The organism is Serratia sp. K-E0102, assembly GCF_029962625.1.
Lineage (GTDB): Bacteria > Pseudomonadota > Gammaproteobacteria > Enterobacterales > Enterobacteriaceae > Serratia > Serratia sarumanii.
In genome coordinates, this window is record NZ_CP124754.1 from 3,051,893 (window position 1) to 3,107,252 (window position 55,360).

General features: G+C 59.9%; 61 protein-coding genes (2 of these 61 cut by a window edge). 28 read left to right on the plus strand and 33 right to left on the minus strand.

Annotation, left to right across the window (positions count from 1 at the left end):
• The 3 genes from efeO to putP all read right to left on the minus strand — a co-directional run.
• Positions 1 to 830: the 5' portion of an iron uptake system protein EfeO gene (efeO, locus tag SSARUM2_RS14625; protein WP_033647749.1), read on the minus strand. It extends 307 nt beyond the left edge of the window; 830 of the gene's 1,137 nt are visible here — the first part of the coding sequence; the start codon lies at positions 828 to 830; its stop codon lies off the left edge, out of view.
• Positions 831 to 850: 20 nt separating this feature from the next.
• A complete protein-coding gene (gene efeU / locus SSARUM2_RS14630; protein WP_049194677.1) occupies positions 851 to 1,696 on the minus strand; it encodes an iron uptake transporter permease EfeU in 846 nt (281 codons plus the stop codon).
• A 237-nt stretch (positions 1,697 to 1,933) separates the two neighbouring features.
• Positions 1,934 to 3,418, minus strand: coding sequence for a sodium/proline symporter PutP (gene putP / locus SSARUM2_RS14635; protein ID WP_033647752.1), 1,485 nt, complete (start codon positions 3,416 to 3,418; stop codon positions 1,934 to 1,936).
• A 571-nt stretch (positions 3,419 to 3,989) separates the two neighbouring features.
• Here putP and putA point away from each other — a divergent pair.
• Positions 3,990 to 7,961 carry a trifunctional transcriptional regulator/proline dehydrogenase/L-glutamate gamma-semialdehyde dehydrogenase gene (gene putA / locus SSARUM2_RS14640; RefSeq protein WP_049234821.1) on the plus strand — a complete coding sequence of 1,324 codons (3,972 nt, stop codon included), beginning with the start codon at positions 3,990 to 3,992 and terminating at the stop codon, positions 7,959 to 7,961.
• A gap of 316 nt (positions 7,962 to 8,277) precedes the next feature.
• On the opposite strand, the gene tcyN is transcribed toward putA, so the two are convergent.
• From tcyN to SSARUM2_RS14675, 7 genes are all read right to left on the minus strand, one after another.
• Positions 8,278 to 9,030, minus strand: coding sequence for an L-cystine ABC transporter ATP-binding protein TcyN (tcyN, locus tag SSARUM2_RS14645; protein ID WP_033647754.1), 753 nt, complete (start codon positions 9,028 to 9,030; stop codon positions 8,278 to 8,280).
• A 3-nt stretch (positions 9,031 to 9,033) separates the two neighbouring features.
• Entirely contained in the window at positions 9,034 to 9,696 is a 663-nt protein-coding gene (tcyL, locus tag SSARUM2_RS14650; protein ID WP_033634963.1) for a cystine ABC transporter permease, read from the minus strand.
• Positions 9,696 to 10,496 (minus strand): cystine ABC transporter substrate-binding protein, encoded by an 801-nt coding sequence (gene tcyJ / locus SSARUM2_RS14655; protein ID WP_060438552.1) that lies wholly within the window; start codon positions 10,494 to 10,496, stop codon positions 9,696 to 9,698. The genes tcyL and tcyJ overlap by 1 nt, the downstream gene beginning before the upstream one ends.
• Before the next feature lie 115 nt (positions 10,497 to 10,611).
• Positions 10,612 to 11,604, minus strand: a complete 993-nt coding sequence (locus SSARUM2_RS14660) for a D-cysteine desulfhydrase (RefSeq protein ID WP_025303239.1) — start codon at positions 11,602 to 11,604, stop codon at positions 10,612 to 10,614.
• A 123-nt stretch (positions 11,605 to 11,727) separates the two neighbouring features.
• Entirely contained in the window at positions 11,728 to 12,237 is a 510-nt protein-coding gene (fliZ, locus tag SSARUM2_RS14665) for a flagella biosynthesis regulatory protein FliZ (RefSeq protein WP_033647756.1), read from the minus strand.
• Positions 12,238 to 12,292: 55 nt separating this feature from the next.
• Positions 12,293 to 13,015 carry an RNA polymerase sigma factor FliA gene (locus SSARUM2_RS14670; protein ID WP_043147610.1) on the minus strand — a complete coding sequence of 241 codons (723 nt, stop codon included), beginning with the start codon at positions 13,013 to 13,015 and terminating at the stop codon, positions 12,293 to 12,295.
• 182 nt (positions 13,016 to 13,197) lie between these two features.
• Positions 13,198 to 14,433: a flagellin FliC gene (locus SSARUM2_RS14675; RefSeq protein ID WP_033653649.1), complete on the minus strand. Its 1,236-nt coding sequence runs from the start codon at positions 14,431 to 14,433 to the stop codon at positions 13,198 to 13,200.
• A 281-nt stretch (positions 14,434 to 14,714) separates the two neighbouring features.
• On the opposite strand from SSARUM2_RS14675, the gene fliD reads away from it, so the two are divergent.
• From fliD to SSARUM2_RS14700, 5 genes are all read left to right on the plus strand, one after another.
• On the plus strand, positions 14,715 to 16,130 hold the full coding sequence (gene fliD / locus SSARUM2_RS14680; RefSeq protein WP_033634969.1) for a flagellar filament capping protein FliD: 1,416 nt from the start codon (positions 14,715 to 14,717) through the stop codon (positions 16,128 to 16,130).
• Positions 16,131 to 16,163: 33 nt separating this feature from the next.
• Positions 16,164 to 16,574, plus strand: coding sequence for a flagellar export chaperone FliS (gene fliS / locus SSARUM2_RS14685; protein WP_033634970.1), 411 nt, complete (start codon positions 16,164 to 16,166; stop codon positions 16,572 to 16,574).
• The gene (fliT, locus tag SSARUM2_RS14690) at positions 16,574 to 16,942 is read left to right on the plus strand and encodes a flagella biosynthesis regulatory protein FliT (protein WP_004934765.1); all 369 of its coding nucleotides are present in this window, start codon (positions 16,574 to 16,576) and stop codon (positions 16,940 to 16,942) included. The genes fliS and fliT overlap by 1 nt, the downstream gene beginning before the upstream one ends.
• 308 nt (positions 16,943 to 17,250) lie before the next feature.
• The gene (locus SSARUM2_RS14695; RefSeq protein WP_043147612.1) at positions 17,251 to 18,099 is read left to right on the plus strand and encodes a helix-turn-helix transcriptional regulator; all 849 of its coding nucleotides are present in this window, start codon (positions 17,251 to 17,253) and stop codon (positions 18,097 to 18,099) included.
• 706 nt (positions 18,100 to 18,805) lie between these two features.
• Positions 18,806 to 20,101: a hypothetical protein gene (locus SSARUM2_RS14700; RefSeq protein WP_039565533.1), complete on the plus strand. Its 1,296-nt coding sequence runs from the start codon at positions 18,806 to 18,808 to the stop codon at positions 20,099 to 20,101.
• A gap of 42 nt (positions 20,102 to 20,143) precedes the next feature.
• Here the strand turns inward: SSARUM2_RS14700 and SSARUM2_RS14705 are convergent, their stop codons facing one another.
• Complete coding sequence (locus tag SSARUM2_RS14705; protein ID WP_060438551.1) at positions 20,144 to 21,061, minus strand: LysR family transcriptional regulator; 918 nt, start codon at positions 21,059 to 21,061, stop codon at positions 20,144 to 20,146.
• Positions 21,062 to 21,189: 128 nt separating this feature from the next.
• Here SSARUM2_RS14705 and SSARUM2_RS14710 point away from each other — a divergent pair, with 128 nt between their 5' ends.
• A complete protein-coding gene (locus SSARUM2_RS14710; protein ID WP_060438550.1) occupies positions 21,190 to 21,789 on the plus strand; it encodes an NAD(P)H-dependent oxidoreductase in 600 nt (199 codons plus the stop codon).
• A 180-nt stretch (positions 21,790 to 21,969) separates the two neighbouring features.
• Here the strand turns inward: SSARUM2_RS14710 and SSARUM2_RS14715 are convergent, their stop codons facing one another.
• Entirely contained in the window at positions 21,970 to 22,170 is a 201-nt protein-coding gene (locus SSARUM2_RS14715) for a hypothetical protein (RefSeq protein ID WP_033647764.1), read from the minus strand.
• Positions 22,171 to 22,250: 80 nt separating this feature from the next.
• Positions 22,251 to 22,565, minus strand: a complete 315-nt coding sequence (gene fliE / locus SSARUM2_RS14720; RefSeq protein ID WP_033638515.1) for a flagellar hook-basal body complex protein FliE — start codon at positions 22,563 to 22,565, stop codon at positions 22,251 to 22,253.
• 314 nt (positions 22,566 to 22,879) lie between these two features.
• Here fliE and fliF point away from each other — a divergent pair, with 314 nt between their 5' ends.
• The 15 genes from fliF to SSARUM2_RS14795 all read left to right on the plus strand — a co-directional run bounded on the left by fliF (position 22,880) and on the right by SSARUM2_RS14795 (position 34,754).
• Positions 22,880 to 24,580, plus strand: coding sequence for a flagellar basal-body MS-ring/collar protein FliF (gene fliF / locus SSARUM2_RS14725; RefSeq protein WP_060438549.1), 1,701 nt, complete (start codon positions 22,880 to 22,882; stop codon positions 24,578 to 24,580).
• Positions 24,577 to 25,569 carry a flagellar motor switch protein FliG gene (gene fliG, locus SSARUM2_RS14730; protein ID WP_033634975.1) on the plus strand — a complete coding sequence of 331 codons (993 nt, stop codon included), beginning with the start codon at positions 24,577 to 24,579 and terminating at the stop codon, positions 25,567 to 25,569. Before fliF ends, fliG begins: the two co-directional genes overlap by 4 nt.
• Positions 25,562 to 26,266 (plus strand): flagellar assembly protein FliH, encoded by a 705-nt coding sequence (fliH, locus tag SSARUM2_RS14735; RefSeq protein WP_033647766.1) that lies wholly within the window; start codon positions 25,562 to 25,564, stop codon positions 26,264 to 26,266. The genes fliG and fliH overlap by 8 nt, the downstream gene beginning before the upstream one ends.
• A complete protein-coding gene (gene fliI, locus SSARUM2_RS14740; protein ID WP_033634977.1) occupies positions 26,266 to 27,627 on the plus strand; it encodes a flagellar protein export ATPase FliI in 1,362 nt (453 codons plus the stop codon). The genes fliH and fliI overlap by 1 nt, the downstream gene beginning before the upstream one ends.
• A gap of 21 nt (positions 27,628 to 27,648) precedes the next feature.
• A complete protein-coding gene (fliJ, locus tag SSARUM2_RS14745) occupies positions 27,649 to 28,095 on the plus strand; it encodes a flagellar export protein FliJ (protein ID WP_047571550.1) in 447 nt (148 codons plus the stop codon).
• A complete protein-coding gene (locus SSARUM2_RS14750) occupies positions 28,092 to 29,324 on the plus strand; it encodes a flagellar hook-length control protein FliK (RefSeq protein ID WP_060438547.1) in 1,233 nt (410 codons plus the stop codon). The genes fliJ and SSARUM2_RS14750 overlap by 4 nt, the downstream gene beginning before the upstream one ends.
• A 165-nt stretch (positions 29,325 to 29,489) precedes the next feature.
• Positions 29,490 to 29,975: a flagellar basal body-associated protein FliL gene (gene fliL / locus SSARUM2_RS14755; RefSeq protein ID WP_033634980.1), complete on the plus strand. Its 486-nt coding sequence runs from the start codon at positions 29,490 to 29,492 to the stop codon at positions 29,973 to 29,975.
• A gap of 5 nt (positions 29,976 to 29,980) precedes the next feature.
• Entirely contained in the window at positions 29,981 to 30,985 is a 1,005-nt protein-coding gene (fliM, locus tag SSARUM2_RS14760; protein ID WP_033634981.1) for a flagellar motor switch protein FliM, read from the plus strand.
• Entirely contained in the window at positions 30,978 to 31,394 is a 417-nt protein-coding gene (gene fliN, locus SSARUM2_RS14765) for a flagellar motor switch protein FliN (RefSeq protein ID WP_004934799.1), read from the plus strand. The genes fliM and fliN overlap by 8 nt, the downstream gene beginning before the upstream one ends.
• Positions 31,394 to 31,798: a flagellar biosynthetic protein FliO gene (gene fliO / locus SSARUM2_RS14770; RefSeq protein WP_033647771.1), complete on the plus strand. Its 405-nt coding sequence runs from the start codon at positions 31,394 to 31,396 to the stop codon at positions 31,796 to 31,798. The genes fliN and fliO overlap by 1 nt, the downstream gene beginning before the upstream one ends.
• The gene (fliP, locus tag SSARUM2_RS14775) at positions 31,795 to 32,556 is read left to right on the plus strand and encodes a flagellar type III secretion system pore protein FliP (RefSeq protein ID WP_025303257.1); all 762 of its coding nucleotides are present in this window, start codon (positions 31,795 to 31,797) and stop codon (positions 32,554 to 32,556) included. The genes fliO and fliP overlap by 4 nt, the downstream gene beginning before the upstream one ends.
• 21 nt (positions 32,557 to 32,577) lie before the next feature.
• Positions 32,578 to 32,847, plus strand: a complete 270-nt coding sequence (fliQ, locus tag SSARUM2_RS14780) for a flagellar biosynthesis protein FliQ (protein WP_004934803.1) — start codon at positions 32,578 to 32,580, stop codon at positions 32,845 to 32,847.
• Positions 32,848 to 32,849: 2 nt separating this feature from the next.
• Positions 32,850 to 33,632, plus strand: a complete 783-nt coding sequence (gene fliR, locus SSARUM2_RS14785) for a flagellar biosynthetic protein FliR (protein WP_033647774.1) — start codon at positions 32,850 to 32,852, stop codon at positions 33,630 to 33,632.
• 362 nt (positions 33,633 to 33,994) lie between these two features.
• Positions 33,995 to 34,129 (plus strand): stationary-phase-induced ribosome-associated protein, encoded by a 135-nt coding sequence (sra, locus tag SSARUM2_RS14790; RefSeq protein WP_086556932.1) that lies wholly within the window; start codon positions 33,995 to 33,997, stop codon positions 34,127 to 34,129.
• A gap of 358 nt (positions 34,130 to 34,487) precedes the next feature.
• On the plus strand, positions 34,488 to 34,754 hold the full coding sequence (locus tag SSARUM2_RS14795; RefSeq protein WP_041038027.1) for a hypothetical protein: 267 nt from the start codon (positions 34,488 to 34,490) through the stop codon (positions 34,752 to 34,754).
• A gap of 325 nt (positions 34,755 to 35,079) precedes the next feature.
• On the opposite strand, the gene flgL is transcribed toward SSARUM2_RS14795, so the two are convergent.
• Positions 35,080 to 36,039 (minus strand): flagellar hook-associated protein FlgL, encoded by a 960-nt coding sequence (flgL, locus tag SSARUM2_RS14800; protein ID WP_041035613.1) that lies wholly within the window; start codon positions 36,037 to 36,039, stop codon positions 35,080 to 35,082.
• A gap of 59 nt (positions 36,040 to 36,098) precedes the next feature.
• Entirely contained in the window at positions 36,099 to 37,748 is a 1,650-nt protein-coding gene (gene flgK / locus SSARUM2_RS14805; RefSeq protein ID WP_033634988.1) for a flagellar hook-associated protein FlgK, read from the minus strand.
• On the opposite strand from flgK, the gene SSARUM2_RS14810 reads away from it, so the two are divergent.
• Positions 37,741 to 37,959, plus strand: a complete 219-nt coding sequence (locus tag SSARUM2_RS14810) for a hypothetical protein (RefSeq protein WP_033653639.1) — start codon at positions 37,741 to 37,743, stop codon at positions 37,957 to 37,959. The two genes, flgK and SSARUM2_RS14810, sit on opposite strands and share 8 nt — an antisense overlap.
• Here the strand turns inward: SSARUM2_RS14810 and flgJ are convergent.
• From flgJ to flgB, 9 genes are all read right to left on the minus strand, one after another.
• The gene (gene flgJ / locus SSARUM2_RS14815) at positions 37,956 to 38,900 is read right to left on the minus strand and encodes a flagellar assembly peptidoglycan hydrolase FlgJ (RefSeq protein WP_060438546.1); all 945 of its coding nucleotides are present in this window, start codon (positions 38,898 to 38,900) and stop codon (positions 37,956 to 37,958) included. The genes SSARUM2_RS14810 and flgJ overlap by 4 nt on opposite strands.
• Positions 38,900 to 40,000: a flagellar basal body P-ring protein FlgI gene (locus SSARUM2_RS14820; RefSeq protein ID WP_004934816.1), complete on the minus strand. Its 1,101-nt coding sequence runs from the start codon at positions 39,998 to 40,000 to the stop codon at positions 38,900 to 38,902. Before SSARUM2_RS14820 ends, flgJ begins: the two co-directional genes overlap by 1 nt.
• Before the next feature lie 10 nt (positions 40,001 to 40,010).
• Positions 40,011 to 40,712: a flagellar basal body L-ring protein FlgH gene (gene flgH, locus SSARUM2_RS14825; protein WP_004934817.1), complete on the minus strand. Its 702-nt coding sequence runs from the start codon at positions 40,710 to 40,712 to the stop codon at positions 40,011 to 40,013.
• Between the two features lie 83 nt (positions 40,713 to 40,795).
• The gene (gene flgG / locus SSARUM2_RS14830; protein ID WP_004934819.1) at positions 40,796 to 41,578 is read right to left on the minus strand and encodes a flagellar basal-body rod protein FlgG; all 783 of its coding nucleotides are present in this window, start codon (positions 41,576 to 41,578) and stop codon (positions 40,796 to 40,798) included.
• 18 nt (positions 41,579 to 41,596) lie between these two features.
• Positions 41,597 to 42,352 carry a flagellar basal body rod protein FlgF gene (locus SSARUM2_RS14835; RefSeq protein ID WP_033647783.1) on the minus strand — a complete coding sequence of 252 codons (756 nt, stop codon included), beginning with the start codon at positions 42,350 to 42,352 and terminating at the stop codon, positions 41,597 to 41,599.
• A 12-nt stretch (positions 42,353 to 42,364) separates the two neighbouring features.
• Positions 42,365 to 43,588, minus strand: coding sequence for a flagellar hook protein FlgE (flgE, locus tag SSARUM2_RS14840; RefSeq protein ID WP_033634993.1), 1,224 nt, complete (start codon positions 43,586 to 43,588; stop codon positions 42,365 to 42,367).
• A gap of 54 nt (positions 43,589 to 43,642) precedes the next feature.
• Positions 43,643 to 44,320, minus strand: a complete 678-nt coding sequence (flgD, locus tag SSARUM2_RS14845; RefSeq protein ID WP_033634994.1) for a flagellar hook assembly protein FlgD — start codon at positions 44,318 to 44,320, stop codon at positions 43,643 to 43,645.
• 12 nt (positions 44,321 to 44,332) lie between these two features.
• On the minus strand, positions 44,333 to 44,737 hold the full coding sequence (flgC, locus tag SSARUM2_RS14850; RefSeq protein ID WP_004934826.1) for a flagellar basal body rod protein FlgC: 405 nt from the start codon (positions 44,735 to 44,737) through the stop codon (positions 44,333 to 44,335).
• A gap of 5 nt (positions 44,738 to 44,742) precedes the next feature.
• On the minus strand, positions 44,743 to 45,156 hold the full coding sequence (flgB, locus tag SSARUM2_RS14855) for a flagellar basal body rod protein FlgB (protein ID WP_033634995.1): 414 nt from the start codon (positions 45,154 to 45,156) through the stop codon (positions 44,743 to 44,745).
• A gap of 160 nt (positions 45,157 to 45,316) precedes the next feature.
• Here flgB and flgA point away from each other — a divergent pair, with 160 nt between their 5' ends.
• The 5 genes from flgA (at position 45,317) to SSARUM2_RS14880 (ending at position 47,784) form a co-directional block, all read left to right on the plus strand.
• Complete coding sequence (gene flgA, locus SSARUM2_RS14860; protein WP_033634996.1) at positions 45,317 to 45,970, plus strand: flagellar basal body P-ring formation chaperone FlgA; 654 nt, start codon at positions 45,317 to 45,319, stop codon at positions 45,968 to 45,970.
• Positions 45,971 to 46,099: 129 nt separating this feature from the next.
• Positions 46,100 to 46,411 (plus strand): flagellar biosynthesis anti-sigma factor FlgM, encoded by a 312-nt coding sequence (flgM, locus tag SSARUM2_RS14865; protein ID WP_033653635.1) that lies wholly within the window; start codon positions 46,100 to 46,102, stop codon positions 46,409 to 46,411.
• A gap of 40 nt (positions 46,412 to 46,451) precedes the next feature.
• Entirely contained in the window at positions 46,452 to 46,886 is a 435-nt protein-coding gene (flgN, locus tag SSARUM2_RS14870; RefSeq protein ID WP_060452574.1) for a flagellar export chaperone FlgN, read from the plus strand.
• Positions 46,887 to 47,114: 228 nt separating this feature from the next.
• A complete protein-coding gene (locus SSARUM2_RS14875) occupies positions 47,115 to 47,489 on the plus strand; it encodes a type II toxin-antitoxin system RelE/ParE family toxin (RefSeq protein ID WP_047571546.1) in 375 nt (124 codons plus the stop codon).
• A complete protein-coding gene (locus SSARUM2_RS14880) occupies positions 47,482 to 47,784 on the plus strand; it encodes a DNA-binding transcriptional regulator (RefSeq protein ID WP_047571545.1) in 303 nt (100 codons plus the stop codon). The genes SSARUM2_RS14875 and SSARUM2_RS14880 overlap by 8 nt, the downstream gene beginning before the upstream one ends.
• Before the next feature lie 244 nt (positions 47,785 to 48,028).
• Here SSARUM2_RS14880 and SSARUM2_RS14885 read toward each other — a convergent pair whose 3' ends face one another.
• The 9 genes from SSARUM2_RS14885 to SSARUM2_RS14925 form a co-directional block, all read right to left on the minus strand.
• The gene (locus SSARUM2_RS14885; protein WP_047571544.1) at positions 48,029 to 48,844 is read right to left on the minus strand and encodes a 5'-nucleotidase, lipoprotein e(P4) family; all 816 of its coding nucleotides are present in this window, start codon (positions 48,842 to 48,844) and stop codon (positions 48,029 to 48,031) included.
• 328 nt (positions 48,845 to 49,172) lie between these two features.
• Positions 49,173 to 49,577, minus strand: a complete 405-nt coding sequence (locus SSARUM2_RS14890) for a flagellar protein FlhE (protein ID WP_041035624.1) — start codon at positions 49,575 to 49,577, stop codon at positions 49,173 to 49,175.
• Entirely contained in the window at positions 49,577 to 51,655 is a 2,079-nt protein-coding gene (gene flhA, locus SSARUM2_RS14895; protein WP_033635001.1) for a flagellar biosynthesis protein FlhA, read from the minus strand. The genes SSARUM2_RS14890 and flhA overlap by 1 nt, the downstream gene beginning before the upstream one ends.
• On the minus strand, positions 51,648 to 52,799 hold the full coding sequence (flhB, locus tag SSARUM2_RS14900) for a flagellar biosynthesis protein FlhB (RefSeq protein ID WP_015378261.1): 1,152 nt from the start codon (positions 52,797 to 52,799) through the stop codon (positions 51,648 to 51,650). The genes flhA and flhB overlap by 8 nt, the downstream gene beginning before the upstream one ends.
• Before the next feature lie 129 nt (positions 52,800 to 52,928).
• Positions 52,929 to 53,327, minus strand: coding sequence for a type II toxin-antitoxin system VapC family toxin (locus SSARUM2_RS14905; RefSeq protein ID WP_033640020.1), 399 nt, complete (start codon positions 53,325 to 53,327; stop codon positions 52,929 to 52,931).
• Positions 53,327 to 53,560: a type II toxin-antitoxin system VapB family antitoxin gene (vapB, locus tag SSARUM2_RS14910; protein ID WP_041035628.1), complete on the minus strand. Its 234-nt coding sequence runs from the start codon at positions 53,558 to 53,560 to the stop codon at positions 53,327 to 53,329. Before vapB ends, SSARUM2_RS14905 begins: the two co-directional genes overlap by 1 nt.
• Before the next feature lie 125 nt (positions 53,561 to 53,685).
• Positions 53,686 to 54,330, minus strand: a complete 645-nt coding sequence (gene cheZ, locus SSARUM2_RS14915) for a protein phosphatase CheZ (protein ID WP_004934858.1) — start codon at positions 54,328 to 54,330, stop codon at positions 53,686 to 53,688.
• 10 nt (positions 54,331 to 54,340) lie between these two features.
• Positions 54,341 to 54,730 carry a chemotaxis response regulator CheY gene (gene cheY, locus SSARUM2_RS14920; protein WP_004934862.1) on the minus strand — a complete coding sequence of 130 codons (390 nt, stop codon included), beginning with the start codon at positions 54,728 to 54,730 and terminating at the stop codon, positions 54,341 to 54,343.
• Between the two features lie 102 nt (positions 54,731 to 54,832).
• Positions 54,833 to 55,360, minus strand: partial view of a chemotaxis response regulator protein-glutamate methylesterase gene (locus tag SSARUM2_RS14925; RefSeq protein WP_060438544.1) — the 3' portion only. It continues 522 nt past the right edge of the window; only the last 528 of its 1,050 coding nucleotides appear in the window; the start codon falls outside the window, past its right edge — the gene reads right to left on this strand; the stop codon is at positions 54,833 to 54,835.

Sequence of the window (55,360 nt, forward strand, 5' to 3'; positions counted from 1 at the left end):
CTGGCCGCCACTTCTTCGATCAGCCCGGCTGCGCCGCCCACCACCTTGCTCGGCGGGAAGGTCAGTTCACCCACGCGTTTTTGCAGCTCAACGGTGTCCTGATACAGCCGATCGGCGTATTTATCCATGTCTTTGGTCGAGTTGTCGGCAAACAGCGCCTTCTCCAGACGGTGGAAACCGGTGAAGTTAGGGTCCGCCGATTTCTTCTCGTAGTCGTCTTCACGGGCGTCGATGCTGCCGTCCAGATCGGAGAACAGCTCGGCGATCGGCTCGATGCGCTCATAGTGCTGACGGGTCGGCGCATACAGCTTGCGCGCTTGCTCCACGTTGCCGGCCTTCACCGCGTCGGTGAACAGCTTGGTCTGTTTCACCAGCCCGTCGACTTCTTTGGTGACGTAGACTTTGTATTCGGCGATCGGGCCAACCAGATCCAGCGCGCTCGGCTTGCCGTCGGTGGCGCCGTTGGCCGCCGCAGTGACGGTCAGTTTGCCTTTTGGATTGCTCAGCAGCCCGCAGGTCATGTCATATTCGCCCGCTTCCAGCGTGGCGGTCATTTTCTGGGTGAAGCCCGGCGCGATGTTCTCGCGCTCTTCCACCACCATCACCCCTTTCAGGATTTCCCATTCGACGTTTTTCTGGCTGGTGTTATGCACCACAAACTGCGTCTTGCCGGCCGGCACCGTCAGCTGCATCGGTTCGCACTGCTTGTCGTTGACCGTGACTTTGACCTGCGGCACGTCCGCCGCCAGCGCATCGATGCTCAGCGCAAACGCCGGGATAGCCAGTAATGCTGCGTGCAACGCCTTGCGGCGAAATAACGGAGTAGACATACGAGATTCCCTATTAAACATTAATGATTGATTTTACGTTGCGCCGGAGCCGCTGCCGGCTCCGCGCGCTGCGGCAGGAAAAAGAAAATCAGCGCCGGGATCAGATACAGGAAGTAGACCGCCACTTCGCTGACCGTCGGCGCTTCCTGATAACCGAGAATGCCTTCCAGCAGGGTGCCGAACAGCGAATGGGTCGACAGGGTGCTGCTGAAATCGAAGGCGATGTCCTGAAAGTGGTTCCACAGGCCGGCCTCATGGAAGGCGCGGATCGCCCCCGCGGCCAGCCCGGCGGCGACGAACAGAATGAACAGGCTGGTCCATTTGAAGAATTTGGCCAGGTGCAGCTTCACCCCGCCCCAGTAAATCATCATGCCCAGCACGATGGCGGCCGCCAGGCCGAGCACCGCGCCGATCGGCGCCGCGGCGCCCACGTCTTGCTGGAACGCCGCCAGCAGGAAGAACACCGACTCCAGCCCTTCGCGCGCCACGGCGAAGAACACCATCGCCACCAGCGCCCAACCCTGCCCTTTGCCGGCGCTGAGCGCCTGATCGATCGCCCCTTCCAGATGCACCTTGACCGACTTGGACACTTTGCGCATCCAGAACACCATATAGGTGAGGATCAGTACCGCCACCACCGCGACGATGCCTTCGAACAGCTCCTGCTGCTTCTGCGGGAACTCGCCGGTGGTTTCATTGATGAAGATGCCGAGCGCCAGACACAGCGCCGCGGCGACAATCACGCCGACCCACACCGCGCCCAGCCATTGGCTGCGCTGCGTGCGTTTCAGGTAGCTGGCGATCAGGCTGACGATCAGCGCGGCCTCCAGCCCTTCACGGAACATGATAAGAAAGGGAACGAACATAAATAATCACCCCTGAAAAGACCGCGGCGGCAGAGAAAGCTGGCTCGACATGCGCTGCGCAACTCTGTAAAGAAACGTAAAATGCAACGAGAGTGATTATCATTCTGCCAAGAAGAAATACAAGAGGCGCCAGCGTGATTTTTTCTAATCAAATGTCACCAGGTGTTGGATGACGGCGATCGGCAGGCGAAAAAAAGGGCGCGTTACGCGCCCCTTGCTGACTGACATCGAACGGCGTTACACCGTTTTATACTCGGCTTCCGCCTGATCGAAACGCTCGGTCATGGTGGCGGATGGCCGGCGGCCCATCAGGCTCACTACCACGATAGCGAGGCAGCCCAGAATAAAGCCCGGGATGATTTCATACAGGCCCAGCCATTCGTACTGTTTCCAGACGATAACCGTCACCGCGCCGACCAGCATGCCGGCCAGCGCGCCGTTGCGGGTCATGCGCGACCACAGCACCGAGATCAGCACGACCGGGCCGAAGGCGGCGCCGAAACCTGCCCAGGCGTAGCTCACCAGGCCCAGCACGCGGTTCTCCGGGTTAGCCGCCAGCGCGATGGCGATCAACGCCACCACCAGCACCATCACGCGGCCGACCCACACCAGCTCACGCTGGCTGGCGCCTTTGCGCAGGAACGCCTTATACAGGTCTTCGGTGATCGCGCTGGAGCACACCAGCAGCTGGCAGCTCAGCGTACTCATGACCGCAGCCAGGATCGCCGACAGCAGCACGCCCGCCACCCATGGGTTGAACAGCAGCATCGCCAGCTCGATGAACACGCGTTCGCCGTTCTGCGACACGTTGCCGGCTTGATCCGGGTTATTGGCGAAGTAAGCGATGCCGAAGAAACCGACGGCGATGGTGCCGGCGAGGCACAGGATCATCCAGGTCATGCTGATGCGGCGCGCGCTGCGGATGGTGCGGTGAGAATCCGCCGCCATGAAACGCGCCAGGATGTGCGGCTGGCCGAAGTAGCCCAGGCCCCAACCCAGCAGCGACAGGATGGCGACGAAGTTCAGCCCCTTCAGCATGTCGAGGTTGGCCGGGTTCTGCGCCTGGATCACCAGCATCGAGGTATCGATGCCGCCGACGGCGAAGATCACGATCACCGGCGTCAGGATCAGCGCGAAAATCATCAGGCTGGCCTGCACGGTGTCGGTCCAGCTCACCGCCAGGAAACCGCCGATAAAGGTATACAGGATGGTCGCTGCGGCGCCGGCCCACAGGGCGGTTTCGTAGCTCATGCCGAAGGTGCTTTCGAACAGGCGCGCGCCGGCCACGATGCCGGAGGCGCAGTAAATGGTGAAGAACACCAGGATGACGATGGCCGAGATCACCCGCAGCAGCTTGCTGTTGTCTTCAAAGCGGCTGGTGAAATAGTCCGGCAGCGTCAGGGCGTTGTTGTTGGCTTCGGTATGCACGCGCAGCCTTCCTGCCACCAGCTTCCAGTTCAGGTAAGCGCCGATGGTCAGGCCGATGGCGATCCAGCTTTCGGAGATGCCGGAGAGGAAGATGGCGCCCGGCAGGCCCATCAGCAGCCAGCCGCTCATGTCGGAAGCGCCGGCGGACAGCGCGGTCACCACGCTGCCCAAACTGCGGCCGCCAAGAATATAGTCATCAAAGTTGTTGGTTGCCCGGTAGGCAAGCAGGCCGATCAGCACCATCCCGAAAATGTACACCAGGAAGGTCACCAGCATAGGTGTGCTCATTGTCATTTAATTCTCCACTTTCATTATTATTCGCGTTTCGCTCCGGCCACGCCGGCGCCGGTAAACCCACGCGCAATGCATTTCACTGGCCACCGCGCCGGAACGTGGCGCAGCCTGCGAGCGAGTGCAGGTAAAATAGTTTCTGCCCGTAATTGTTGACCGTCGGCTATCCTAGATGAGCCTTTCATCAACCAACAAGATATTTAACAACAAAGTTACACAAAGTTTACCCTGCGTCACATTTACCGGGCTCAAAGGTTGCACTCACGACAAGTAAAATGAGTTGCACCCAGTCATTACCCTTATATACCGCAAGGTAAAACGCCTGCGGCCGCATAAACCCCGCCGCGTTCGTTCAATAACGCAACATTCATGCCAACTGCCGATGTTAAAAAATCGATGAAACTCACACTTCGCTCATCAGCCTGATTTAACAAGGTTGCACAAAGTTGCAACATGCAGGATATTGTCTGCATTCTTAACCCCACACATCTCACGAACCTATCCCAACAGGCTTTTCGGCCTGCCGTTTGTCTAGCCTGATGGGATAGGTTCTAAACACAGGAGTTGGATTGGCATGGGCACTACCACAATGGGCGTGAAACTCGACGAGGCAACACGCGACCGGATCAAGAGCGCCGCGCAGCGCATCGATCGCACGCCGCACTGGCTCATCAAGCAGGCCATCTTTAATTACCTCGAGCGTCTCGAGAGCGGTACCGATATTCCTGAAATTCCAGCGCTGGCCGCTGCGGGCCAGCCTGAAGCGGACGACATTATGCCGCAAGCGCAGGAAGAGTCACACCAGCCATTCCTCGATTTCGCCGAACAAATTCTGCCGCAGTCGGTCACCCGCGCCGCCATCACCGCCGCCTATCGTCGCCCGGAGACCGAAGCGGTGCCGATGTTGCTCGAACAGGCGCGATTACCCGCCGATCTTGCACAGGCCACTCACAAAATGGCCTATGGCATCGCCGAGAAGTTGCGTAACCAAAAAAGTGCAAACGGCCGCGCCGGCATGGTGCAAGGCCTGCTGCAAGAGTTCTCCCTCTCCTCGCAGGAAGGCGTGGCGCTGATGTGCCTGGCGGAAGCGCTGCTGCGCATTCCGGACAAACCGACCCGCGATGCCCTGATCCGCGACAAGATCAGCAACGGCAACTGGCACTCGCACCTCGGGCGCAGCCCGTCGCTGTTCGTCAACGCCGCTACCTGGGGCCTGCTGTTCACCGGCAAACTGGTGTCCACGCATAACGAAGCCAATCTGTCCCGTTCGCTGAACCGCATTATCGGCAAGAGCGGCGAACCGCTGATCCGCAAAGGCGTGGACATGGCGATGCGCCTGATGGGCGAACAGTTCGTGACCGGCGAAACCATCGCCGAAGCGCTGGCCAACGCGCGCAAGCTCGAAGATAAAGGCTTCCGCTACTCCTACGACATGCTGGGCGAAGCCGCCCTGACCGAAGCCGACGCCCAGGCCTACCTGGTTTCCTACCAGCAGGCGATCCACGCCATCGGCAAAGCCTCCAACGGCCGCGGCATCTATGAAGGCCCCGGCATCTCCATCAAGCTGTCCGCCCTGCACCCGCGCTACAGCCGCGCGCAGTACGAACGCGTCATGGAAGAGCTCTACCCGCGCCTGCTGTCGCTGACCCTGCAGGCACGCCAGTACGATATCGGCATCAACATCGACGCCGAAGAGGCCGACCGCCTGGAGATCTCGCTCGATCTGCTGGAGAAGCTGTGCTTCGAACCGCAGCTGGCCGGCTGGAACGGCATCGGCTTCGTGATTCAGGCCTACCAAAAACGTTGTCCGTTCGCCATCGACGCGGTGATCGACATGGCGCAACGCAGCCGCCGTCGCCTGATGATCCGTCTGGTGAAGGGCGCCTACTGGGACAGCGAAATCAAACGCGCCCAGATGGACGGCCTGGAAGGCTACCCGGTCTACACCCGCAAGGTCTATACCGACGTTTCCTACCTGGCCTGCGCCCGCAAGCTGCTGTCGGTGCCGAACCTGATCTATCCGCAGTTCGCCACCCACAACGCCCATACCCTGAGCGCCATCTATCACCTGGCCGGCAACAACTACTACCCTGGCCAGTATGAGTTCCAGTGCCTGCACGGCATGGGTGAACCGCTGTACGAACAGGTGGTGGGTAAAGTGGCCGACGGCAAACTGAACCGCCCTTGCCGCATCTATGCGCCGGTCGGCACCCATGAAACGCTGCTGGCTTACCTGGTGCGCCGCCTGCTGGAAAACGGCGCCAACACCTCGTTCGTCAACCGCATCGCCGACGCCACCCTGCCGCTCGACGAGCTGGTGGCCGATCCGGTCAGCGCCGTGGAAGCGCTGGCGGCCAGCGAAGGCCAGATTGGCCTGCCGCACCCGCGCATTCCGCTGCCGCGCGAGCTGTACGGCGAGAGGCGCACCAACTCCAGCGGCCTGGATCTGTCCAACGAACAGCGTCTGGCTTCGCTCTCCAGCGCCCTGCTCACCAGCGCCAGCCATCCGTGGCGCGCGGAGCCTATCATCGACGCCGAATTGGATCAGGGCGTGGAACAGCCGGTGATCAACCCGGCCGAGCCGGGCGATGTGGTCGGCTACGTGCGTGAAGCCACCGAAAGCGAAGTCAGCCGCGCGCTCGACGCCGCCGCGGCCGCCGGCCCAATCTGGTTCGCTACGCCGCCAACGGAGCGCGCCGCGATCCTCGAACGCGCCGCCGAGCTGATGGAAAGCCAGCTGCAAAGCCTGCTGGGCATTCTGGTGCGCGAAGCCGGTAAAACCTTCAACAACGCCATCGCCGAAGTGCGCGAAGCGGTCGACTTCCTGCACTACTACGCCGGTCAGGTGCGCGACGATTTCGCCAACGACAGCCACCGCCCGCTGGGCCCGGTGGTCTGCATCAGCCCCTGGAACTTCCCGCTGGCGATCTTCACCGGCCAAATCGCCGCCGCGCTGGCGGCCGGCAACAGCGTGCTGGCCAAACCGGCCGAGCAAACGCCGCTGGTGGCCGCGCAGGCGGTGCGTATCCTGCTGGAAGCCGGCATTCCGCAAGGCGTGCTGCAGCTGCTGCCGGGCCAGGGTGAAACCGTCGGCTCAACGCTGGTCAACGACGCCCGCGTACGCGGCGTGATGTTTACCGGCTCCACCGACGTCGCCGGTATTCTGCAGCGCAGCATCGCCGGTCGTCTGGATCCGCAGGGCCGCCCGACGCCGCTGATCGCCGAAACCGGTGGCCTGAACGCCATGATCGTCGACTCTTCCGCCCTGACCGAGCAGGTGGTGACCGACGTGGTGGCCTCCGCCTTCGACAGCGCCGGCCAGCGTTGCTCCGCGCTGCGTATCCTGTGCATTCAGGAAGACGTGGCCGAGCACACGCTGCAAATGCTGCGCGGCGCGATGGCCGAATGCCGCATGGGCAATCCGGAGCGCCTGTCCACCGACGTGGGCCCAGTGATCGACGCCGACGCCAAAACCGGCATCGAACGCCACATCCAGGCGATGCGCGCCAAAGGCCGCAAGGTATACCAGGCCGCCAAAGGCAGCGCGCAGGATGAGAAAGAGTGGGCGCGTGGCACCTTCATCAAGCCGACGCTGATCGAACTCGACAGCTTCGACGAGCTGCAAAAAGAGATCTTCGGCCCGGTGCTGCACGTGGTGCGCTTCCAGCGCAACAATCTGGACGCGCTGGTCGATCAGATCAACGCCGCCGGTTATGGCCTGACGCTGGGCATTCACACCCGTATCGATGAAACCATCGCCCGGGTGACCGAACGCGCCAAGGTCGGCAACCTGTACGTCAACCGTAACATGGTTGGCGCGGTGGTCGGGGTGCAGCCGTTCGGCGGCGAAGGCCTGTCGGGCACCGGCCCGAAAGCCGGCGGCCCGCTGTACCTGTACCGTCTGCTGGCCAACCGCCCGGACGACGCGCTGCAACGTACGCTGCACCGTCAGGACGAAGAGCGCCCGATGGAAGCCACCGCGCGGCCGCAGCTGCTGGGCGCGCTGCAATCGCTGGAGAAATGGGCGGTCACCAGCCAACAAGGCGAACTGGCGGCACTGGCGCAGCGCTATGCGGAACTGGGCCAGGGCGGCACCGTACGTCCGCTGCCGGGCCCGACCGGCGAGCGCAATACCTATGCCCTGCTGCCGCGTGAACGCGTGCTGTGCCTGGCGGATAACGAAGCCGACGCGCTGATCCAGTTGGCCGCCGTGCTGGCGGTCGGCAGCAGCGCGCTGTGGCCGGAAGCGGAACTGCAGCGCAATCTGTTCCGCCGCCTGCCGAACGATGTGCAGGCGCGCATCGCCTTCAGCAAAGACTGGCAGCAGGACAAGGTCGAGTTCGACGCCGCCATCTACCACGGCGATGCCGACCAGCTGCGCACCCTGTGCGAGCAGATCGCGCAGCGCGGCGGCGCCATCGTCTCGGTGCAGGGCTTCGCCCACGGTGAAACCAACATCCTGTTGGAGCGCCTGCTGATCGAACGTTCGTTGAGCGTCAACACCGCCGCCGCTGGCGGTAACGCCAGCCTGATGACCATCGGTTAACGCATCGTCAAGGCGGCCATACATTGCCGCCTGATTGGCTCACCGCTACGCAAACCCTGCACTCGTGCAGGGTTTTTTATTGCCCGCAGCCCGGTCAGCCGTTAGCGTCTTGTTATCCTTGCATGAGGATGTGTCGCCTCATGGGCGATAACAATAGGGTGAGCTTAGAACGGATTAGTTTGCTTGAAAGCCGCAGCAGACCGCTACGATTCGCATTGACTCTCGGGTTCGGCAACATCCGGGATACGGCAGCCGCAGCGCGAAACGAATTGTTGAAAGCGGAGTAAATGCGGGCGGGGGAAGCTCCCCCGCCGCCTTATTGATTCCGGAACTTGTCGAGGAATTGCTGAGTGCGCTGGTGCTGCGGGTTGGCGAACAGCGCTTTGGCCGGGCCCTGTTCGACGATGCGGCCGTGATCCATAAAGATAACCCGGTCGGCCACGTCGCGGGCGAAACTCATCTCATGGGTGACGATCACCATGGTGCGTTTCTCTTCCGCCAGTGAGCGCATGGTATTGAGCACTTCCCCCACCAGCTCGGGATCGAGCGCCGACGTCGGCTCATCGAACAAAATCACCTCCGGCTGCATCGCCAGCGCGCGCGCAATAGCCACTCGCTGCTGTTGGCCGCCGGACAGCCGCCGCGGATAAGCCTGCTCCTTGCCGCTCAGCCCCACCTTGGCCAGCAACGCGCGGGCGCGCTGTTCCGCGCTGGCTTTCGCCTCGCCCTTGACGACCACCGGCCCTTCGATGATGTTTTCCAGCACCGAACGATGCGGGAACAGGTTGAAGCTCTGGAACACGAAACCGACCTGCTGACGCAGCGCGCGCACCTGATTTTTCTGTTTGCTCAACGGCTTGCTGCCGTCGATCAGGATATCGCCGACGCGAATGGTGCCGGAATCCGGCTCCTCCAGCAGGTTGATGCAGCGCAACAAGGTGGTTTTCCCCGAACCGCTCGGGCCGATGATCGCCACCACTTCACCGGCGTCCACCGCCAGATCGATCCCATGCAGCACCGTCTGACCCTTGAACTGCTTGGTCAATTGCTTAACTTCAATGGCACTCATGCGCTACTCCTGATCCTGGCGATTAACGTGGGCTTCCAGACGGTTTTGCAGTGCGGAAAGCAGGGTCGCCATCACCCAGTAAATCAGCGATGCCGCCAGGTACATGGTGAACACTTCCAGCGTGCGCGAGGTGATCAGCTGCGCCTGGCGGAACAGCTCCGGCACCTGAATGGTGGCGGCCAGCGAGGTGTCTTTCACCAGGCCGATGAAGCTGTTGCCCAGCGGCGGCAAGGCGGTGCGCGCCGCCTGCGGCAGGATCACCCGGCGCAGGGTTTGCCAACGGGTCATGCCGATGCTGGCGGCGGCTTCCCACTGCCCTTTGTCGATCGACGAAATCGCCGCGCGCAGCGTTTCCGAGGTGTAGGCGGCGGTATTGAGCGACAGGCCAATCAGCGCCGCCGGGAAAGGATCGAACTCGATGCCGAACTGCGGCAGACCGTAATAGATCATAAACAGCTGGGCGATCAACGGCGTGCCGCGGAACAGCGATACGTAAATGCGCGACAGCCACGCCAGCGGCCAAAGCGGCGAAAGGCGCATCAGCGCCAGCAGAAAACCAAGCAACAGGCCGAACGCCATACCGCCCAGGCTCAGCTGAAGCGTCAGTATTGCGCCCTTCAATAAAAATGGCGCTGAATCCAGCGCCAGTTGAATACTTTCGTGCATTATTTAGTTACGTCCGCGCCAAACCATTTCTCGGAGATCTTCGCCAGCGTGCCATCTTTTTGCATCTCGGCGATCGCCTGGTCAATCGCGGCCAGCAGCTCCGGATTATTCTTGCGCAGCGCCACGCCGGACTCCTGGCGGGAGAACGCCGGGCCGGCTACCGCCAGCGTATCGCCGGTTTTCTTCACCAGATCCAGCGCCGCCAGGCGATCCACCAGAATGGCGTTGATGCGGCCGACGCGCAAATCCTGATACTTGGTCGGGTCGTCGTCGTAGGTACGCACGTCCACACCCTGCACGTTCGCGCGCAGCCATTGCTCATAGTTGGTGCCCAGGCCAACGCCGACCTTCTTGCCTTTCAGGTCTTCCGGCTTGGTGACGGTGCCTTCGTTGCCTTTTTTCACCAGCGCCTGAATACCGGAAACGGTGTAAGGGGTGGAGAAATCATATTTCTTCTTGCGCTCATCAGAGATGGTCACCTGGTTGATCACCACATCGATGCGTTTTGATTCCAGCGAAGCCAGCATGCCGTCCCACTTGGTCGGGTTCAGCTTGGCCTTCACGCCCAAATGTTCCGCCAGCGCGTTGGCGAAATCCACTTCGAAACCGGTCAATTTGCCGTCTTCACCCTGGAAGCTGAACGGCGGATAGGTGCCTTCCAGACCGACGATCAGCGTGCCGCGCTGTTTCACCTGCTGCAGCAGATTGTCGGCGGCGTAGGCTTGAGTCGCCAAACCGGCGGCCAACGCGACGCCCACCACGCCCAACAGCCATTGACGACGAACTTTCGCAAACATCATAAACACCCCTGTGTGTTATTTATCTTTTTTGATATCAGCACTTTAACAGTGCGACCGCCCGCATAAAGGAATATAACCTTATAAATATAGTTCAAAATGGAATAACAAGCGGTATTTACACCTGCGGATGGTAGGCGAACAGCGCCGGCGCACCGCCGGTGTGGACGAACAGGATAGGCCCTTCGTCGCGGAAACGCCGCTGGGCGATGCCGTCGATCAAACCGGCCATCGCTTTGCCGGTGTATACCGGATCCAGCAACACGCCTTCTTGCTGCGCCAGCAGCTGCACCGCCGCCATGCCCTCTTCGTTCGGCATGCCGTACTGCGGCGCGAAGTAATCGTCCCACAGCGCGATCGGCGCCAGTTCGTCGATATTCAGCGAACAGGCCAGGGCTTTCTGGATCTGCTCCACCTTCGGCAGCTGATCGATCACGGTGCGCGAGACCGTCACGCCGATCAACTCGGTTTCGGGCAGCAGCTGTTGCAGCCCCACCGCCAGCCCGGCATGGGTGCCGGCGCTGCCGGACGCCACCACCACCGAACTGAACGCCACGTTGCTGCGTTGGCTCTGTTCGGCGATTTCCAATGCGCACTGCACGTATCCCAACGCGCCCAGGGCATTGGAGCCGCCCACCGGCACCACGTAAGGCCGGAAGCCCTGCGCCTCGAGGCGCGTCGCCAGTTCCGCCAACTGCTGCTGCGGATCGTGCAGCGCTTCGCACATCACCACCTCGGCGTTGAACAGGCCGAGCAACAGGCGGTTGCCGTTGGTCAGGTAGTTTTCCGCACGGGTATCGATGGGATTTTCCAGCAGCGCGACGCAGTGCAGGCCCAGTTTCGCCGCCACCGCCGCCGTCTGGCGCACGTGGTTGGATTGAATGGCGCCGGCGGTGACCAGCGTATCGGCGCCTTGACGCAGCGCATCTGCGGCCAAAAACTCCAGCTTTCTCAGCTTGTTGCCGCCCATCGCCATAGGGGTGACATCGTCACGTTTGAGGTAAATTTCACGGCCGAGGTAATCGGAGAGACGGGACAGTTTTTCCAGCGGTGTGGCGGTGCCAACCAGATCCAGACGCGGAAATTGCGCCAGTTGTTGTTGCAGGTTCACTACTTCCCCCCAGGGAATCGAATATCGACATCTGATAACCGATAGATTTAGCAGATGTGAACTGAATAATCATCCTTTATCACGGGGGGAGCCGCAGATCCCGGCCAGCGGCCGGGGAAAGTCTCAGTAGCTGCGCTGCCAGGCGAGATACTGATCGTATTTGCGCAGCGCAATGCGGTAGTTGTTGTGCGCCGCGCTAGGCAGATCGTCAATGATGCGCTGATGGCTGGCACAGTTGGCGAATTTGTCCGCCGGGTAATTGCGCGCCACCAGCATTTCATCCAGCCGGCGCAGCCGCACCACGTACTCGCGAATGGTGCTGTGGCTCATCTCGGTCTGTTCGAACAGATATTGCTTGAACGCCATGATGTCGAAATAACTCGGGTGGCTGTTGCAGGAAATCTCGCTGCAAAAGCGGCACAGTGCGGTCAGCTCATGCTGCACGTTTTGCCAGACCGCATCGTCGATCGGCTGATCCATGCGCGCGATGGCTTCTTTATTGATGATTTTGCCGCGAAACACCAGCGCCATGCGGTCCAACAGCTTACCGCACTGGGAGCAATGCGTCTGGCTGTGCTTGTAATCTTTCAGGTAACGGCTAAGCGGCCGTTTCTTCAACAGTATTCCTGGCATAAGGGGCAGTCCGATTGTCGCATGAGTCATCGAGTTGAGGGGCGGCGGGCCGCCGTCAGGTATCGTTCGCCAGCCGCGCGCGCAGGCGCTTGATCGCCTGACTGTGCAGTTGGCTGACGCGGGATTCCCCGACGTCCAGCACGGCGCCGATCTCCTTGAGATTCAACTCTTCCTGGTAATACAGCGTCAGCACCATTTTTTCGCGCTCCGGCAACGCCTCGATGGCGTCGATCACTCGCTGGCGCAGGCTGCCTTCCAACAGGTGATGCAGCGGGTTGGCCTCTTCATGCCCTTCCAGCATCGGTTCCGCGTTCTCGCCATGCTCCTCGCGCCATTCGTCGTAGGAGAAAAGCTGGCTGTTATTGGTGTCCAACAGAATTTGACGGTACTCATCCAGCGAGATATTCAGCGTCTGCGCCACTTCCGTCTCGCTCGCCGGGCGGCCGTAACGCTGTTCCAGCAGCCGCATCACCTGCGCGACCTCGCGCGCATGGCGCCGCACGCTGCGCGGCACCCAGTCGCGGCTGCGCAGCTCGTCGAGCATCGCGCCGCGAATGCGCTGCACCGCATAGGTGGTAAAGGCGGTTCCCTGTAGGGCGTCATAACGCTCAACGGCGTTCAGTAGCCCGATTCCCCCGGCCTGCAGCAGGTCGTCAAGCTCCACGCTGGCGGGCAGCCTGACCTGCAGGCGCAACGCCTCGTGGCGCACTAACGGCACGTAGCGCAGCCAGAGAGAATTTTTGTCCATCACGCCTTCGGCGGTATACAGATCGCTCACTATGTCTTAAACCTGCGGATAAGAGAGTCAGCGCTATTATGCGTAGGGGGCGGAATGCCAATCGGCTGAACAGTCGCACAAAACGGGCTTTATTTGCGCCATGTAATAACCGTGCGGTGCGCGAGCATAAAAAAACCCCGCCGAGGCGGGGTTTCTTTGCGACAGTTAATCGGGAGAGACGATTAACGCAGCAGGGACAGAACGTTCTGAGTAGACTGGTTAGCCTGTGCCAGAACAGAGGTGCCAGCCTGTTGCAGGATGTTGGCGCGGCTCATGTTGGACACTTCGGTCGCGTAGTCGGCATCCTGGATACGGGACTGAGAAGCGGACAGGTTGTTAACGGTGCTGTTCAGGTTGTTGATAACAGAATCGAAACGGTTCTGTACCGCACCCAGGGAAGAACGCAGGGAGTCAACCTGAGACAGCGCTTTGTCCAGGGTTGCCAGCGGGTCGGCAGTTTTTGGCTCGGTGGACTGCTCAGCGCCCTTGGTCACTTTACCGGAAGCGTCTACGGTCGCCTTGAAATATTTGGCATCGGCACCGGTGCCTTCCTGGATCACGTAAGATTTACCGCTGTCGTAAGAGCGCAGGTTAGCCGCATCAGGGCCAGTAGGAGCCACTTCTTTCTCAATGCTGGTTACCGCAGTGCCGCCAGTTGGTTTAGTGGCTTCTTTGGTGCCAACAGATTTCAGATCGCCGGTCGCTTTATCGAAAGTTGCTTTGTAGTAGTCACCATCCGTGTTGATAGCGAATACATCGTCACCCACTTTTTCGTAGCCGGTGATGTCTTTAGTATCAGCCTTAACGGTGCCGGTGTTGATAGCCACGCTGGTGCCGGTTTTCACGGTAGCAGGTGCGGTTGCAGCTACTTTGGATTTATCAATGCCATCAGCCACGCTGAACTTTTCCAGACCCAGCGTTTTAGCGTTGATGTCTTTCAGTTCGATATCGATGGTTTCGCCGTCGTTCGCGCCAACCTGGATGGTCAGTTTCTGATCTGAGCTCAGCACTTTCACGCCGTTGAAATCGGTCTGCTCGGAGATGCGGTTGATTTCAGACAGACGCTGAGAGATCTCGTCCTGGATGGACTGCAGGTCGCTGGCAGAGTTGGAACCGTTCTGAGACTGTACGGTCAGACGACGGATGTTCTGCAGGTTGTCGTTAACTTCGTTCAGTGCGCCTTCAGTGGTCTGCGCCAGGGAGATACCGTCGTTGGCGTTGCGAGAAGCCTGAGTCAGGCCTTTGATGTTTGCAGTGAAACGGTTGGAGATAGCCTGACCCGCAGCATCGTCTTTCGCGCTGTTGATACGCAGACCGGAAGACAGACGCTCAATCGCAGTGCCCAGAGAAGACTGAGATTTGTTCAGGTTGTTCTGCGCCATCAGCGACAGGCTGTTAGTGTTGATTACTTGTGCCATTGTTTGCTTTCCTTACGAGTCAGTTGCGTTCTTCGCAACACAGTTAAAAGGTTCGGGCTTGTTTGCCCACGGCGTCAACCACCGTCCCCTCAGGTATCGGCCCTCCCCTAACAACCTTTAGCAATTTTTTAAAATTTTTTGCGCCGCCGGCAATGGCAGAAATAACGCGGTTTTTCCCTCTTCTATTGCGCCATCGTTTTTTTGTTTTTTTCAGTAAACTTTTTCACCGCTGGGCCGATAACGCGTAAAGCGAATAAAGTCATTATCAAGGAGAAGCACGAATGGCATCGATCAGTTCATTAGGCATCGGCTCAGGACTCGACCTTAACGGTTTGCTGGACAAGCTGACCAAAGCGGAACAACAGCGTCTGACGCCGTACACCACCCAGCAGACCAGCTATAACGCCCAGTTGACCGCTTACGGTACGCTGAAAAGCTCGCTGGAGAAGTTTGACAATCTGAGCAAAGACCTGGCCAAGCCAGAGTTCTTCAACAACACTACCGCCACCAAGCACGATCAGTTTACCGTGACCACCACCGACAAATCGGTGCCGGGCAACTACTCGATCGAGGTGTTGAAGCTCGCGCAGCCGCAAACGCTGACCACTCAGACGCCGATTGCCGACCAGCAGGCCAAACTGGGCACGCCGGGCAGCAGCGATCGTTCCATCTCTATTACGGCAGGCAACCCGCCGAAAGAGACCAAGATCCCGCTCGGCGACGATCAGACCTCACTGGTCGAGATGCGCGACGCCATCAATAAATCGAAATCCGGCGTCACCGCCAGCATCATGCGCGTCGGCGACAATGACTATCAACTGGCATTAAGCTCCACCACGCCAGGCGAAAAAAACACCATTTCGGTGCAGGTCAATAACGACGACAAGCTCGGCGCCATCCTCAACTACGATCCTAAAAATCCGCCTAAAGATGGCAGCACCGCGATGAAGCAAACCGTGCCCGGCCAGGATGCGGAAATCGTCGTCAACGGCACGAAAATCAAGCGCAGCACCAACTCGATCGCCGATGCTCTGCAGGGCGTAACGCTCGATCTGAAAACCACCACCAAGCCCGGCGAACCGCAAAACCTGGTGATCGGCATCGACAAGAGCGGCAGCGCCGACAAGATTAAAGAGTGGGTAGATAACTACAACTCGCTGCTGGACACCTTCAATTCGCTGACCAAATACACGCCGGTCAAAAGCGGTGAAGCGCAGAATGCCAAAAACGGCGCGCTGCTGGGCGACAACACCCTGCGCGGCATCCAGTCTTCGATCAAGAGCGCCCTCAGTTCGGCACAGGACAACCCGGAGTTGAAAGGCCTGGGCAACCTCGGCATCACCACCAACGTCAAAACCGGTAAGCTGGAAATCGACAGCACCAAGCTGAACAAAGCCATCGACGAAAAACCGGATCAGGTTGCCAACTTCTTCGCCGGCAACGGTAAAGACACCGGCATGGCCACCGAAATCCACAACGAGATCCAGAACTACGTCAAATCCGGCGGCATCATCGAGAACTCGACCAAGAGCATCAACACCAACCTCGATCGCCTGAACATTCAGATCACCACGGTCACGGCCAGCATTCAGAACACCATCGACCGCTATAAGCAGCAGTTCGTTCAGTTGGATACCATGATGTCCAAATTGAGCAGCACGGGTAACTATTTACAACAGCAATTCTCGACAAAGTGATCCCTTAACCAGGTAACAGGTAAAAGAAACAACATGTATAACAGAAGCGGCACTCAGGCCTATGCACAGGTCAGTCTGGAAAGCGGCGCCATGAGCGCCAGCCCGCACCAGTTAATCGTGATGTTGTTCGACGGGGCGCTCAGCGCCCTGCTTCGCGCACGCATCCTGATGAACCAGGGCGATATCGCCGGCAAAGGCATGGCGCTGTCCAAAGCCATCAACATCATCGACAACGGCTTGAAAGGCGGCCTGGATCCGCAACAGGGCGGCGAAATCGCCGAAAACCTGGCGGCGTTGTACGACTATATGAAGCGGCGCCTGATGCAGGCCAACCTGAACAACGACGAAGCGGCGATCGCCGAAGTGGTCAAACTGCTGGAAAACATCGCCGATGCCTGGCGCCAGATCGGCCCCAACTACCAACCTTCGCAGGACGCCGTGTAATGGAACGTCAACAGCAGCTGTTAGCCGCTTATCAACAAATTTACAGCCTGAGCAGCCAGATGATCGCGCTGGCGCAAACCGGGCGCTGGGAGGAGCTCGTCGAGCTCGAATTCGCTTACGTAACGGCGGTGGAAAAAACCGCCGCCTTTACCGGGCAAGCCGGCCCTTCCATGGCGTTGCAGGAGATGCTGCGCAATAAGCTGCAACAGATCCTCGACAACGAAACCGAGCTCAAACGTCTGTTACAGCAGCGCATGGATGAGCTGAAAATGCTGATCGAACAGTCCACGCGCCAGAACGTGGTCAACAATACCTACGGCCAGTTTCATGACCGTGCGCTGTTGCTGGGGGAGCCACAGGTCCGATAAGATCGACAATACTGACGAAAATGGATTAAATAGCACTATGCGCTATTACTCTCGGGTTACGTTAGGATATTAATCTATGGCATTTGAATTATTCAGTTTATGGGTAATTGGTAAAATGCGCGCTTCGAGCCTGGCTCTCACTTTAATGGATAAACATTATCCCGACACGGACGTTTTCTGTTCAGCAGGAAATTGATTTTTGATAGATAAAACACGCCGCTGTGTTTCACGGCCCATGGAAAAATGTTGCTCCAACGCGGATCAAAGCGTAAAGATATTCTCAGATAATGGCTGCGAAATGAATATCGATGGAACGTACAATTAATCTCTGTCCAGGAATTGGCGCCTCAGCGCACATCATTCAGCATACTGAATTATTATTCCCTTCAGTCTATTTTGAGCAACCACATCTGTATCTGATACAACAGGGCCATAAGCGCGTACGCTGGCAACAACGCGAGGTGGTGGCCCATGCCGGCGAGCTGTTGATAATCGACGGGGGGCAAACGGTGGATATTATTAACGGCCCATCCGAAGAAGGCGTTTTCAGTTGCCAGTTGCTGACCTGCGACCCACTGCTGCTCACCGTTCAGCCTCCGGCCGAGGACGCGCCGGCGCCGATGCCGTTTGATGCCGTCCTGGCGCTGCGCAGCCTGCCCTGCGCCCTGAAGCACAGTTTCGAGACCACCAGCCTGGCGCTGGCGCTCCGGCAGCGCTTTCCCACCATCATCGTGCGGCACAAGATGCTGGAAATTCTGCTGTGGCTGGCCCAGTTCGGCATTCGCTTCATCCACAACGAAGCCAAAGACCTGACGCAGCGCGTGCGCCGCTGCCTGGCGACCGACCCGCACAGCATTTGGACGGCGGCGAAAGTGGCGGAAAGCCTGTCGATGAGCGAAGTGATGTTGCGCCGCAAACTGTCGATGGAAAATACCGCGTTGCGCAACCTGATGATCGACGTGCGCATGAGTAGCGCACTGGCCCTGCTGCAGTCGACCGACTGGCCGATTTCCGCCATCGCGCAACATGTCGGCTATGAAAGCGCATCACGTTTCGCCGAACGTTTTCGCAAACGCTTCGGTTTCGCCCCGACCGCCATTCGCGGTCACCAAAGGATTATGGAGCCGGCCTTTGAACAGCATTACGGTTCCAGCTAATCAATGGCGGAAAACACTGCAATTTAGCTCAGATAGACGATGGCATCTCAAGGATGTGAGCGTACCGAGCAACTTATCTTGACGTATCCGCCAGCGACCGCTGGCGCCTTTTCCTGGTTGCTCTCTTCCTGCCGCTGGCTAATTATCCCGCACAACCCACTGCTCAGTTCCTCACCAAAGCATTAAGTATTTTCCTATTTTGACCGACACCTAAAACTTGCTTGCTATACTGCTTTTCTATCTGACTGTCTAAAGCGAGAACGTAAAAATGCGGCAAAGGAACAACGTTAAAGCCAAGCTTAAGCAAGCTGGTGAAAAGCTGGTGTTTGCCTGCTGTCTCTTGTTGCTGCTTTATTACGCATTGCAATGGTCGTTGCTCCTCGGTGATTTTTGATTAATTTTATTTACTTATTTTATTGCTAAATTAATTGCACCAGTGGCCTGCTTCCTGCTGTTATAGCAAATCCCGAGGGCCAACCGTCACTATATCAAACGCAAAATCCGCGCGACTTAGTTAGCTCATTTATTATAAGAATGGAATATACTTGCAGCCTCATTCTATAACCCCATGAATCTACGACACTTGCAGCTAGACCGTCCCATTTTCTTATTGTATGATAGCGCGCGGAAATGCGCTGGCTTTTATAACTACTTTAATCTGAAGCCAGGCGATGCCATATAGGATAAGTAACTTAGGGAATATAATGTGAATATATTAAGTTTTGTTTGGCTAGCTCTTGCTTTCGCCACTTTTTTCCTACACCACAGAACCATTTTCGCCCTGTTGATTATCGCGTCCATCTTTCAGTCAAGCGCTATTATCAATACAGGGAGTAATAGCCTACCCATATTCTACTTTATCGAGCTAGTTTTAATAACCCGGTTTGCTTTTACTTCGAAAAACAGCACACCTGTCTTTAACTTAAAACACCGAGTATTTCTGCAATCTCTGGTGATAATTATTCTTTTTTGGTTCTTCACCTATGCGTTTACCCATCTATTTGAAGGGATAAGAGTTTATTCACCGGCTTATAGCTTTGAAAATAACTACGCCAAAAAAGGTATCTCGCTTGTGTGGGGCAATAACAACATCAAGCAACTGATTCTAATCACGCTGAACCTGATAACGCTGTATGTCATTTACGTCAAGCGGCGTGAAATCACGCCTGAATACGCTCTGAAAACCATCATTTTTACGACGTTGGTTTTCTCCGCTTACTGCCTGATTTGGCTCCTTGCCAGGCCGCTGGCGAATGCGATTCAGATTTTGATGTATAACAGCATGCATAACGCCAATGCCATTTTTGAATCCAGACTGAGCGGTACCTTCGGTGAACCGTCATTCGCCGGTATCTTTATCGGCGCAACGATCGTGCCTCTTTTGGTTGCCAAAGGGTTGCGACTGAAGTTAGTGGCCCTATTGATGATGCTGCTCTTGGTTAAAAACGGCTCTACATCAGGCTATTTTACCCTGCTTACGTCGCTGTGCGGCACATTCATTTTCAGTCCGCGTTTTAGCCTGATACAGAAAGCTCTATTTTCTCTGTCTTTGGTCATCGCATCAAAGCTCACATTTATCTTTTTCCTAGATAAAATAACCGATTACGCGGACAAAAAAGCGCAAACGATCTCTCACCTCGTGCGTTCCGCCTCCAACTACAATGCCCTTGAAATTATGTATAATACCTTTGGCTTGGGCGTCGGTATCGGTAGCGCAAGAATATCTTCTCTGCCTCTGTCCCTACTTGCTAACTTCGGAATATTGGGGACGATACTGTTAGTCGGTTTTATCGTATCCAAGCTTATTCGTTCGCAATATAACGTCGCCGGCAACGAAGCCAATTCCATGCTTAAATTTATGCTTTTCTCCGCATTTTTGGGCTCCTGCGCCGCCAACCCTGATTACTCTTACGGGTTCATTTGGGTTCTTATTTTCAGTTGCCTGTTAACAGGGAAAACACAGCCGTCACTGCCACGATCAGCGCAACAGCGCACGCTCTGACATCGGGAAGCGTCCCTTGGACCGCTGCCACCACATACACCCTCAGGCCGACGCGAACCGCGTCAGCCTGCCCGGCAGCTCCGCCACCAGTTTGTCCACCGCCAGCCGCACTTTGAGCGGTTGGTAAGGCATATAGGGCCACACTGCATTCACCGGAAAACTGAGGCTGGACTCACCGCGCATGATCTCCACCAGCGTCCCGGCCATCAGCCGATCGCGTACCAGCCACTCCGGCAGCCAGGCAATACCGGCGCCGGCGGAAACGGCATCGACGATCCCCTGCATGTCATCCATCATCATCTTGGCCGGTGGCCTGAACGGCCGCAGCTCGCCGTTTTCACCGCGAAGTTGCCAGGGCAACACGGCGCCGGCGTGCAGATACCCCACCGCCTGATGCCGGCTTAATGCCTCCACCGAAGTCGGTGCGCCGCAGCGCTGCACGTAGTCGGGCGAAGCGCACAGCAGCATGCCGTGTTCACCCAGGCGTCGGGCAACCAGACTGCCGCTGTCCGCCAGTTTGCCGATGCGAACCGCCAGATCGAACCCCTCGTCGATCAGATCGATCCTGCGGTCGCTGAACGAAATTTCCAACGACAGTAACGGATGCTCATTCGCCAGCGCCGTCATCAAGGGCGCAATGCATAGATGGCCGAACAACACCGGCATCGAGATCCTAAGCCGGCCGCTGACCTGCATCTTGCCGCTGTCCAGCTGGTTTTCCGCCGCCTGAACGTTCGCCAACGCCTGCCGACAGTGCTCATAGTACAGCGCCCCTTCATCCGTCAGGCTCAGGCTGCGGGTGGTGCGCATAAACAACATCACGCCAAGCCGCGCCTCGAGCCGCGACACGATTTTGCTGACCGCGGAGCGCGTCAGATGCAGTTTTTCTGCGGCGGCGGCAAAACTGCCGCCTTCCGCCACGGCGACAAAGGCCGGCAGCGCGCTGAGATCGCTTTTCATCTTAATGCTTCCAAATTGGAATCAATGAAGTGAAAACCTATCACCACTGGTGAATATTGAGCAATGATAACCTGCAGTCATTCCGGAATGCCCGGTGAAACCGCCAATTACCGTCTGAGGACAACAGCATGAAAAAAATACTGGTGCTCAAATCCAGCATTATGGGAAACGACTCGCAGACCAACAACCTGATTGACCGCTATCTGGCGGAACGTCGGGCCAAAGGATATGAAGATCAGATCGTCGAACACGATCTGACGGCGTTGGATCTGCCGGTATTGGACGGCGAGCTGTTCAATGCGCTGCGCGGCGCAGATAATATCAGCCCACGCGCCAAAGCGGCGGTGGCGCTTTCCGATCGGTTGATCGCCGAACTGAAAGGGAGCGATCTGCTGCTGATCGGCGCGCCGATGTACAACCTCAACGTCCCGACCCAGCTGAAAAACTGGTTCGATCTGGTGGCCCGCGCCCGGCTGACGTTCAACTATACCGCCACCTACCCGGTCGGGCTGGTGGAAGGCGTCAATGCAGTGGTGTTCAGTTCACGCGGCGGCGTACACGCCGGCCAGCCGACCGACGCCGTGACGCCCTACCTGCGCTCGGTGCTGGGGCTGATGGGGATCGGCGAGGTGCAATTTATCTATGCCGAAGGGCTGGATATGAAACCGCACGGCCTCACTCAGGGGCTGGCGAATGCCCACCAGCGGATCGTGGCCTTGGTGGGCTGAAGCAAACGCACGGCAGCATTGATTTGTTATAACATAACAAATATGATGACCACGTCGATGCCACCTCGATGAGGTGTCGACGCTCCTACATCACATAAAGTTTTATCGCACTTTGAGCCAGCTATTCCGATAGCTGGTTTTTTTTGCCTGCGATAATGAAATGCTACCGGAGCCGCGGGTTCAATCGTGGCGGGCAGCGCGTTTCATTTCTCGCTCGCCGGGCGACTGCGTTTTGACGGACAGCGGCGCAACAAACGCTTTCCATTCCTTGCCTGCTTCCTGATGAGCCGCGTTTTTATGGGCCGATGAATAGTCATCGTTTTGCCCGGCGCATCCGGACAGCGCCATAATGCCCACAGCAAGATACAGCGATTTGCACATCATCCTATCCTGATAATTAACCGTCGCTATAGGGTAACAGCGCCGACCCCAATGTCACTGCAAAATGACCGGCACGTTCATCACACCGGCATATTCATGATGTCCTGGTAGGCCGCGACCAGCTTGTTGCGCACCTGCACGCCCAGCTGCAGCGAGACCGATGATTTCTGCAGATCGACCATCACATCGTTCAGGCTGATGCCCGGCACGCCCAGTTCGAAATCCTGCGCCTGCTTGCGCGCCGTTTGCTGGGTCTCGCTGATCTTGCCGAGCGCCGCGGTCAGTTCGCTGGCGAAGCTGACGCCCTGCGGCGCCGTATTCTGCCCCATCTTGCCGGCCTGAACCGCCATGGTCTGCATCTGCTGCAGCACCCCTTCAATGCCCTGAATCGCCATCTGGTCCTCAATCATCTCGTCACGCCGGGTGACGTTTCACCCTGCACTTCTCCAATGATGCACACCCTAGCACAGCGTTTTCAGACCTAAAGCGGCTAATTAACTGCAAAAAACCCGGCTTATCGGGCAATCGGAATCGTCTGATAAGGCGAATAATGGCCTGCCCAGAAATGGGAGCGCCGCTATTTAGAAGATATGTGTATCAGGGAGTCTGTTTTGTCACACAACGCTAACCATACCGTTCATCAGCCTGGCAGGGAGCTGCTCAGCGGCCCATACGGGATCGTGAGCGCCATTGAAGGACGAGACCTAAAATGAGTGCTTCGATAACCGCCGGCGAAAGCCGCGACAACGGCCTGCAGGCCATCTGGAATCGTCTGCGCGCCAACCCGAAAATTCCGTTGCTGGTCGCCGCCTCCGCCGCGATCGCCATCGTTGTCGCGCTGCTGTTGTGGGTGAAAAGCCCTGACTACCGCGTGCTGTACAGCAATCTGAACGACCGCGACGGTGGCGCCATCGTCACCCAGCTGACGCAGATGAATATCCCTTACCGCTTCGCCGAGAATGGCGCAGCGCTGCTGATCCCGGCGGAAAAGGTGCATGAAACCCGCCTGCGCCTCGCGCAGCAAGGGCTGCCGAAGGGCGGCGCCGTCGGCTTCGAACTGCTGGATCAGGAAAAATTCGGCATCAGCCAATTCAGCGAACAGATCAACTATCAGCGCGCCCTTGAGGGCGAGCTGTCGCGCACTATCGAATCGCTGGGGCCGGTGCAAAACGCCCGCGTTCACCTGGCGCTGCCTAAACCTTCGCTGTTCGTGCGCGAACAGAAATCCCCTTCCGCGTCGGTGACGCTGACCCTGCAACCCGGCCGTGCGTTGGACGACGGCCAGATCAACGCCATCGTTTATATGGTGTCGAGCAGCGTCGCTGGCCTGCCGCCGGGCAACGTGACCGTGGTCGATCAGGCCGGGCGCCTGCTGACGCAGTCCGACGGCACCGGGCGCGATCTCAACGCCTCGCAGCTGAAATACGCCAACGAAGTCGAAAACGGCTTCCAGCGCCGCATCGAAGCGATCCTCGCCCCGGTGGTCGGCAGCGCCAACGTGCGTGCGCAGGTCACGGCACAGATCGACTTCGCCACTCGCGAACAAACCGATGAGCAGTACCAGCCGAACCAGCAGCCGGACAAAGCCGCTATCCGCTCGCAGCAAACCAGCCTGAGCGAGCAGATCGGCGGGCCACAGGTGGGCGGCGTGCCGGGCGCGCTGTCCAATCAGCCGAGCGCGCCGGCCACCGCGCCGATTGAGACCGCCAAGCCGGCCACCGCCGCAGGCAACAATGCCAACGCGACCGCACAAAACGCCGCGACCACCCGCAGCACGGCGGCCAACGGCGTGCCGCAAAATACCCGTCGCGACGCGACCACCAACTACGAGCTCGACCGCACCATTCGTCACACCCAGCAAAAAGCCGGCACCGTGCAGCGTCTGTCGGTCGCCGTGGTGGTCAACTATCTGGGCACCGATAAAGACGGCAAACCGCAGCCGATGAGCAAAGAGCAGCTGGCGCAGATCGAAGCGCTGGTGCGTGAAGCGATGGGCTACTCCAGCAGCCGTGGCGACACCCTGAACGTGGTCAACACGCCGTTTACCGACACTCAGGTGACCGGTGGCGAACTGCCGTTCTGGCAAAGCCAGTCGTTTATCGATCGCCTGATCGACGCGGGCCGCTATCTGCTGGTGCTGCTGGTGGCCTGGCTGCTGTGGCGCAAACTGGTGCGGCCGCAGCTGCAACAGCGCCAGGCGGCGCAACAGGCCGCCGTCGCCGCCGCCAACGCCCCTGCCGCCAAAGCGGTCGACAGCAGCAAACCGAGCAACGAGGAGCTGGCGCAGCGTCGTAAATCGCAGCAGCGCGTCAGCGCAGAAGTCCAGAGCCAGCGGATCCGCGATCTGGCTGACAAAGACCCACGCGTGGTCGCTCTGGTAATCCGCCAATGGATGAGTAACGAGATATGAGCCTGACCGGAACCGACAAAAGCGCCATCCTGCTGATGACGCTGGGTGAAGATCGCGCGGCGGAGGTGTTCAAACACCTCTCCTCGCGCGAAGTACAGCTGCTGAGCGGCACCATGGCCGGCATGAGCCAGGTTTCACACAAACAGCTCGGCGAAATACTGACCGAGTTCGAAGACGACGCCGAGCAATACGCGGCGCTGAGCGTCAACGCCAGCGACTACCTGCGTTCGGTGCTGGTCAAGGCGCTGGGCGAAGAGCGCGCCGCCAGCCTGCTGGAAGACATTCTCGAATCGCGCGAGACCACCACCGGCATGGAAACGCTCAACTTTATGGAGCCGCAGAGCGCCGCCGATCTGATCCGCGACGAACACCCGCAGATCATCGCCACTATCCTGGTGCACCTCAAACGCGGCCAGGCGGCGGATATCCTGGCCCTGTTCGACGAACGCCTGCGCAACGACGTGATGCTGCGTATCGCCACTTTCGGCGGCGTGCAGCCGGCGGCGCTGGCGGAGCTGACCGAAGTGCTGAACAACCTGCTCGACGGCCAGAACCTCAAACGCAGCAAAATGGGCGGGGTGCGCACCGCCGCCGAGATCATCAACCTGATGAAAACCCAGCAGGAAGAAGCGGTCATCGACGCGATGCGCGAATACGACGGCGAGCTGGCGCAGAAGATCATCGACGAGATGTTCCTGTTCGAAAACCTGGTGGAAGTCGACGATCGCAGTATCCAACGCCTGCTGCAGGAAGTGGAAGGCGAGTCGCTGCTGATCGCCTTGAAAGGCGCCGAACAGCCGCTGCGCGAGAAGTTCCTCAAGAACATGTCGCAACGCGCCGCCGACATCCTGCGCGACGATCTGGCCAACCGTGGGCCGGTGCGCATGTCGCAGGTGGAGAACGAGCAGAAAGCCATCCTGCTGGTGGTGAGACGCCTGGCGGAAAGCGGCGAAATGATCATCGGCGGCGGCGAGGACACCTATGTCTGATCGCATTAACACCCTGCCCTGGCAGCCCTGGTCGCTCAACGATCTGGGCGAACAGAAACCGGCGATCGAACTGCCGCAGTTGCCGGATCTCGAACTTGACGATCCGTCGCCGGACGCACAGGCCGAATTGCAGCAGCAGTTGGCGACGCTGCGCCTGCAGGCGGAGCAACAGGGCCAACAGTTGGGCTATGCCGACGGCCAGCAAAAAGGCTATGAGGCCGGTTTTCAGTCCGGACTGGAGGAAGGCCGCCAGCAAGGGCTGCTGGAAGCGCAGCAGCAGCAGCAGCCGCTGACCGCCCACTGGCAGCAGCTGGTCACCGAATTCCAGCACACGCTGGACGCGCTCGACAGCGTGATCGCTTCGCGGCTGATGCAGCTGGCGCTGACCGCCGCCAAACAGGTGCTGGGCCAGCCGCCGGTGTGCGACGGCACCGCCCTGCTGGCGCAGATCCAACAGCTGATCCAGCAGGAGCCGATGTTCAACGGCAAGCCGCAGCTGCGGGTACACCCGGACGACTACTCGCGCGTCGAGCAGCAGCTGGGGGTCACCCTCAGCCTGCACGGCTGGCGCCTGCTGGCGGACGGCGAGCTGCACCCGGGCGGCTGCAAGGTCAGCGCCGAGGAAGGCGATCTCGACGCCAGCCTGGCGACGCGCTGGCATGAATTGTGCCGCCTGGCGGCACCGGGAGAAGTCTGATGACCGCGCGTCTCGGCCGCTGGCTGAGCTCTCTGGATACGCTGGAAAAACGCATCGCGCGCGCGCCGATGGTGCGCCGCTACGGTCGCCTGACCCGCGCCACCGGATTGGTGTTGGAAGCCACCGGCCTGCAGCTGCCGCTCGGCGCGACCTGCCTCATCGAACGGCACGACGCCGGTGAGGTGCAGGAAGTGGAAAGCGAAGTGGTCGGCTTCAACGGCCAGCGGCTGTTCCTGATGCCGCTGGAAGAGGTGGAAGGCATCGTGCCGGGCGCGCGGGTTTACGCCCGCATCGCGCCGGAAGGCCAAAGCGCCGGCAAACAGCTGCCGCTCGGCCCGGCCCTGTTGGGGCGGGTGCTGGACGGCAGCGCCAAACCGCTCGACGGCCTGCCTTCACCGGAAACCGGTTACCGCGCGCCGCTGATCACCGCGCCGTTCAACCCCTTGCAGCGCACGCCGATCGAGCAGGTGCTGGACGTGGGGGTGCGCACCATCAACGGCCTGCTGACCGTCGGCCGCGGCCAGCGCATGGGCCTGTTCGCCGGCTCCGGCGTCGGCAAGAGCGTGCTGCTCGGCATGATGGCCCGTTATACCCAGGCGGATGTGATCGTCGTTGGCCTGATCGGCGAGCGTGGCCGCGAGGTCAAAGACTTTATCGAGAACATTCTCGGCGCCGAAGGCCGAGCGCGATCGGTGGTGATCGCCGCGCCAGCGGACGTCTCGCCGCTGCTGCGCATGCAGGGGGCGGCCTACGCCACCCGCATCGCCGAGGATTTCCGCGATCGCGGGCAGCATGTGTTGCTGATCATGGACTCCCTTACCCGCTACGCCATGGCGCAGCGTGAGATCGCCCTGGCCATCGGCGAGCCGCCGGCGACCAAAGGCTACCCGCCGTCGGTCTTCGCCAAGCTGCCTGCGCTGGTGGAACGCGCGGGCAACGGCATCAGCGGCGGCGGTTCCATCACCGCCTTCTACACCGTGTTGACCGAAGGGGACGATCAGCAAGACCCGATCGCCGACTCGGCGCGCGCCATCCTCGATGGCCACGTGGTGCTGTCCCGGCGCCTGGCGGAAGCCGGCCACTACCCGGCGATCGACATCGAAGCGTCAATCAGCCGCGCCATGACGTCGCTGATCGACGAAGAGCATTACCGCCGGGTGCGCACCTTCAAACAGATGCTGGCCAGCTATCAGCGCAACCGCGATCTGATCAGCGTCGGCGCCTACGCGGCGGGCAGCGATCCGTTGCTGGACAAAGCGATGACGCTGTATCCGCAGATGGAAGCCTACCTGCAACAGGGCATCTTTGAACGCAGCGGCTACGATGAAGCCTGTCAACAGCTGCAGCAGTTGATTGTTTAACGTCACCAGAGGCGCACAGCGATGAAATCACAGTCACCCCTGATTACCCTGCGCGATCTGGCGCAGGATGCGGTGGAACAGGCCGCGCAACAGCTGGGCCAGGTACGGCAGGCGCAGCAGGCGGCGGAGCAACAGCTGTCGATGCTGCTCAACTATCAGGACGAATACCGCCAGAAGCTGAATCATACGCTCTGCGACGGCATGGACAGCTCACGCTGGCAAAACTACCAGCAGTTTATCGGCACGCTGGAACAGGCCATCGACCAGCACCGCCAGCAGCTGCTGCAGTGGGGGCAGAAAGTGGATCATGCGGTGAAGCAATGGCAAGACAAACAACAGCGGTTGAACGCTTTCGAGACCCTGCATACCCGCGCCATAACGGCGGAGCAGCAGCAGGAGAACAAACGGGATCAAAAACTGATGGATGAGTTCGCTCAACGCAGTGCACAAAGGAATATCAACCCATGAATCTGAACGCCCTGCCCGGCCTGGCCTTACCCGGCGACGCCGGCGGCCTGGCCGAACTGACCTCGGCGCTGGATGAAAGCCAGCTGTCGTCCGCTTTCGCCCAGCTGCTCGGCGCCCGTTTCGCACCCGCCGCCGACGGCAAACAGCCGCCGGTCGCGCTGAGCGCGGACGAAGAACACGCCCCGGCCCTGAGCCGCAACCAGCTCAATCAACTGCTGGCCACCTTCGGCGAGCGCGGCGGCCTGCTGCCGGGCCAGACGGCCTCAGCCGACGCGCTTTCACCTGAGGGTGCCGAGGGCGAAGCGCCCGCCGCCGGCGACAAACCGGCGCAGCCGCCGATCACCGCCGCCAAAGAGCTGGATGCCGCAACGCTGCAGGCGCTGTACGCCATGCTGCCGGCCGCGATCGTCGCCCAGGCGCAACCGGCCGAAGGCCAACGCTCGCTGCCGGTGGAAAGCGCTGACGAGGCGACTGCGTTGCAGCCCGGCAACGGCCTGCTGAACATCGCGGCGGCCGGTGATAAAACCGCCACACATTCATCGGCATCCCCTGCTCCGTCGCCGACGGGCGCGAAAACGCCTGCCGCCGACGGCGACAATGCCTCGGCGGCGCTCCCGCAACCGACCAACGGCGAACGCGCAAGCACCGCACAACCGCTACAGGCGGGCGATACGCCACAGCAGCCGCCGCTCAATCACGCCGTCGCCCTGGCCGCCGCCAGCCCGACGCAAACCGCCGCCCCGGCCAGCGCACTGGTGACCGCACCGCCTGCGCCGCAGCTCAACGCGCAGCTGGGCAGCCCGGAGTGGCAGCAGGCGTTGAGCCAACAGGTGCTGATGTTCCACCGCAACGGCCAGCAGAGCGCCGAGCTGCGCCTGCACCCGCAGGAACTGGGCGCCCTGCAGATCACGCTAAAGCTGGACGATCAGCAGGCGCAGCTGCACATCGCCTCCGCTCACGGCCAGGTGCGTGCGGCGGTGGAAGCGGCGATGCCGCAGCTGCGTCACGCGCTGGCGGAGAGCGGCATCAACCTGGGGCAAAGCAGCGTGGGCGGCGAGTCCACGCCGCAATGGCAGCAACAGGCACAGCAGCAGGCTTCCAACGGCCAGGGGCGTGCCAGCTATGCGGAACATCATGGCGGTGACGCTGCGGCCGCCGAGGGCATCAGCGCACCGGTGGCGCTGCAGCGCATGGCCAGTGCGGTCAACGGCGTCGATATTTTCGCCTGAGCCGCCGCAAACGCCCAAGCTGGCACCCATTTCCGCGTCTATTCAGGCTATTGCACGCCGCAATAGACGCGATAATACCTTTACATGTCATGCGTGCGGCTTTGCCGCGCGCTATGCCCGCCGCCTCGCCGGCCGCGGGTGGAACAACAGGAATTAGATTTGGCTATGTCTCAGAACACCCTTCCCGCAGCACCGAAACGCTCCCTTCTGGTCATCCTGCTGGTGTTGATCAGCGTCGTCGCCTGTGGCGCCGCGGGCTACAGCTGGTGGCTGCTGCAACAGCATAAAAACGGCGCCGAACCGGCCGCCGCCAAACAGCAACCGCCGGCCGCGCCGGTGTTCATGCCGCTCGACACCTTTACCGTCAACCTGGTGACGCCGGACAACAACCCGGATCGCGTGCTGTACATCGGCCTCACGCTGCGTCTGCCGGACGAAAGTACCCGCCGTCAGCTGAACGATTTTCTGCCGGAAGTGCGCAGCCGTCTGCTGATGCTGCTCTCCCGTCAGGAAGCGAGCCAGCTGGCCAATGAACAAGGGAAGCAACGGTTGGTGGCGCAGATTAAGGACGTGCTCAGCCCGCCGCTGGTTAAGGGACAACCGAAGCAGGTGGTCAGCGATGTGCTGTTCACCGCCTTCATACTGCGGTAATCACTATGGGCGACAGCATTCTTTCACAGGCAGAGATCGACGCCTTGCTCAACGGCGACAGCGCGGGTGATGAACCCGAAGCGATAGTCGGCAAAGAGAGCGAGGTCAAGCCTTACGATCCGACCACCCAGCGCCGCGTGGTGCGCGAGCGTCTGCACGCGCTGGAAATCATCAACGAACGTTTTGCCCGGCAGTTCCGCATGGGGTTGTTCAACCTGCTGCGCCGCAGCCCGGACATTACCGTCGGCCCGATCAAAATCCAGCCGTATCACGAGTTCGCCCGCAACCTGCCGGTGCCGACCAACCTGAACCTGGTGCATCTGAACCCGCTGCGCGGCACCGCCCTGTTCGTGTTCGCGCCGAGCCTGGTGTTCATCGCCGTCGATAACCTGTTCGGCGGCGACGGCCGCTTCCCGACCAAGGTCGAAGGCCGCGAGTTCACCCCGACCGAACAGCGGGTGATCAAGCGCATGCTGCGCCTGGCGCTGGACGCCTACGGCGACGCCTGGAGCGCCATCTACAAGATCGACGTGGAGTACGTACGCGCCGAAATGCAGGTGAAGTTCACCAACATCACCACTTCGCCGAACGATATCGTGGTCACCACGCCGTTCCAGGTGGAGATCGGCGCGCTGACCGGCGAGTTCAACATCTGCATTCCGTTCGCCATGATTGAGCCGCTGCGCGAGCTGTTGACCAACCCGCCGCTGGAAAACTCGCGGCAGGAAGACAGCCATTGGCGCGAAACGCTGGTGAAGCAGGTGCAGCACTCCGAACTGGAGCTTATCGCCAACTTCGTCGATATCCCGATGCGGCTGTCGAAAGTCCTGAAGCTGCAGCCTGGCGATGTATTACCGATAGACAAGCCGGAACGCCTGATTGCCCATGTGGACGGCGTGCCGGTTCTGACCAGCCAATACGGCACGTTGAACGGGCAATATGCCCTGCGTGTTGAACATTTGATTAACCCTATTTTGAATGCTCTGAGTGAGGAACAGCCCAATGAGTGATCCTAAGCAACCGTCTGGCGAAGGAAAGGAATCCGTAGACGATCTGTGGGCTGATGCGTTTAACGAGCAGCAGTCCTCAGAGAAATCCGGCGCGAGCACCGAAGGGGTGTTCAAGTCGCTGGAAGCTCAGGATGCGCTCGGCAGCCTGCAGGATATCGACCTGATTCTGGATATTCCGGTCAAGCTGACCGTGGAACTGGGGCGCACCAAGATGACCATCAAAGAGCTGCTGCGCCTGTCGCAAGGCTCGGTGGTAGCGCTGGACGGCCTGGCCGGCGAGCCGCTGGACATCCTGATCAACGGTTACCTGATCGCACAAGGTGAAGTGGTGGTGGTGGCCGACAAGTTCGGCGTGCGCATCACCGACATCATCACCCCGTCCGAACGCATGCGTCGACTGAGCCGCTGATGACCGTCGCTGCGCCCGTTACCGTCCAAAGCAGCCAACCACCCGCCGCGCCGGCCTTGCCGGCCGGTTCGGTGTTGATGCAGGTCAGCAGCGCGCTCGGCGGCATTCTGCTGCTGATCCTGCTGGCCGGTTGGCTGTTCCGCCGGCTGGGCTTCGCCCCGCAGGCGCGCAACAACAAGCTGCTCAACCTGCGCGCCAGTTGCCAGGTCGGGCAGCGCGAGCGCGTGGTGGTGGTGGAAGTCGACGATACCTTGCTGGTATTGGGCGTCACCGCCCAGCAGATCACCCCGCTGCACACCCTGCCCGCCCCGCCGAAAGACGAGGGCGCGGCCGACGCGGCGACGCCGGCGGACTTCCGCCAACTGATGCAAAAAGTTCTGAAACGCCCGGAAAAATCGGCATGACCTCGACTCTTCATACCCTCGTCCGCCGTCCGGCGGTTTGGCTCCCTGCCGCCCTGCTGTTCATCAGCCCGGCGGCTTTGGCGCAACTGCCGGGGCTGATCAGCCAGCCGCTGGCCAACGGCGGCCAAAGCTGGTCGCTGCCGGTGCAGACGCTGGTGCTGTTGACCTCGCTGACCTTCCTGCCCGCCATGCTGCTGATGATGACCAGCTTCACCCGCATCATCATCGTGCTCGGGCTGCTGCGCAACGCGCTGGGCACCCCGTCGGCGCCGCCGAACCAGGTGATGTTGGGGCTGGCATTGTTCCTCACCTTCTTCATCATGTCGCCGGTGTTCGACAAGGTCTATCAGGATGCCTACCTGCCGTTCAGCCAGGACAAGATCGGGTTGGAGGTCGCGCTGGATAAAGGCGCGCAGCCGCTGCGCGAATTCATGCTGCGCCAAACGCGCGAAACCGATCTGGCGCTGTACGCCAGGCTGGCCAATCAGCCACCGCTGGCCGGCCCGGAGGCGGTGCCGATGCGCATCCTGCTGCCCGCCTACGTCACCAGCGAACTGAAAACCGCCTTCCAGATCGGCTTTACGGTGTTCATTCCGTTTCTGATTATCGACCTGGTGGTCGCCAGCGTGCTGATGGCGCTGGGGATGATGATGGTGCCGCCGGCCACCATCTCGCTGCCGTTCAAGCTGATGCTGTTCGTGCTGGTCGATGGCTGGCAGCTGCTGCTCGGCTCGCTGGCGCAGAGTTTCTATTCGTAACCCCCGACCGGAGAACGCGAGATGACACCTGAATCAGTTATGGCGCTCGGCACCGAAGCGATGAAAGTGGCGCTGGCGCTGGCCGCCCCGCTGCTGCTGGCGGCGCTGATCAGCGGCCTGGTGGTCAGCCTGCTGCAGGCCGCCACCCAAATCAACGAAATGACGCTGTCGTTCATCCCCAAAATTCTGGCGGTGGTGGCCACCATCATCATCGCCGGCCCCTGGATGTTGAACCTGCTGCTGGACTACATGCGCACCCTGTTCAGCAACCTGCCCACCCTGATCGGCTAACCGTGCTCACCTTCGACAGCGCCCAGCTCACCGTCTGGCTCAGCCACTATTTTTGGCCGCTGCTGCGCATTCTGGCGCTGATAAGCACCGCGCCGGTATTCAGCGAAAAGCAAATCAGCAAAAAGGTCAAAATCGGCCTTGGCGGGCTGATCGTCATCCTGATCGCGCCGACGCTGCCCGCCAGCAATATCCCGATCTTCTCCGCCGCCGGCCTGTGGCTGGCGATTCAACAGATTCTGATCGGCGTGGCGCTGGGATTGACCATGCAGTTCGCCTTCGCGGCGGTGCGCCTGGCGGGCGAAGTGATCGGCATGCAGATGGGCCTGTCGTTCGCCACCTTCTTCGATCCCAGCGGTGGCCCGAACATGCCGGTGCTGGCGCGCCTGCTCAACCTGCTGGCGATGCTGCTGTTCCTCAGCTTCGACGGCCATCTGTGGCTGATTTCGCTGCTGGCGGACAGCTTCCACACCCTGCCTGTCCAAACGCAGCCGCTGAACGGCAACGGCTTCCTGGTGCTGACCCAGGTCGGCTCGCTGATCTTCATCAACGGCATGATGCTGGCGCTGCCGCTGATCTGCCTGCTGTTGACGCTGAACATGGCGCTCGGCTTGCTCAACCGCATGACGCCGCAGCTGTCGGTCTTCGTGATCGGCTTCCCGGTCACCATGACCTTCGGCATCATGACGCTGGGCATGATGATGCCGATGCTGGCGCCGTTCTGCGAACATCTGTTCGGTGAAATCTTCGATCGGCTGGCGGCGGTGATCGGCGGCATGACTTTCTGAGCCCCTAAGCCGCCCCTTCTTTCCCTCCCGCTTCCCTCTGAGACAAAATGGCAATAAAAACGCTTTCCTGGAACAAAAGCCTGAGAAACGTCTTTTATCCGGATTAAGGTTCAAATGTCTCCGGCGGCTTGAATAAATAAAACCCCGGCCTAGAATAGACCCGGTAACAAAAAAATATCGCCTTGCACCTCCTTAATTTTCCGCGGCGATAAAATACGTTTATCTCGAGTAAAAAAAATAAAAACAACCCCGTCACGCATTGTTAAATGCGCGGCAGATAACTGACACCCTGAATAAATGCGTCCGGCGCCTGCCGGCTGCAGGGCGCAGCATCGACCTTTGCTAACCACAGGAGCGAGATCATGATTAAAGCGAAAAGCAACCGCAAGGCACGCCGGTTATTCGGTTTGACCCACTGGAAAAGCAACAAGTTTAGAGTTTCTTTTACCGAGACGGCCGACGGCGGGAAATGGAAAGTGGTGAAGAAAAAGAAATAATACCGTACGGTTTTTAGCAAAACACTCCGGGTTGCGCCCGTATCCGGCCTCTGCTGCGCCATTCGACGCTGCACCGGGACGGCAACCCGGCTCCTGCCGTAACCGGCATTGATCACCCGTCGGCAAGCCATGTCGACATCCTGTGCATTTCATTGTCAGGAATGAAATAATGCAGCACGTCGCCTTCGCTGCCACGCTAAATTTAGAGATAATGCATTAATAATTTGATTTACTCACACCTCTTATTTATCCGCTGACAAGAAAAATCGATTTCGCCCCTTATTCCCCCAGCGTTATATTGAGAACAACCTTGCAGACAGCACGCTGCAAACCTCACCAAAATATAATCGGTGTAAATATGAAGATAAAATTTCAGCTGAGTGATTTATTTATCTCCGGCATTGCCCTCTTGATCATGAGCACCATTTTAAACACGTTGGGATTTTCATGGGGTTTGTTTGTTCTGCCGCCTGGCGTCGATAGGTTTGTCATCATCCTGTTTACTTTGTTCGGGTCATTAAAACTGGCCGAGTATATCTGCAAACCCATACGGTGGCTGCTCAATGCAAGCCGCAAGCCTCAAATCAAAAACAACACCCCTAAAAATAACGCGAAGTCGCGTTAACAGGAGATCGACCTATGTTGAGAGAACTGACCAGCCGTAACGGCAGGGCGATTGGCACGGCGGCGGCCTCAGCCTTTGTCAACATAGGCAGTCATGCACTAAAGGATCCGGCAACGATCGCGGCGTACCTTTCCGCTGACGCTTAAGGTGAATGGGAACACGCAGACAAAAAAAGGCGCGTCGCTCAGTCAGTAGTGGGAGAACAAGCGACGCGCCAAACGAGTGCGCCCGGTTTCAAGAAGCCTCCCTCCCCGCGGGGCGGAGAGGGTATTTTCTAAGCGCACTAAAGGGAAACCCGTCGCGGTCAGGCAACGGGGTATTGCTCTTAACGATTCATCTGGAACAGCGACATGCCCTGCATATCGCTGAAGGTTTTATACGACGCCTGCAGCGCCGCCTGCTGCATAAAGTAAGACGAAATAGACTCGGCCAGATCGGCATCCGTCAACGCGCTCATCTGGACCTGGTTGGTCATGTCGCGCTCTTTGCCGATGCTGTCCAGCTGATCCATTTCCTGCAGCTGGCTGCCCAGCTCGGCGCGCACGCTCAGCACGTTGTTGTAAGAGTTGTCCAGGCCGCGGTTGGCTTTCGCCAGCGCATCGTTCACCTGCTGCCTGGTGGCCTCATCGGCGCCCTGCAGCGGGGTTTTCAGCGCGTTCAGCGCGATATCGATACTCTCGAACACGTTGCTGACCGGCGCGCTGCCGTCAGGCTCGGGCTTGGGATTGCTGGTCAATGACATGAACACCGCGTTGCCGGTATGGCCGATGGTCATGGTGCGGTTGGCGTCCACTTTCTGCTGAACCGTCTTGTCGCCGCCCTGATAGCTGACGGTGCCGCCGTTATCGACGAACGGCGCCTTGTCGTTCACGTATCCGCCGAACATATAGCGGCCGTTGCCGTCGGTGCTGTTGGCCTGGTTCAGCAGCTGATCTTTCAGCCCCTGCAGTTGGGTGGCCAGCGACTGACGGTCGTTATCGCTTTCGGTGCCGCCGGCGCTGACGATCAGCGCCTTCATGTCCGCGATGGTGGACGTTGCGCCGGCCAAGACCGTTTCTTCCATCGACACGCTTTGGCGAGCGAAAGTGCGCGCCAGCGTGTATTGGCTGTTTTCCGCCTGCGACTGCGACAACATCACCGCGCGCGACGCCGCCAGCGGATCGTCGGACGGGTTGATCACCCGCTTGCCCGAGGAAAGCTGCTCGGCGGCCTTCATGAACAGCGACTGGTTGCCCGTGATGCCGTTCATGTTCTGTTGGTACATCATGCTGGTGCTCATGCGCATGCTGTGGGTTCCTTACTCTGAGCGGCCGGCGCCGTTATCGGCGCCGGTTAACAATAAAATCAACGAATATTCAGCAGCGCATCGAACAGCGAGCTGGCGGTCTGGATCACCTGCGCGTTGGCCATGTAGTACTGCTGGAAACGCAGCAGCTCACCGTACTCTTCGTCGAGGTTGACGCCGGACATCGACTGCTGTTGCGCGCCCAGCTGCGTCACGATCTTGGCCTGCGACGTGGCGATGGCCTTGGCGGCAGCGGTCTGGTTGCCGACGCCGCTGACGATGCCGGCGTAAGCGCCGCTCAGGGTCGCCTTGCCGTCCACCAGGTTTTTGGTTTGCAGATCCAGCAGCTTCTTGGCGTTTTCGTTATCGCCGCGGCCGCTGTCGTCTTTACCGGCGGCGGCGATCTTGGACGAGTCGGTGATGGCCACTTTCAGATTGCCCGCCACGTCGCTGACCGGCTTCACGGTGAAGCTGTCTTTGGCCTGCGCATTGCCGTCGATGCTCACTTCCAGCCCGTCGAAGTTCAGCGTCGGTTTGCCGTCGGCGCTGGTGCCCGGCGTGGCGTTGACTTTCACGTTGTCCGGCAGGCGGCTGACCTGCCAGTTGCTGCCGTCGAACTCGACGCGATAATCGTTGGCCTTCACCTTGCCGGTGTCGGTGTAAGCGACCGACAGCGACGCATCGCCGGTGTTGCGGGTGTTATCCACCACCCGGCCGCCGCTGAAGCTGAAGAAGTCGCCGCCCGCGTCGCCGTTCAGGTCGAAACCGGCGCGATGCTGCTGGTTGAAGCTGTCCGCCATCGCCAGCGCCAACTGACCCAGCTGATTGCGCACGCCGTCCAGCGTCTCGCTGCGGAATTTCAGCACGCCGCTCAGCGTGCCGCTGGTGATCTGGCCTTCCGGCACTTCGCTGGCGCCGTTGCCGCGGTTATAACCGATGGTCAGACGGGAAGGATCGCTGCTGGAAGGCACGGCTTCCACCTGATAGGTGTTGCTGCCCTGTACCAGGGTCAAACCGTTGGCGAAGGAGACGGTATAGGCGTCGCCGTCCTGCTGCGTGACCTGTACGCCCACCAGCTGGTTCAGCTCGGTAACCAGCTGATCGCGCTGATCCAGCAACGCATTCGGCTCGCCGCCGGCGCTGCCGCGCAAGCGGGTGATCTCGTCGTTCAGTTTGGCGATCTGTTGGCTGTAGCTGTTGATCTGCTGCGCCGTATCGCTGATCTGCTGATTGACGCCACTGTCCATGTCGCGCAGGAATTTGTCGGTGTTGTTGAACTGGTTCACCAGGCCGTTGGCCTTGCCCAGCACCGTCTGGCGCGCGGCGTCGTCACCGGCGTTGCTCACCAGGTTCTGCAGGTTGGTGAAGAAATCCTGCATGTTGGTCGACAGCGGGTTGGTTTTGCTCGCCAACAGGTTGTCGATCTGCGAAATCTTCTCGTAATAGGCGTTTTGCGCCCCAAACGAACTCTGTGCGCCGCGCAGCTGGTTGGTGATGAACTGGTTGTACTCGCGGTTGACGCTGGTGACGGTGACGCCGTTGCCGATAAAGCCGCTCATGGTGGCCATGCCGCCGTTCTGCGCCAGGATCGCGGTCTGGCGGTTGTAGCCCGCCACGTTGTAGTTGGAGATGTTGTTGCTGACGGTACTGAGCGCCACCTGAGCCGCATTCAGCCCGCTCATCGCGGTATTGATTAAGCTATTGGACATCGGAATTCCTTATGCTGCGGCGCCGGTGGCCCACAGGGTTCAAATTGAGCTGCTGAGCCTGTTCGCTCAGCCTGTCTCGGTTATCGGCAAAAATGAGAAGAACTTGAGGAAAAAAAGCGGCAATGCGGTCAGCCTCCGGCCAGCCTTCATTACCGCCTATCCCCTCAATAATTGGCGCCGCAGCAAGGCGACAAGCATGACGGGGATTTAGAACAACTCTTTCAAATCGTGGGTATAGGCTTTGACCGCCTGTTCCCCCGCGCTCTTCATCTGCTGGATCACGCTGACCAGTTTGCTGGCGTACTGCGGGTCGGTGGCGTATCCGGCGCGCTGCAACGCATGCGCCGCCTGCTCCGGGCTGCGCGCGGCGGCCACGTCGGCGTAGCGCGGGTTGTTGGTCAGCAGTTTGACGTAATCAGCGATCGCTTCGACATACGAACCGTAAACCCGAAACTTCGCCTTCACCTTCTTCGCCGCGCCCTGTTCGAACTCGGTGGTGGTGATCTCCGTCACCGGCCCGTTCCAGCTGCCGCCGGCCTTGATGCCGAACAGGTTGTAGCTCGGCGTGCCGTCTGAGGTCGGGATCTCGCGCTGCCCCCAGCCGGACTCCAGCGCCGCCTGCGCGACGATCAGCTGATGCGGAATGCCGCTCTGCTGGCTGGCGACCTTCGCCGGAATCGACAGACGAGCGACGAAGTTGCCGTTGTTGAGCGACAGCGGCGCGGCGGCCGGCGGAGCTTTCGGCATCGCGCGGCGCACCATCTGCTCCAGCGCCTGGTTCGGCAGCGTTTGCAGCACCTCGTTATCCAGCGCCATCGGCGACAGGCCCGCCGTTTCACTCGGCACCGTGTTGGCATTGCTCATCTGCTTGACCATCATGTCCGCCAGCCCCAGCCCTTTTTGCGACATCTGCTGGGCGATTTGCTGGTCGTACATCGAGGTGTAGAGCCGCGTTTGATCGCTGCTCAATACCCCGTCCTGCGGCAAGGCGGAACGCATGCTTTTCAGCATCATCTGCACGAACATGCCCTCCACCTGCTGGGCCACCTGCTTGAGGTTGCCCTGCGGGTCGGCCGCCGCGTCGCGCTTGAGGCCGTTCAGCGCCTGGGCGTCATAGGCCGCGCCCGACATCGCCATCAGATCGCCGGCCATCAGATGATTTCCAGCTTGGCGCGCAGGCAGCCGGCGCTCTGCATCGCCTGCAGGATCGACATCAGGTCGATCGGCGTGGCGCCCAGCGCGTTCAGCGCGCGGATCACGTTGTTCAGGTTGGCGCTGGCGTTCACTTTCTGCAGCGATCCGCCCTGCTGTTGCACCGAGATCTGGGTGTTTGGCGTCACCACCGTCTGGCCGCCGCCGAACGGCGTCGTCGGCTGGCTGACGGTGTTCTGCCGATCGACCACCACCGACAGATTACCCTGAGCGACGGCGCAAGAGTCGAGGATCACATCGCGGTTCATCACCACCGAACCGGTGCGCGAGTTGATGATCACTTTGGCGTCCATCGCGCCGACGTTGACGGTAATGTTTTGAATCTCCGCCAGGAAGCGCACCTGAGAGCTGTTGCCCTGCGGCACCAGCACCTGGATCGTGCGGGCGTCGAGCGGCGTCGCGGTGCCGCCGCCGCGTTGGCGGTTGATGGCGTCGCTGATCTGCTGCGCCAGCGTGAAATCTTCGTCGTTCAGCTGCAGGTTGAGAACGCCGCCGCTGCCGAAGGTGGTCGGCAGCTCACGCTCGATGGTGGCGCCGTTGCTGATGCGCCCGCCCGCCAGCTGGTTGACCTGCACGCTGCTGCCGCCGGCCGCCGCGCCCGCGCCACCGACCAGCACGTTGCCCTGCGCCAGCGCATAAACCTGGTTATCCACGCCTTTGAGCGGCGTCATCAGCAGGGTGCCGCCACGCAGGCTCTTGGCGTTGCCCATCGAAGAAACCACCACGTCGATGTTCTGCCCGGCGCGCGAGAACGGCGGCAGTTTGGCGGTCACCATCACCGCCGCCACGTTTTTCAGCTGCATGTTGGTGCCCGGCGGCACGGTGATGCCCAGCTGCGACAGCATGTTGCTCAGGCTTTGGGTGGTGAACGGCGTCTGCATGGTCTGGTCGCCGGAGCCGTCCAGCCCCACCACCAGGCCGTAGCCGATCAGGGCGTTGTCTCGCACGCCCTGCACCGTCACCAGATCGCGGATGCGCTCCGCCGCCGCCGGCAAGCACACCAGCCCGACGCACAGCGCGATAAACCATTTTTTCAGCATCAGTCAATCCTTAGAACGGTGAAACATTTAAGAAGAAGCGCTGCAGCCAGCCCATGGTCTGCGCTTCGTTGATATAGCCATTGCCGACGTATTCGATACGCGCGTCCGCCACCTGCGTCGAGGTCACCGAGTTATTGCCGCTGATGGTGCGCGGATTGACGACGCCGGAGAAGCGGATGAATTCGGTGCCCTGGTTGATGGCGATCTGCTTTTCCCCCACCACGTGCAGGTTGCCGTTGGCCAGCACCTGGTTGACCGTCACCGTAATGGTGCCGTTGAAGGTGTTGTTGGCGTTGGCGCCGCCCTTGCCGCCGAAGGTGCTGTCGCCGGAAATGTCCATATCGGCGCGCGCATTGCCCAACAGGCCGTCGAGGTAACGCGGCGAGGTGGCGACGCCGAACTTGCTGGCGCCGTTGCGGCTGGCGTTGGCGGAGGAGCTTTTGCTGGCGCTGACGTTTTCCTGCAGCACGATGGTCAGGGTGTCGCCGACGTTGCGCGGACGGCGGTCTTCGAACAGCGGCTGGTAGCCGTAGTTCATCGGCTGCACCGTCTGGAAGATCGAGCCGTTCGGCATCGGCGCGCTGGCCGGCGCCGGTTGCGCCGTGGTCGCGCCGTCCACCAGCGGTTTGTGCGGGATATAGGCGCAGCCGCTCAGCGTCAGCATCACCATGCCCGCCAGCCAGCGTTGTCCCTGCCGCGGCAGGATTGCCATCGAATATGTGGTTACCACGGGTATCGCCTTTGTTTCACGAAAGAGAATGACGGGCGCGGCAAGCCGGGCCCGTCAATGACAGATTACAGTTGCGTCAGCTTTTGCAGCATCTGATCGGAGGTCGATACCGCTTTGCTGTTGATCTCGTACGCGCGCTGAGTCTGGATCATGTTGACCAGCTCTTCCGCCACGTTGACGTTGGAGGTTTCCACGTAACCCTGATACAGCAAACCGGCGCCGTTCAGCCCCGGGGTGCTCTCGTTCGGCGCACCCGAGCTTTCGGTTTCCTGGTACAGATTCTCGCCCACGCTCTCCAGACCGCTGTCGTTGACGAACGTGGTCAGCGTCAGTTGGCCCACCTGCTGGGCGGCGGTTTGCCCCTGCTGGGTGACGCTGACGATGCCGTCGCGGCCGACGGTGATGGACAGCGCGTTAGCCGGAATGGTGATCGCCGGCTGCACCTGGAAACCGCTGGAGGTCACCAGTTGGCCGTTCTGATCGATCTGGAACGACCCGTCGCGGGTATAGGCCTGGGTGCCGTCCGGCAGCATCACCTGGAAGAAACCCTGCCCCTTGATGGCGACGTCTTTACTGTTGTTGGTCTGCGACAGGTTGCCCTGGCTGTGCAAACGCTCGGTCGCCACCGGGCGCACGCCGGTGCCGATCTGCAGGCCGGAAGGCAGCGTGGTCTGCTCGGAGGACTGCGCCCCCGGCTGACGCATGGTCTGGTACAGCAGATCTTCAAATACCGCACGCTGGCGTTTGAAGCCGTTGGTGCTGACGTTCGCCAGGTTGTTGGCGATCACGTCCATGTTGGTCTGCTGCGCGTCCAGACCGGTTTTGGCAATCCATAAGGATGGAATCATCGGTTATTTCCTTGCTGCTTAACTCAATGAGAGCAGTGAGTTGGCACGCTGTTCGTTTTCATCCACGCTGTGGATGACCTTCATTTGCATTTCAAAACGGCGGGCGTTGGCGATCATGTCGACCATGGTCTCCATCGGCTTGACGTTGCTGCCCTCCAGCACGCCCGGCATCACCCGCACCTGCGGATCGTTTTGCAACTGATTGCCGCGCTGCTGTTGGGTTTCCGGCGTCAGGCGGAACAGCCCGTCGTCACCGCGCATCACTTCGCGCGCATCGGCCTTCACCAGTTTCAGGCGGCCGATCTGCGCGATGGTGTTCGGCGGATCGCCGGCGTTCAGCGCCGAAATGGTGCCGTCGGCCGCGATGGTGATCTCCGCCGACGGCGGCACCTCGATCGGGCCGCCGTCGCCCATCACCGGCAGCCCCTGCACCGTCAACTGCCCGGTGGAGGAGATCTGAATGTTGCCGTTGCGGGTATAGGCCTCACCGCCGCCCGGCAGGCTCACCGCCAGGAAACCGTCCTGCTGCAGCGCCACGTCCAGCGGACGCGCGGTGTAGTTCAGCGCCCCCTGGCTCATGTCGGCGCCCGGCGTCGACGCGGTCACCAACGTGCGCGTCGCCAGGCTCGGCCCGTCGACCGGCACCGCGCGCAATGCGGCGAGCTGGGCGCGAAAGCCCGGCGTCGACGCGTTGGCCAGGTTGTTGGCGGTGATGGACTGCTGCTCCAGCGTTTGGCGCGCCGCGCCCATCGCGGTATAAATCGCGTGATCCATAACTCGGCCCTATTAGCGCAGGCTAACCAGCGTCTGCAGGATGGAGTCCTGCGTCTTGATGGTCTGGGCGTTGGACTGGTAGTTACGCTGCGCGACGATCATGTTCACCAGTTCCTGGCTCAGATCGACGTTGGAAGATTCCAGCGCGCCGCTGGTCAGCTTACCGAAGCCGCCACCGCCCGACAGACCGACGCGCGGCTGACCGGACGCGCCGGTTTCCTGCCAAACGTTATCGCCCTGCGACGCCAGCCCTTCCGGGTTGGAGAAGTTGGCCATGACTATCTGGCCCAGCACCTGGGTCTGCTGGTTGGAGTAGATGCCCACGACGGTACCGTCGTTGTTGATTTGGAAGTTGGTGTATTCACCGGCGGCATAGCCGTCCTGCGCCACTTTGCTCACCGAGTCGCTGCCCACGTTCTGCTGCATGCTGCCGGCGAAGCTCAGGGTGAAGTTTTGCGCCGGTGCGCCGTCTTTGGCAGTCATCGGGATCACCATGCTGAACTCGCCCGGCGCGCCGTTGGTGCTGGTGGTTTTCACCAGGTTGCCGCTGGTGCTGAACTCCATGGTGCCGGCGTTCACTGGCGCGGCGCTGCCATCCTGGGTATAGACCTGCCACTTGTTGTCGTCGGTCTTGACGAAGTAGGCGTTGATGTTGTGCGCGTTGCCCAGCGAGTCGTAAGCGGTGATGGTGTTGACGTAGTTGTAGCTGTCCTGTTTGGTCGGATCGAAGGTCTTGTTCTCCGGCACCTTATGGGTGGACTTCAGGTTGGTCACCATCTCGCCGGAAGTGGACGCCTTGGCGTTCATCATGCCTTCAGGAATGCTCAGCGGCACCGGGTTGGCGCCCTGCTGGATGGTCGGCGGGGAACCGGCCGCCGGATAACCGGTCAACTGCAGGCCCTGCATGTTGGTCAGGTTACGGTTCTCGTCCAGCTTGAACTGGCCGTTGCGGGTATAGAAGATACCGCCGTCTTTATCCTGCATGCGGAAGAAGCCGTTGCCGTTGATGGCGATATCCAGCGCACGGCTGGTGCCGGTGGTGGTGCCGCCCTTGAAGTTCTGGGTGATGCCGGACACCTTGACGCCCAGCCCAACCTGCGAACCGGCGAACATGTCGGCGAAGGAGACGCTGCCGGATTTGAAGCCCGCGGTCGCGGAGTTGGCGATGTTGTTACCGATCACGTCCAGATTGGTTGCTGCCGCGTTCAAGCCGCTGACTGCCTGAGAAAAGGCCATGTTACTCTCCGAATAGTGGTCAGGCTATCGTCCGATTGAGCCTGATGCTTAGGGTTATAAGATCTGTCGCACGTCTTCCAGGGTGGCGTTGCCCGCCAGGCCGAGATCCAATTTGGCGCCGTTGCCGTCGCGGATCACGCCGTTGACCAGCCCGAAGTGCAGGCTGCGCGCCACCAGCTGCTCGCCGTTGCCTTTGGCGTTAACCGCCACTTTGTAGGCGCCGTCAGGCGCGGTGGTGCCGTCATCCAGCGAACCGTCCCAGGTGAAGGCGTGTACGCCGGCGGTCAGGCCGCCGATTTCGATGGTGCGCACCACCTGCCCGCTGGCGTTGGTGATGGTGGCGGTCACCTGATCGGCGGCGCGCTCCAGTTCCACGCCGAACGGCGTGGTGCTGACCTTGCCGTCCTTGCTGCCGACCAGAATGTTGTTGCCCGGCACCATTACGCCGTGACCGATCAGCGCAGTCGCCTGCAGTGACTGATTGCTGTTGATCTGGCCGGAGATCGACCCCAGCGTGGTGTTGAGCTTTTCGATGCCCTGAACGGTGTTGATCTGCGCCAGCTGCGAAGTCAGTTCGTTGTTCTGCATCGGATTGGTCGGATCCTGGTTTTTCAACTGCGCCACCAGCAGCGTCAGGAAGCTGTTGTGCAGATCCTGGCTGTTGGTATTTTTGCTGTTGTTACCGATGACGGTGTTGTCCAACGACTCGTTGGTGGTTGCGGCGATAGCCATGGGAACCTCCGGTTACTGACCCAGCGTCAGGGTTTTCATCATCATCGACTTGGTGGTGTTGAGCACCTCGACGTTGGCCTGGTAGCTGCGAGAAGCGGAGATGGTGTTGACCATTTCCCCCACCACGTCGACGTTCGGCATGCGCACGTAGCCCTTGGCGTCCGCCAGCGGGTTGCCCGGCTGATACACCAGACGTTCGGGCGCCGGATCGTCCACCACCTGGGCGACGCGCACGCCGCCGGTCGGCTGCCCGGGCGCCGCCGCGACCTGGAACACCACCTGCTTGGCGCGGTAAGGCTCGCCGTCCGGGCCGGTCACGCTGTCGGCGTTGGCCATGTTGCTGGCGCTAACGTTCATGCGCTGGGATTGCGCCGATAGCGCCGAGCCGGAGATATCAAAAATGTTCAGTAAAGACATGCGCCTTATCCTTGTTGCAGCACGGACATCATCCCTTTGATCTGCCCGTTGAGCAGCGTCAGGTCGGTCTGATATTTCAGGCTGTTATCGGCAAAGTTGGTGCGTTCGCGATCCATGTCCACCGTGTTGCCGTCCATCGATGGCTGGTCCGGCACCCGGTACAACAGATCGAGCTGCGGCGGCTGCAGGGTCTGCGCCGGGATGTGGCGCGCCGCCGTCAGGTTCAGCGACATGCCGTTGCCGTTGACGCGCCCTTGTTCCAGCACTTTGTTCAATTGGCTGGCGAAATCGATATCCCGCGCCTGATAACCCGGCGTATCTGCGTTGGCGATATTGGCGGCCAGAATTTCCTGCCGCTGGGCGCGCAAGTTCAGCGCCTCTTGGCCAAAGCGCAGAGCCGCGTCCAGTTTGTCGAGCATGCTCCCTCCGCGAGGTTAGAATTTGGAGTCGACAGCATAAACGCCCCCTGCGCCACCCTATCGCGGGAATAAACGCAAAATGGGGCGCTATTTATCTGCTTAGCCTGCGCGCGCTGCGGGTACACTTACGCGTATCCCGATGAGGCTTGAGAAGATGACGATGAAAGGTAAAATGCTGCTGCTTATCGGCCTGCTGTGCAGTCTGAACGCGCGCGCCGACGATCTGGCGACGCAAATCGAAAGCTTCATCCAAGGCAAGTTCAGCGGCGAGCCGGTGCAGGTGAAAGTGCGGGTGCGCACGCCGCCGGCCCAGTGGCCCGCCTGCGAACTGCCGCAGCTATCGCTGCCGCCCAACGCGCGGATCGGCGGCAACGTCAGCATTTCGGCGCGCTGTGGCCAGGAGCGGCGTTTTATCCAGACGCAGGTGCAAGTGTTCGGCCGCTATCTGGTTTCGGCGCGCGGCATCAGCGCCGGCAGCCGGTTGACCGCGGCGGATCTGACGTTGAAAGAAGGCCGGCTCGATACCCTGCCGCCGCGCGCGCTGACCGAAGCGGGCAAGGCGTTGGGCGCCGTCAGCCTGCGCAACATCAGCCCCGGCCAACCGCTGACCCTCGCCATGCTGCGCCGAGCCTGGATTATCAAGGCCGGGCAATCGGTACAGGTCAACGCGCAGGGCGAAGGATTCAACATCAGCGGTTCGGGTAAGGCGATGAACAACGCCGCCGCCGAAGACAGCGTGCGGGTGCGCATGGCGTCCGGGCAGATCGTCAGCGGCGTGGTCGGGGACGACGGCGCGATCCGCATTACGTTATAAAAAAGTAAAGGTTCCGCAAACCTTGCCGATAAGACAAATCAAGCAGCATTTTATCGGCCACCAGGGCCGCAACACTTTCATTGCAGCGTCGTCGCCCGAGAGCGGTCACGGCGTAAACGGAGATGGACCATGAGTATCGATCGCACCCAGCGATTACAGCCGGTTTCCACTGTGCAACCGCGTGAAACCCCGGCCGACAACCCGCTCCAACCGCGTAAGGCCGCCGTGGCCGAAACGGCCGTCAGCGGCACGCAGGTCAAGCTGAGCGAGGCGCAGGCGCGCCTGATGCAGCCGGGCACCCAGGATATTGATATGGGCCGGGTCGAGGCCATCAAGCAGGCGATCCGCAGCGGCGAACTGAAGATGGACGCCGGCAAAATCGCCGACGCGCTGCTGCAAGACGCGCAGAGCGACATTCAATGGATCGCCGGGCGCGACTGACGGCGCGGCGGCGAGTAGCGGTAAAGGATAAGTCATCACTATGGAAAACCTGGCACAATTGCTGGATAAACTGTTGGAAACGCTGCAGGCGCTCAATGGGGTGCTGGAAGAAGAGCACGACTTGCTGTGTTCCGGCCAGTTGCCCGGCGTGGCGCTGCAGCGCGTCACCGATGCCAAAAGCCAGCTGCTGGCGACGGTCGCCTACCTCGAGCAACAGCGCCTGGGGCAGGAAAAAGCCTGCGGGCAACGCGCGCCCTATTCCAGCCATGCGTCTCTGGCCGATCGCTGGCAGCGCATTCAACTGCTGAGCCTAACGCTGCGCGAAAAGAATCAGCACAATGGCCTGCTGCTCAATCAGCAGATCGACCATAACGCGCAGGCGCTGGCGATCCTCAGCAAGAACAACAAATCGCTGTATGGCCCGGACGGCCAGTCGCACGCTGGCAGCCTGCTCGGCAGAAAAATCGGCGTCTAAGCCCTGATTTCGCCCGGTGTGCGCACCGCCGGGCGCGGGTTTACCCGGCTATGCGCGCCCTCTCGCATTTTCTTCTTACCGCTTTCTGAATTACCTTAACGTTATGCGCCAGGCTGCGCATGCGGTGAAATTAGCTGTTTCTTTCCCTTTGGCCGCTTGTCACCCTGTGGTTGTTTTTAAACCACTTGAAATATACCCTTAACGGGTATAGATTCGCAGGGAGAGCGAATGGCCGATATTTATCTCACCAAAACCTTTCTGGGTTTTGCCGCGCGCGAGCGCATCAGCGACGCCACGATAGTGAAAGCGGCGCGAGAGATGCAACGTCAGCTGTACGACGCCAATCTTGGCGGTTGCGTATACAAAAAGCGCATCGCTCGGACGGGTGCGGGCAAACGCGGCGGCTATCGGGTACTGATCGTTTTTCGCGATGAAGAACGCCTGTTTTTTATGCGCGGCTTTGCCAAAAGCGAGAGAGAAAACATCAGTACGGACGAGTTACAAGGATTGAAACATCTGGCTGCGCTGTATCTGGATTATTCGCCATTCAGACTTTACCAGCTGGTCAACAACAAGGAATTACGGAGGCTAAGCGATGAGTAAAATTCTTGCCGAGATCCACCAGGAAGTTCAGGGCCTGCACCGCGCCGGTTTCGTCGACGACGTGACCATGCGCACCTTCGACATGCTGTGCCTGCGGCCGGTAAAACAGTTCGGGCCGGCCGAGATCCGCGCATTGCGCGAACGCGAAAACGTCAGTCAGCCGGTGTTTGCACTGTATCTCAACGTCAGCAAAAAGGCGGTGCAGAAATGGGAGCGCGGCGAAGCGCAACCGAACTCCGCCGCGATGAAGCTGTTGACGCTGGTGGAACGCAACGGCCTGGCGATCCTGGCCTGAGGCGCCCCTCCCGCCACTTCGCTCATCGGATGAGGTCGGCAGCCGTCGGACAGACAATCGATGTTGAAATCAGAACACATTCAACAGCCCTCGATACAACAAGGAACTATCCGATGTATATTATCGATTCTATTAATTGCTTCATATCGAGAGCCAGCGAATCGGCCTATTGAATAAAACGCTTCAGGGTATTTATATTCATACCATAAATGCCCGTAGCTTACATTTACCTTACCTGTTTTTGTTACTTAAACGGCGTCAATTTAGACGCTCGCAGCTTATAAAGCTCATTGTTTTTCGCTTTAAACTGCCCATCGATAATACCGCCATACCAATCGCCATACATCGGATTCGGGAAGATAATAAAACGCTGGCCAAATTCTTGCTGCACATCCTCCATCATTTTATTCCTTTCAGCCTGGCTTTTACCTTTTGAATCAATAAAGTCAGCCAGATTGTCGCCAAAATACAGCACGACGTCATACTGGCTTTCCAACGCGTCGCGACGACTCTGTTTACCCTGCATCTCCGGTGTTTTTAACAACAGATTTTCTTTTTTCGCCTGAGGCAAATTAATACGGCGTAAATTTTTTAGCGTCACGTCAATCTGCGACTGCTTTCTGTCACTCAGGTAGAAAATGGTAACGCCGTTTTCATCGGCAAACCTCAGGAAATCGATAGCGCCGGGCACGGCTTCCGCCGCTGCCATGTCGACCCATTCGTCCCAACCGTCAAGCAAAAACGACTGGTTCTTTATCAACCAGGCCTGGTGCGGGCTGTCATCCAGCACGGTCTCATCAAGATCCAGCACGACGGCACGCGGCTTCTCCGATTTATTCTTTAATTCCTGCTCAAGTCGGAGCTTGCCCAACTGATACCCTTGATAAAAAGCCGCCCGTGCCTCTGCCGCATTCTGATACCACAATACCGACATGGCGAATTGTTCCGTGAGGCAACTGGCGGGCAGTTCAGTCCGGGAAGGATCGCAGTGATTATTTGACGAAGCGGTGAAAGCCACGCATAAAAGTAATAATGGCATGTATGATTTTAAAATTTTCATAGATACTCCATATAAGTTTAATTTTATGAGAGTACGGCGAGGATTATTTATATAGTTAATACATTGCGCATAATTAACTGAGGGACGGGTAAATTAACGCCCTTCACGCACATTTAATCTTCATAAATTTGAAGATTAAGCGGAAATTACAATAAAACAAAGAGAGAAACAACGTATAAAAATAGGATTATGACTGTTGTCACACAAACAGGCTCCAGATTGTGCCGCGCGACAAAGGCGGCCGTGAGTCTTGAATTTCCAGGCTCATTTTATCGCTTAAGCATAACGCCGGCCGGCGTCAAACTACCCCACCGAACCGGGCGGCGATCTATTCGTAATTGACGATCACCTGATTGCCAATCACCCGCAGCGGCGGATTCAACCCGCCTTGCGACTGCACGTAATAGACAAAGCGCAATTCCGCATTGGCCGGTTCGCCCTGCAGACCGTTGCTGCTGCCGCTGCCGCCGCCGAGCGGAATGCAGCGGTTTACCGTGCAGAGCTGGGCCTGCAGCCCGGCCGGCTCCGGCCCCAGCAAACGATAGCGCCAGCTGACGCGGGTGATGCGCGCATTGGCGTCCGGCAGCGCGTTCGGCGGCCGCAAACCGGCGGACTCATCGCGCATGCCGCCCTGTTCCAACGTCACGCCCGCCCCTTCGGCCACCCAAGAGCCGGACACCGCGCCGGCAGTCAACGGGGCCAGCAAACACAGCACGAACAGACAGCGTTTCATCAAGCGGCTCCGATGGTCGAGGTCATGCGAATCTGGCGATCGTCGTTGATCTCGAGGTTGGACAGCACCACGAGCTGCGGCAGGCTGCGACGCAGGAAGCGCGCCAGTAAAGGCCGCAGCGCATGGTTAACCAACAGCACCGGCGGCGCGCTGAGCATCTCTTGCCGCTGCAGCGCCTGGCGCGCCTGTTCCAGCAGGCGATCGGCCAGCCCCGGCTCCAGCCCGCCGCCGCCCTGCAACGCCTGCAGCAACAGACGCTCCAGTTGGGTATCCAGACCGATGACCTGAATCTCGCCGTTGCCCGGGAACCACTGCTGCGTGATCGCCCGGCCCAGCGCCACTCGCACCACGGTGGTCAGTTCATAAGGATCGCTCTGCGCCGGAGCGTGCTCCGCCAACGTTTCGACAATGGTGCGCATATCGCGGATGGAGACGCGCTCGGCCAGCAGGTTTTGCAGCACCTTGTGCAGCGTGGTCAGTGATACCACGCCCGGCACGAAGTCTTCGGTCAGCTTCGGCATCTCCTGCGACACGCGATCCAGCAACTGTTGGGTTTCCTGGCGGCCAAACAGCTCGCTGGCGAACTGGCCGATCAGGTGATTAAGGTGCGTCGCCACCACGGTGCTGGCTTCCACCACGGTAAAGCCCTGGATCTGCGCCTGCTCACGCAATGCGCTGTCGATCCACACCGCCTCGAGCCCAAAGGCCGGATCGACGGTTTTGTCTCCCGCCAGCTCGCCCACGGCATTGCCGGGGTTGATCGCCAGCCAGCGGCCCGGCTGCGCTTCACCGCTGCCGATTTCGACGCCTTTCATCAGGATGCGGTAGCTGGCAGGCGGCAGTTCCAGGTTGTCGCGAATGTGTACCACCGGCGGCAGATAGCCCATGTCCTGCGCGAATTTCTTGCGGATCCCGCGGATACGCCCCAGCAGCTCGCCGTTCTGTTGAAAATCGACCATCGGAATCAGCCGGTAGCCCACCTCCATCCCCAGCGGATCTTCCAACTGCACGTCGGCCCAGCTGGCTTCGGCGGCCTGCGGGTTGTCCGGCATCACTGGCTCTTCAACCGCTCTCGGCGCCTGTTGTTCACGGCCGCGCAGCCACCAGGCAAGACCCAACAGAGCCGCGGTAAACAGCAGGAACACCAGGTTCGGCATGCCCGGCACCAGGCCCAACAGCCCGAGCACCCCGGCGCTCAACAGCATCACGCGCGGATTGTTGAACAGCTGGCCCACCATCTGCTCGCCGACGTCCTGATCGGTCGCGACGCGGGTGACGATAACGCCGGCGGCGGTGGAGATCACCAGCGCCGGGATCTGCGCCACCAGGCCGTCGCCGATGGTCAGCAGCGTATAGCTTTCCGCCGCCGCCCCCAGCTCCATGCCGTGTTGCACCACGCCGACCAACAGGCCGCCGACCACGTTCAGCACCATGATCATCAGGCCGGCGATGGCGTCGCCGCGCACGAATTTACTGGCGCCGTCCATCGAGCCGTAGAAATCGGCCTCCTGGGTGACTTCGGCGCGGCGTTTCTTCGCTTCGTCCTCGCCGATCAACCCGGCGTTCAGGTCTGCGTCGATCGCCATCTGCTTACCCGGCATGCCGTCCAGCACAAAGCGCGCGCCCACTTCGGCGATACGCCCCGCCCCCTTGGTGATCACCATAAAGTTGATCAACACCAGGATGATGAACACCACGATACCGATGGCGAAGTTGCCGCCCACCAGGAAGTGGCCGAAGGCCTCCACCACGCGGCCGGCGGCGGCGGAACCGGTGTGCCCTTCCAGCAGGATGATGCGCGTCGACGCGACGTTGAGCGACAAACGCAGCAGCGTGGAGAACAGCAGAATGGTCGGGAAGGCGGCGAATTCGAGCGTGCGCTGGGTGAACATCGCCACCAGCAGCACCATGATCGACAGCGCGATGTTGAAGGTAAACAGCAGGTCGAGGATAAACGCCGGCAACGGCAGCACCATCATCGACAGGATCAGCAGGATCAACACCGGGCCGGCCAACACCTGCCACTGCGTATCTTTAAAATTGCCCGGCAAACGAAGCAGGGAGGCCAAATTAGCCATCAGAGTCACTCTCTTTTGCAAAATCCAGTGCTTCCGGCACCGGTAAACGTTCAGGTTTTTTCGGGATCAGGCCGCCCTCGCGCCGCCAGCGGCGCAGCTGGTACACCCAGGCCAGCACTTCGGCGACCGCGGCATACAGGGTGGCCGGAATATGTTGCCCAATCTCGCTGTGTCGATACAGCGCACGCGCCAGCGGCGGCGCCTCCAGCATCGGGATGCGGTGTTCCGCGCCGAGCTCGCGGATGCGCAAGGCGATTTCACCGGCGCCCTTGGCCAGCACTTTCGGCGCACTCATTTTTTTATCGTTGTACTGCAACGCGACGGCGTAGTGCGTCGGGTTGGTGACGATCACGTCCGCCTTGGGCACATCGGCCATCATGCGGCGCCGGGCGATCGCCCGCTGCTGCTGACGAATGCGCCCCTTGACGTGCGGGTCCCCTTCCTGATCCTTGAATTCGTCACGAATATCCTGCTTGGTCATCTTCAGCTTTTTGAAGTGGCTCCACAGCTGATAGAACACGTCGAACGCCACCATCGGCGTCAATCCCAGCACCACCAGAAAACCGCAGAACAGAATCATCTGCAGCGCATTGCCCAACGCGTCGAGCGGCTGCTGGGTCATCAGATGCAACATCGCCGCCCAGTTGTGCCACAGATAGAGGCCGGTCACCCAGCCGACCAGCGTCGCTTTCAGGATCCCTTTCAGCAGCTCGGCCAGCACCTGGCTGGAAAAAATACGCTTCAACCCGGACAACGGGTTCAGCCGTTTCAAGTCGAATTTGATCGACTTGCCGCTGAACAGGATGCCCCCCAACAGCATCGGCGCGGCGAGCGCCACCAGCACCAACCCCGCCATGATTGGCAACAGCGCCAGCACCGCCTGGCGCAGCAACATGCCCAGCTGGCGCAGCATCTGTTTATCGTTGCTGACCATGCCGTGGTCGAAGTTCAAGCCCTGCGTGAGCATCGCCGCCAGCTGTTGCGCCATGTTGCTGCCGGACATCAGGATGATCGCCAGGCCCGAGAGCAGCATCAGTACCGAGGTCAGTTCGCGGGAACGTGGGATCTGGCCGTCTTCACGCGCCTTCTCCAGCCTGTGGGGCGTGGGGGCCTCGCTTTTTTCCAGATCGCTGTCTTCAGCCACGAAACGCCGTTCCTGTGTCGGGAGGGTAAAGAATGGCGGTCAGCATGCCAAAAAATTGGCGATGTCATTGACGGAACAACGGGGGAAAAGGCGGGTTATTTAGGGGATGAGACAATCAAGGGGGAAACATTACAACCAATTTTCCAGCCGCAAACCCTCAACGCGCTCAAATTCGCGTCGATTATTGGTCACCAGTATCAATCCTTCGCTGCGCGCATGCCCGGCGATATGTAGATCGTTTACGCCAATAGGCGTTCCCTGGCGTTCCAGCGCAGCCCGGATGTTGCCGTAGTGCGATGCCGCTTTGGCGCTGTAATCGAGAATGTCCAATCGGGAGACAAAATCCTCAACCACTCTGGCGTTCACCGCTGGGCGAGCGCTTTTCTCCACCCCGTGAACCAATTCGCCATAGGTGATTGACGAAATGACCATTTTACCTGCATAACGATTGAATGCCTCCAGCACTTCCAGCGGCCGGCGCTTAATGACATAGATAACAATGTTGGTGTCCAGCATATGACTGAACATCAAAAATCTTCCCGCTCGCGCTGGTGCTGCCCGGCACGTTCATTGAGGAAATCATCGCTCACCTCATTTTCCGCACAGAAGAAACTGTCCCAGGTATTCTCCAGGGGGGCAAGAATGCGCTCTTTGCCCACTACGCGGACGGTCACTTTAGAAACGGTATCAGGGAAACGCACCTCTGCAGGCAAGCGTACAGCCTGTGTCCGATTATTGGTAAAGACAGAACCTAACGTCATGGCAACCTCCTTTAACTAGAGTACAAATTATAACCGCCATGATGTATATAGCAACGCTATATACATTAATCTTTGCGGGGCACAGCGCAACTTTCGGGGCGCGCCGCTGCGCGCCCCGATAAGCCTCAGAAACCGAGGCTGTCGAGCAGATCGTCGACCTGCGCCTGGTTGGCGATCACGCCGACGCCGTTCTGGTCGAGCTGCGGGCCGTTCAGCAGGCTGTCGTTCGGCCGTTTTTCCTTCACCGGCTGCTCCGGCATGTTTTCCATCAGCACCATCAGCAGCTGCTTTTCGATCTCCTGCACCACGTCCATCATGCGCTTGATCACCTGACCGGTCAGATCCTGGAAGTCCTGCGCCATCATGATCTCCAGCAGCTGGGCGTTGGTGAAGGCCGTATGGCCCGGCACCTGATCCAGATACTGGCGCGTGTCGTTGACCAGAGAACGCGCGTCGTCCAGTTCGATAGGATTGGCGAACCACTCGTCCCAGCGCCCCTTCAACGCGTTCGCGCCGGATTCCAGCTCCGCCTGGCGCGGTTGCGCCGCCTCCACGCAGTTCAACGCCCGTTCCGCCGCCTGCGCCGTCATGGTTACGACATAGTCAAGACGGTCGCGCGCATCCGGGATCGCCTCTGCCGCCTGGGCGATCGCCTGATCGAGCCCCAGTTCGCGCATGCTGTCGCGCAGCATTCGGGTCAGTTGGCCGATGCGGGAGATGATCTCTCCCGCGGTCGCTGCATCGCTGGCAGGCATTGGAATGTCTCTCATCGCCCTCTCCTTACATGCCCAATTTTTCAAAAATCTTGTTGAGCTTTTCTTCCAGCGTCGCCGCCGTAAAAGGTTTCACTACATAACCGCTGGCGCCGGCCTGCGCCGCCGCGATGATATTTTCTTTCTTGGCTTCCGCCGTCACCATCAATACCGGCATCGCGGCCAGCGCGCTATCGGCGCGGATGGTTTGCAGCAGCTCCAGCCCGTCCATGTTCGGCATGTTCCAGTCGGACACCACGAAGTCGAAACCGCCGGCGCGCAGCTTGTTCAGCGCATCCGCGCCGTCTTCAGCTTCTTCGACGTTGTTGAAGCCCAGCTCTTTGAGCAGATTTCTGACGATGCGACGCATGGTGGAAAAATCGTCCACAACCAGAAATCTGAGGTTCTTGTCTGCCATTGTTACTCCTGAAATAGTTAACCGTTTAATGATGCAAAACCGCAGGCAGCCGCGCGGCGAGCCTGGGTCATATCGCCGCGGGGAAGACCCTGCGGACTAAAATCAAATGCGCAATGCCTGGCCGCCGGAAATCTGCGCCAACATGCGCTGGCTCATCCTGTCCAGCTCGACCACTTCGCTGACGCCGCCGCCGGCGATCGCCTCGCGCGGCATGCCGAACACCACGCAGCTCGCCTCGTTTTGCGCCAGGGTATAGGCCCCGGCGCGGTGCATCTCCAGCATCCCCGCCGCCCCGTCGTTGCCCATGCCGGTGAGGATAACGCCCACCGCATTGCGGCCGGCATATTGCGCCACCGAGCGGAACAGCACGTCGACCGACGGACGATGGCGGTTGACCGCCGGGCCGTCATGCAGCTTCACCTGATAGTTGGCGCCGCTGCGCGCCAGCTCCAGGTGGCGATCCCCCGGCGCGATGTAGGCATGGCCCGGCAGCACGCGCTCGCCGTCCTCCGCTTCTTTCACCGTGATCTGGCACAGCTTGTTCAGCCGCTCGGCGAACGAACGGGTGAAACCCGGCGGCATGTGCTGGGTGATCAGCAGCGCCGGGCTCGTCGCCGGCAGCGGCTGCAG

Bases quoted from the DNA above. Each gene is read 5' to 3' on its own strand.
- flgG (WP_004934819.1), bottom strand. From the start codon at position 41,578: ATGATTCCATCCTTATGGATTGCCAAAACCGGTCTGGACGCGCAGCAG.
- SSARUM2_RS14750 (WP_060438547.1), top strand. From the start codon at position 28,092: ATGAATCTGAACGCCCTGCCCGGCCTGGCCTTACCCGGCGACGCCGGC.
- flgM (WP_033653635.1), top strand. From the start codon at position 46,100: ATGAGTATCGATCGCACCCAGCGATTACAGCCGGTTTCCACTGTGCAA.
- fliO (WP_033647771.1), top strand. From the start codon at position 31,394: ATGACCGTCGCTGCGCCCGTTACCGTCCAAAGCAGCCAACCACCCGCC.
- fliJ (WP_047571550.1), top strand. From the start codon at position 27,649: ATGAAATCACAGTCACCCCTGATTACCCTGCGCGATCTGGCGCAGGAT.
- SSARUM2_RS14710 (WP_060438550.1), top strand. From the start codon at position 21,190: ATGAAAAAAATACTGGTGCTCAAATCCAGCATTATGGGAAACGACTCG.
- SSARUM2_RS14820 (WP_004934816.1), bottom strand. From the start codon at position 40,000: ATGCTGAAAAAATGGTTTATCGCGCTGTGCGTCGGGCTGGTGTGCTTG.
- SSARUM2_RS14890 (WP_041035624.1), bottom strand. From the start codon at position 49,577: ATGAAACGCTGTCTGTTCGTGCTGTGTTTGCTGGCCCCGTTGACTGCC.
- putA (WP_049234821.1), top strand. From the start codon at position 3,990: ATGGGCACTACCACAATGGGCGTGAAACTCGACGAGGCAACACGCGAC.
- fliI (WP_033634977.1), top strand. From the start codon at position 26,266: ATGACCGCGCGTCTCGGCCGCTGGCTGAGCTCTCTGGATACGCTGGAA.
- SSARUM2_RS14715 (WP_033647764.1), bottom strand. From the start codon at position 22,170: ATGTGCAAATCGCTGTATCTTGCTGTGGGCATTATGGCGCTGTCCGGA.
- fliG (WP_033634975.1), top strand. From the start codon at position 24,577: ATGAGCCTGACCGGAACCGACAAAAGCGCCATCCTGCTGATGACGCTG.
- fliZ (WP_033647756.1), bottom strand. From the start codon at position 12,237: ATGCCAGGAATACTGTTGAAGAAACGGCCGCTTAGCCGTTACCTGAAA.
- SSARUM2_RS14695 (WP_043147612.1), top strand. From the start codon at position 17,251: ATGGAACGTACAATTAATCTCTGTCCAGGAATTGGCGCCTCAGCGCAC.
- flgJ (WP_060438546.1), bottom strand. From the start codon at position 38,900: ATGGCCGGCGATCTGATGGCGATGTCGGGCGCGGCCTATGACGCCCAG.
- flgE (WP_033634993.1), bottom strand. From the start codon at position 43,588: ATGGCCTTTTCTCAGGCAGTCAGCGGCTTGAACGCGGCAGCAACCAAT.
- vapB (WP_041035628.1), bottom strand. From the start codon at position 53,560: ATGACGTTAGGTTCTGTCTTTACCAATAATCGGACACAGGCTGTACGC.
- tcyJ (WP_060438552.1), bottom strand. From the start codon at position 10,496: ATGATGTTTGCGAAAGTTCGTCGTCAATGGCTGTTGGGCGTGGTGGGC.
- fliP (WP_025303257.1), top strand. From the start codon at position 31,795: ATGACCTCGACTCTTCATACCCTCGTCCGCCGTCCGGCGGTTTGGCTC.
- SSARUM2_RS14880 (WP_047571545.1), top strand. From the start codon at position 47,482: ATGAGTAAAATTCTTGCCGAGATCCACCAGGAAGTTCAGGGCCTGCAC.
- SSARUM2_RS14875 (WP_047571546.1), top strand. From the start codon at position 47,115: ATGGCCGATATTTATCTCACCAAAACCTTTCTGGGTTTTGCCGCGCGC.
- fliM (WP_033634981.1), top strand. From the start codon at position 29,981: ATGGGCGACAGCATTCTTTCACAGGCAGAGATCGACGCCTTGCTCAAC.
- SSARUM2_RS14885 (WP_047571544.1), bottom strand. From the start codon at position 48,844: ATGAAAATTTTAAAATCATACATGCCATTATTACTTTTATGCGTGGCT.
- fliH (WP_033647766.1), top strand. From the start codon at position 25,562: ATGTCTGATCGCATTAACACCCTGCCCTGGCAGCCCTGGTCGCTCAAC.
- SSARUM2_RS14835 (WP_033647783.1), bottom strand. From the start codon at position 42,352: ATGGATCACGCGATTTATACCGCGATGGGCGCGGCGCGCCAAACGCTG.
- flgL (WP_041035613.1), bottom strand. From the start codon at position 36,039: ATGCGCATGAGCACCAGCATGATGTACCAACAGAACATGAACGGCATC.
- cheY (WP_004934862.1), bottom strand. From the start codon at position 54,730: ATGGCAGACAAGAACCTCAGATTTCTGGTTGTGGACGATTTTTCCACC.
- flgN (WP_060452574.1), top strand. From the start codon at position 46,452: ATGGAAAACCTGGCACAATTGCTGGATAAACTGTTGGAAACGCTGCAG.
- SSARUM2_RS14795 (WP_041038027.1), top strand. From the start codon at position 34,488: ATGAAGATAAAATTTCAGCTGAGTGATTTATTTATCTCCGGCATTGCC.
- sra (WP_086556932.1), top strand. From the start codon at position 33,995: ATGATTAAAGCGAAAAGCAACCGCAAGGCACGCCGGTTATTCGGTTTG.
- fliS (WP_033634970.1), top strand. From the start codon at position 16,164: ATGTATAACAGAAGCGGCACTCAGGCCTATGCACAGGTCAGTCTGGAA.
- fliL (WP_033634980.1), top strand. From the start codon at position 29,490: ATGTCTCAGAACACCCTTCCCGCAGCACCGAAACGCTCCCTTCTGGTC.
- SSARUM2_RS14705 (WP_060438551.1), bottom strand. From the start codon at position 21,061: ATGAAAAGCGATCTCAGCGCGCTGCCGGCCTTTGTCGCCGTGGCGGAA.
- cheZ (WP_004934858.1), bottom strand. From the start codon at position 54,330: ATGAGAGACATTCCAATGCCTGCCAGCGATGCAGCGACCGCGGGAGAG.
- SSARUM2_RS14905 (WP_033640020.1), bottom strand. From the start codon at position 53,327: ATGTTCAGTCATATGCTGGACACCAACATTGTTATCTATGTCATTAAG.
- tcyL (WP_033634963.1), bottom strand. From the start codon at position 9,696: ATGCACGAAAGTATTCAACTGGCGCTGGATTCAGCGCCATTTTTATTG.
- flgA (WP_033634996.1), top strand. From the start codon at position 45,317: ATGAAAGGTAAAATGCTGCTGCTTATCGGCCTGCTGTGCAGTCTGAAC.
- SSARUM2_RS14675 (WP_033653649.1), bottom strand. From the start codon at position 14,433: ATGGCACAAGTAATCAACACTAACAGCCTGTCGCTGATGGCGCAGAAC.
- flgH (WP_004934817.1), bottom strand. From the start codon at position 40,712: ATGGCAATCCTGCCGCGGCAGGGACAACGCTGGCTGGCGGGCATGGTG.
- efeU (WP_049194677.1), bottom strand. From the start codon at position 1,696: ATGTTCGTTCCCTTTCTTATCATGTTCCGTGAAGGGCTGGAGGCCGCG.
- fliN (WP_004934799.1), top strand. From the start codon at position 30,978: ATGAGTGATCCTAAGCAACCGTCTGGCGAAGGAAAGGAATCCGTAGAC.
- putP (WP_033647752.1), bottom strand. From the start codon at position 3,418: ATGACAATGAGCACACCTATGCTGGTGACCTTCCTGGTGTACATTTTC.
- fliF (WP_060438549.1), top strand. From the start codon at position 22,880: ATGAGTGCTTCGATAACCGCCGGCGAAAGCCGCGACAACGGCCTGCAG.
- flgD (WP_033634994.1), bottom strand. From the start codon at position 44,320: ATGGCTATCGCCGCAACCACCAACGAGTCGTTGGACAACACCGTCATC.
- flgB (WP_033634995.1), bottom strand. From the start codon at position 45,156: ATGCTCGACAAACTGGACGCGGCTCTGCGCTTTGGCCAAGAGGCGCTG.
- fliQ (WP_004934803.1), top strand. From the start codon at position 32,578: ATGACACCTGAATCAGTTATGGCGCTCGGCACCGAAGCGATGAAAGTG.
- fliD (WP_033634969.1), top strand. From the start codon at position 14,715: ATGGCATCGATCAGTTCATTAGGCATCGGCTCAGGACTCGACCTTAAC.
- flhA (WP_033635001.1), bottom strand. From the start codon at position 51,655: ATGGCTAATTTGGCCTCCCTGCTTCGTTTGCCGGGCAATTTTAAAGAT.
- tcyN (WP_033647754.1), bottom strand. From the start codon at position 9,030: ATGAGTGCCATTGAAGTTAAGCAATTGACCAAGCAGTTCAAGGGTCAG.
- flgK (WP_033634988.1), bottom strand. From the start codon at position 37,748: ATGTCCAATAGCTTAATCAATACCGCGATGAGCGGGCTGAATGCGGCT.
- fliE (WP_033638515.1), bottom strand. From the start codon at position 22,565: ATGGCGATTCAGGGCATTGAAGGGGTGCTGCAGCAGATGCAGACCATG.
- fliT (WP_004934765.1), top strand. From the start codon at position 16,574: ATGGAACGTCAACAGCAGCTGTTAGCCGCTTATCAACAAATTTACAGC.
- flgC (WP_004934826.1), bottom strand. From the start codon at position 44,737: ATGTCTTTACTGAACATTTTTGATATCTCCGGCTCGGCGCTATCGGCG.